50 protein-coding genes and 1 pseudogene (2 of these 51 cut by a window edge) are annotated in these 57,671 nt (G+C 28.0%); 24 read left to right on the top strand and 27 right to left on the bottom strand.

The genetic code is table 11. The features are described 5' to 3' along the window. The 10 genes from BHAMNSH16_RS05905 to BHAMNSH16_RS05860 form a co-directional block, all read right to left on the bottom strand. Nucleotides 1–139: the start of an ABC transporter permease gene (locus BHAMNSH16_RS05905; RefSeq protein WP_008727541.1), read on the bottom strand. Its footprint begins 977 nt before the window's first position; 139 of the gene's 1,116 nt are visible here — the first part of the coding sequence; its start codon is at nucleotides 137–139; its stop codon lies off the left edge, out of view. 60 nt (nucleotides 140–199) lie between these two features. After that, nucleotides 200–1,048, bottom strand: a complete 849-nt coding sequence (locus BHAMNSH16_RS05900; RefSeq protein ID WP_008727542.1) for an Rpn family recombination-promoting nuclease/putative transposase — start codon at nucleotides 1,046–1,048, stop codon at nucleotides 200–202. Between the two features lie 53 nt (nucleotides 1,049–1,101). After that, complete coding sequence (locus tag BHAMNSH16_RS05895) at nucleotides 1,102–2,631, bottom strand: ABC transporter ATP-binding protein (RefSeq protein ID WP_008727543.1); 1,530 nt, start codon at nucleotides 2,629–2,631, stop codon at nucleotides 1,102–1,104. A gap of 157 nt (nucleotides 2,632–2,788) precedes the next feature. Beyond that, complete coding sequence (locus tag BHAMNSH16_RS05890) at nucleotides 2,789–3,865, bottom strand: BMP family lipoprotein (RefSeq protein ID WP_039954003.1); 1,077 nt, start codon at nucleotides 3,863–3,865, stop codon at nucleotides 2,789–2,791. Between the two features lie 64 nt (nucleotides 3,866–3,929). Beyond that, entirely contained in the window at nucleotides 3,930–5,003 is a 1,074-nt protein-coding gene (locus BHAMNSH16_RS05885; protein ID WP_008727545.1) for a BMP family lipoprotein, read from the bottom strand. A gap of 22 nt (nucleotides 5,004–5,025) precedes the next feature. Next, on the bottom strand, nucleotides 5,026–6,108 hold the full coding sequence (locus tag BHAMNSH16_RS05880) for a BMP family lipoprotein (RefSeq protein ID WP_008727546.1): 1,083 nt from the start codon (nucleotides 6,106–6,108) through the stop codon (nucleotides 5,026–5,028). A gap of 40 nt (nucleotides 6,109–6,148) precedes the next feature. Then, nucleotides 6,149–6,934, bottom strand: a complete 786-nt coding sequence (locus BHAMNSH16_RS05875; RefSeq protein WP_008727547.1) for a nucleoside phosphorylase — start codon at nucleotides 6,932–6,934, stop codon at nucleotides 6,149–6,151. Nucleotides 6,935–6,948: 14 nt separating this feature from the next. Further along, nucleotides 6,949–7,770: a nucleoside phosphorylase gene (locus BHAMNSH16_RS05870; protein WP_008727548.1), complete on the bottom strand. Its 822-nt coding sequence runs from the start codon at nucleotides 7,768–7,770 to the stop codon at nucleotides 6,949–6,951. 14 nt (nucleotides 7,771–7,784) lie between these two features. After that, a complete protein-coding gene (gene deoC, locus BHAMNSH16_RS05865; RefSeq protein WP_008727549.1) occupies nucleotides 7,785–8,438 on the bottom strand; it encodes a deoxyribose-phosphate aldolase in 654 nt (217 codons plus the stop codon). A 188-nt stretch (nucleotides 8,439–8,626) separates the two neighbouring features. Then, nucleotides 8,627–9,745 carry a DegT/DnrJ/EryC1/StrS family aminotransferase gene (locus BHAMNSH16_RS05860; RefSeq protein ID WP_008727550.1) on the bottom strand — a complete coding sequence of 373 codons (1,119 nt, stop codon included), beginning with the start codon at nucleotides 9,743–9,745 and terminating at the stop codon, nucleotides 8,627–8,629. Between the two features lie 209 nt (nucleotides 9,746–9,954). Between BHAMNSH16_RS05860 and BHAMNSH16_RS05855 the strand changes: the two genes are divergently transcribed. Then, nucleotides 9,955–10,395, top strand: a complete 441-nt coding sequence (locus BHAMNSH16_RS05855; protein ID WP_008727551.1) for an ATP-binding protein — start codon at nucleotides 9,955–9,957, stop codon at nucleotides 10,393–10,395. A gap of 286 nt (nucleotides 10,396–10,681) precedes the next feature. On the opposite strand, the gene BHAMNSH16_RS05850 is transcribed toward BHAMNSH16_RS05855, so the two are convergent. Next, entirely contained in the window at nucleotides 10,682–12,232 is a 1,551-nt protein-coding gene (locus BHAMNSH16_RS05850) for an ATP-binding protein (RefSeq protein WP_069731909.1), read from the bottom strand. Nucleotides 12,233–12,352: 120 nt separating this feature from the next. Then, nucleotides 12,353–12,832 (bottom strand): ATP-binding protein, encoded by a 480-nt coding sequence (locus BHAMNSH16_RS05845; RefSeq protein WP_008727554.1) that lies wholly within the window; start codon nucleotides 12,830–12,832, stop codon nucleotides 12,353–12,355. A 207-nt stretch (nucleotides 12,833–13,039) separates the two neighbouring features. Here BHAMNSH16_RS05845 and rpmH point away from each other — a divergent pair, with 207 nt between their 5' ends. The 5 genes from rpmH to jag all read left to right on the top strand — a co-directional run bounded on the left by rpmH (nucleotide 13,040) and on the right by jag (nucleotide 16,502). After that, entirely contained in the window at nucleotides 13,040–13,156 is a 117-nt protein-coding gene (rpmH, locus tag BHAMNSH16_RS05840; protein ID WP_014486794.1) for a 50S ribosomal protein L34, read from the top strand. A gap of 57 nt (nucleotides 13,157–13,213) precedes the next feature. Next, nucleotides 13,214–13,567, top strand: a complete 354-nt coding sequence (rnpA, locus tag BHAMNSH16_RS05835) for a ribonuclease P protein component (protein ID WP_069731908.1) — start codon at nucleotides 13,214–13,216, stop codon at nucleotides 13,565–13,567. Then, entirely contained in the window at nucleotides 13,564–13,773 is a 210-nt protein-coding gene (gene yidD, locus BHAMNSH16_RS05830; RefSeq protein WP_008727558.1) for a membrane protein insertion efficiency factor YidD, read from the top strand. Before rnpA ends, yidD begins: the two co-directional genes overlap by 4 nt. Before the next feature lie 89 nt (nucleotides 13,774–13,862). Further along, entirely contained in the window at nucleotides 13,863–15,734 is a 1,872-nt protein-coding gene (gene yidC / locus BHAMNSH16_RS05825; RefSeq protein ID WP_069731907.1) for a membrane protein insertase YidC, read from the top strand. A gap of 63 nt (nucleotides 15,735–15,797) precedes the next feature. Next, nucleotides 15,798–16,502 (top strand): RNA-binding cell elongation regulator Jag/EloR, encoded by a 705-nt coding sequence (gene jag, locus BHAMNSH16_RS05820; protein WP_008727561.1) that lies wholly within the window; start codon nucleotides 15,798–15,800, stop codon nucleotides 16,500–16,502. Between the two features lie 449 nt (nucleotides 16,503–16,951). Here jag and galE read toward each other — a convergent pair whose 3' ends face one another. Continuing rightward, a complete protein-coding gene (galE, locus tag BHAMNSH16_RS05815) occupies nucleotides 16,952–17,944 on the bottom strand; it encodes a UDP-glucose 4-epimerase GalE (protein ID WP_008727562.1) in 993 nt (330 codons plus the stop codon). A gap of 195 nt (nucleotides 17,945–18,139) precedes the next feature. Here galE and pfkB point away from each other — a divergent pair, with 195 nt between their 5' ends. Both pfkB and BHAMNSH16_RS05805 read left to right on the top strand, forming a co-directional pair. Further along, the gene (gene pfkB, locus BHAMNSH16_RS05810) at nucleotides 18,140–19,069 is read left to right on the top strand and encodes a 1-phosphofructokinase (protein WP_069731906.1); all 930 of its coding nucleotides are present in this window, start codon (nucleotides 18,140–18,142) and stop codon (nucleotides 19,067–19,069) included. Nucleotides 19,070–19,249: 180 nt separating this feature from the next. Beyond that, nucleotides 19,250–19,942, top strand: a complete 693-nt coding sequence (locus tag BHAMNSH16_RS05805; protein ID WP_008727564.1) for a hypothetical protein — start codon at nucleotides 19,250–19,252, stop codon at nucleotides 19,940–19,942. On the opposite strand, the gene ruvC is transcribed toward BHAMNSH16_RS05805, so the two are convergent. Next, nucleotides 19,935–20,417, bottom strand: a complete 483-nt coding sequence (gene ruvC, locus BHAMNSH16_RS05800; protein WP_008727566.1) for a crossover junction endodeoxyribonuclease RuvC — start codon at nucleotides 20,415–20,417, stop codon at nucleotides 19,935–19,937. The two genes, BHAMNSH16_RS05805 and ruvC, sit on opposite strands and share 8 nt — an antisense overlap. Before the next feature lie 32 nt (nucleotides 20,418–20,449). Continuing rightward, entirely contained in the window at nucleotides 20,450–21,193 is a 744-nt protein-coding gene (locus BHAMNSH16_RS05795; protein ID WP_008727567.1) for a YebC/PmpR family DNA-binding transcriptional regulator, read from the bottom strand. Between the two features lie 1,023 nt (nucleotides 21,194–22,216). Here BHAMNSH16_RS05795 and BHAMNSH16_RS05790 point away from each other — a divergent pair. The 6 genes from BHAMNSH16_RS05790 to BHAMNSH16_RS05765 all read left to right on the top strand — a co-directional run bounded on the left by BHAMNSH16_RS05790 (nucleotide 22,217) and on the right by BHAMNSH16_RS05765 (nucleotide 28,479). Next, nucleotides 22,217–23,485 carry an alcohol acetyltransferase gene (locus BHAMNSH16_RS05790; RefSeq protein ID WP_069731905.1) on the top strand — a complete coding sequence of 423 codons (1,269 nt, stop codon included), beginning with the start codon at nucleotides 22,217–22,219 and terminating at the stop codon, nucleotides 23,483–23,485. A gap of 5 nt (nucleotides 23,486–23,490) precedes the next feature. Continuing rightward, nucleotides 23,491–24,159, top strand: coding sequence for a DUF6320 domain-containing protein (locus BHAMNSH16_RS05785; protein ID WP_069731904.1), 669 nt, complete (start codon nucleotides 23,491–23,493; stop codon nucleotides 24,157–24,159). Nucleotides 24,160–24,193: 34 nt separating this feature from the next. After that, nucleotides 24,194–25,150 carry an alpha/beta hydrolase gene (locus tag BHAMNSH16_RS05780; RefSeq protein ID WP_069731903.1) on the top strand — a complete coding sequence of 319 codons (957 nt, stop codon included), beginning with the start codon at nucleotides 24,194–24,196 and terminating at the stop codon, nucleotides 25,148–25,150. 109 nt (nucleotides 25,151–25,259) lie between these two features. Further along, the gene (locus tag BHAMNSH16_RS05775; RefSeq protein WP_069731902.1) at nucleotides 25,260–25,835 is read left to right on the top strand and encodes a hypothetical protein; all 576 of its coding nucleotides are present in this window, start codon (nucleotides 25,260–25,262) and stop codon (nucleotides 25,833–25,835) included. A gap of 337 nt (nucleotides 25,836–26,172) precedes the next feature. Beyond that, nucleotides 26,173–27,591: a cysteine--tRNA ligase gene (gene cysS / locus BHAMNSH16_RS05770; protein WP_008729976.1), complete on the top strand. Its 1,419-nt coding sequence runs from the start codon at nucleotides 26,173–26,175 to the stop codon at nucleotides 27,589–27,591. Between the two features lie 24 nt (nucleotides 27,592–27,615). After that, on the top strand, nucleotides 27,616–28,479 hold the full coding sequence (locus tag BHAMNSH16_RS05765) for a ribonuclease H-like domain-containing protein (RefSeq protein ID WP_069731901.1): 864 nt from the start codon (nucleotides 27,616–27,618) through the stop codon (nucleotides 28,477–28,479). On the opposite strand, the gene BHAMNSH16_RS05760 is transcribed toward BHAMNSH16_RS05765, so the two are convergent. Together BHAMNSH16_RS05760 and BHAMNSH16_RS05755 are read right to left on the bottom strand one after the other, a co-directional pair. Further along, complete coding sequence (locus tag BHAMNSH16_RS05760; protein WP_008729972.1) at nucleotides 28,476–29,627, bottom strand: iron-containing alcohol dehydrogenase; 1,152 nt, start codon at nucleotides 29,625–29,627, stop codon at nucleotides 28,476–28,478. The genes BHAMNSH16_RS05765 and BHAMNSH16_RS05760 overlap by 4 nt on opposite strands. A gap of 444 nt (nucleotides 29,628–30,071) precedes the next feature. After that, nucleotides 30,072–31,307, bottom strand: a complete 1,236-nt coding sequence (locus BHAMNSH16_RS05755) for an RsiV family protein (RefSeq protein ID WP_008729970.1) — start codon at nucleotides 31,305–31,307, stop codon at nucleotides 30,072–30,074. A gap of 193 nt (nucleotides 31,308–31,500) precedes the next feature. Here BHAMNSH16_RS05755 and BHAMNSH16_RS05750 point away from each other — a divergent pair, with 193 nt between their 5' ends. Beyond that, entirely contained in the window at nucleotides 31,501–33,108 is a 1,608-nt protein-coding gene (locus BHAMNSH16_RS05750; RefSeq protein WP_008729967.1) for a peptide ABC transporter substrate-binding protein, read from the top strand. Nucleotides 33,109–33,126: 18 nt separating this feature from the next. Further along, nucleotides 33,127–34,728: a peptide ABC transporter substrate-binding protein gene (locus tag BHAMNSH16_RS05745; protein ID WP_069731900.1), complete on the top strand. Its 1,602-nt coding sequence runs from the start codon at nucleotides 33,127–33,129 to the stop codon at nucleotides 34,726–34,728. A gap of 190 nt (nucleotides 34,729–34,918) precedes the next feature. Here BHAMNSH16_RS05745 and BHAMNSH16_RS05740 read toward each other — a convergent pair whose 3' ends face one another. Continuing rightward, nucleotides 34,919–36,223 (bottom strand): Na+/H+ antiporter NhaC family protein, encoded by a 1,305-nt coding sequence (locus BHAMNSH16_RS05740; protein ID WP_008729963.1) that lies wholly within the window; start codon nucleotides 36,221–36,223, stop codon nucleotides 34,919–34,921. Between the two features lie 222 nt (nucleotides 36,224–36,445). Between BHAMNSH16_RS05740 and BHAMNSH16_RS05735 the strand changes: the two genes are divergently transcribed. Continuing rightward, the gene (locus BHAMNSH16_RS05735) at nucleotides 36,446–38,038 is read left to right on the top strand and encodes a peptide ABC transporter substrate-binding protein (RefSeq protein ID WP_008729961.1); all 1,593 of its coding nucleotides are present in this window, start codon (nucleotides 36,446–36,448) and stop codon (nucleotides 38,036–38,038) included. Between the two features lie 68 nt (nucleotides 38,039–38,106). Here BHAMNSH16_RS05735 and BHAMNSH16_RS05730 read toward each other — a convergent pair whose 3' ends face one another. From BHAMNSH16_RS05730 to BHAMNSH16_RS05715, 4 genes are all read right to left on the bottom strand, one after another. Next, nucleotides 38,107–38,427, bottom strand: coding sequence for a rhodanese-like domain-containing protein (locus BHAMNSH16_RS05730; RefSeq protein ID WP_069731899.1), 321 nt, complete (start codon nucleotides 38,425–38,427; stop codon nucleotides 38,107–38,109). A gap of 84 nt (nucleotides 38,428–38,511) precedes the next feature. Then, nucleotides 38,512–40,371: a GerMN domain-containing protein gene (locus BHAMNSH16_RS05725; protein ID WP_069731898.1), complete on the bottom strand. Its 1,860-nt coding sequence runs from the start codon at nucleotides 40,369–40,371 to the stop codon at nucleotides 38,512–38,514. 171 nt (nucleotides 40,372–40,542) lie between these two features. Continuing rightward, nucleotides 40,543–41,844, bottom strand: coding sequence for a tetratricopeptide repeat protein (locus tag BHAMNSH16_RS05720; RefSeq protein ID WP_008732347.1), 1,302 nt, complete (start codon nucleotides 41,842–41,844; stop codon nucleotides 40,543–40,545). A gap of 22 nt (nucleotides 41,845–41,866) precedes the next feature. Next, nucleotides 41,867–42,151, bottom strand: coding sequence for a hypothetical protein (locus BHAMNSH16_RS05715; protein WP_039955100.1), 285 nt, complete (start codon nucleotides 42,149–42,151; stop codon nucleotides 41,867–41,869). Between the two features lie 614 nt (nucleotides 42,152–42,765). Between BHAMNSH16_RS05715 and BHAMNSH16_RS05710 the strand changes: the two genes are divergently transcribed. The 5 genes and pseudogenes from BHAMNSH16_RS05710 to BHAMNSH16_RS05685 all read left to right on the top strand — a co-directional run bounded on the left by BHAMNSH16_RS05710 (nucleotide 42,766) and on the right by BHAMNSH16_RS05685 (nucleotide 49,151). Then, on the top strand, nucleotides 42,766–43,497 hold the full coding sequence (locus tag BHAMNSH16_RS05710; RefSeq protein WP_069731897.1) for a hypothetical protein: 732 nt from the start codon (nucleotides 42,766–42,768) through the stop codon (nucleotides 43,495–43,497). A 92-nt stretch (nucleotides 43,498–43,589) separates the two neighbouring features. After that, the gene (gene lgt, locus BHAMNSH16_RS05705) at nucleotides 43,590–44,531 is read left to right on the top strand and encodes a prolipoprotein diacylglyceryl transferase (RefSeq protein WP_008727782.1); all 942 of its coding nucleotides are present in this window, start codon (nucleotides 43,590–43,592) and stop codon (nucleotides 44,529–44,531) included. A 1,227-nt stretch (nucleotides 44,532–45,758) separates the two neighbouring features. Then, entirely contained in the window at nucleotides 45,759–47,075 is a 1,317-nt protein-coding gene (melA, locus tag BHAMNSH16_RS05695; RefSeq protein WP_008727783.1) for an alpha-glucosidase/alpha-galactosidase, read from the top strand. A gap of 494 nt (nucleotides 47,076–47,569) precedes the next feature. Further along, a pseudogene (gene thiE / locus BHAMNSH16_RS05690) lies at nucleotides 47,570–48,261 on the top strand (thiamine phosphate synthase). Beyond that, nucleotides 48,225–49,151, top strand: coding sequence for a thermonuclease family protein (locus BHAMNSH16_RS05685; protein ID WP_008727785.1), 927 nt, complete (start codon nucleotides 48,225–48,227; stop codon nucleotides 49,149–49,151). The pseudogene thiE and the gene BHAMNSH16_RS05685 overlap by 37 nt, the downstream one beginning before the upstream one ends. 126 nt (nucleotides 49,152–49,277) lie before the next feature. Here the strand turns inward: BHAMNSH16_RS05685 and BHAMNSH16_RS05680 are convergent, their stop codons facing one another. The 3 genes from BHAMNSH16_RS05680 to BHAMNSH16_RS05670 form a co-directional block, all read right to left on the bottom strand. Next, a complete protein-coding gene (locus BHAMNSH16_RS05680) occupies nucleotides 49,278–50,729 on the bottom strand; it encodes a glycoside hydrolase family 32 protein (protein ID WP_069731896.1) in 1,452 nt (483 codons plus the stop codon). 612 nt (nucleotides 50,730–51,341) lie between these two features. Beyond that, complete coding sequence (gene hcp / locus BHAMNSH16_RS05675) at nucleotides 51,342–52,991, bottom strand: hydroxylamine reductase (RefSeq protein WP_039954120.1); 1,650 nt, start codon at nucleotides 52,989–52,991, stop codon at nucleotides 51,342–51,344. A gap of 12 nt (nucleotides 52,992–53,003) precedes the next feature. After that, on the bottom strand, nucleotides 53,004–53,453 hold the full coding sequence (locus tag BHAMNSH16_RS05670) for an RrF2 family transcriptional regulator (RefSeq protein ID WP_008727788.1): 450 nt from the start codon (nucleotides 53,451–53,453) through the stop codon (nucleotides 53,004–53,006). Nucleotides 53,454–54,307: 854 nt separating this feature from the next. Between BHAMNSH16_RS05670 and BHAMNSH16_RS05665 the strand changes: the two genes are divergently transcribed. Both BHAMNSH16_RS05665 and metX read left to right on the top strand, forming a co-directional pair. Then, complete coding sequence (locus tag BHAMNSH16_RS05665) at nucleotides 54,308–55,603, top strand: O-acetylhomoserine aminocarboxypropyltransferase/cysteine synthase family protein (protein WP_008729451.1); 1,296 nt, start codon at nucleotides 54,308–54,310, stop codon at nucleotides 55,601–55,603. Nucleotides 55,604–55,664: 61 nt separating this feature from the next. Further along, nucleotides 55,665–56,756, top strand: a complete 1,092-nt coding sequence (metX, locus tag BHAMNSH16_RS05660; RefSeq protein WP_008729452.1) for a homoserine O-acetyltransferase MetX — start codon at nucleotides 55,665–55,667, stop codon at nucleotides 56,754–56,756. 302 nt (nucleotides 56,757–57,058) lie between these two features. Here the strand turns inward: metX and BHAMNSH16_RS05655 are convergent, their stop codons facing one another. Together BHAMNSH16_RS05655 and BHAMNSH16_RS05650 are read right to left on the bottom strand one after the other, a co-directional pair. Continuing rightward, on the bottom strand, nucleotides 57,059–57,424 hold the full coding sequence (locus BHAMNSH16_RS05655) for a hypothetical protein (RefSeq protein WP_008729453.1): 366 nt from the start codon (nucleotides 57,422–57,424) through the stop codon (nucleotides 57,059–57,061). Nucleotides 57,425–57,577: 153 nt separating this feature from the next. Continuing rightward, nucleotides 57,578–57,671 carry the end of a glycosyltransferase family 117 protein gene (locus BHAMNSH16_RS05650; protein WP_069731895.1) on the bottom strand. 3,644 nt of this gene lie beyond the right edge of the window, so the window shows 94 of its 3,738 coding nt (coding positions 3,645–3,738); its start codon lies off the right edge, out of view; its stop codon occupies nucleotides 57,578–57,580.

Here is a 57,671-nt window from a genome sequence, read left to right as displayed (position 1 = left end):
GGAAAGCATCATGAACATTACTTATAAGAAGTATTATAAGCCCTAGAAGCAAGCCTATAATAATAGCGAGAAAAGAAGAAAATATATTAACAAATCCTTCTTTCTCCAAAATATCAGCCAATTTATCTTTGAAATCCATTAAGCACTCCTTTTATAACAATACATTATTAATATTTATGAAACTTGTTAGCTAGTACGCTTACAAGTTTTTTACTTCTTCCATACTCAAGCCTGTTAATTTACAAATAAGATTAATGTCCATGTTTTCTTCTTTCATATTTCTAGCTATAGATATCTGCTGTTCTTTTTTACCATCTTCAATACCTAACCTTCTTTCTTCTTCAAGCATTATCTGATTACCGTATAAATATGCTTGTCTTTTATCATATTCATTCATCATTAATTTGTCTTTAATAAAATTATTATATCTTCTCTGTACTTCTTCCATTATAGGTTTTTCTTTTACTAATTCAGACATTATAACCTCCCTATTATCATTTTCTTTTATAGTGAAAAATTTAAGCCAGCAATTTAAGTCAGCTTTTAATGAATTATCCTGAAATTTTTTAAGCTCAATTATATGTATTTGTAAATGGTCTGTCAAAAGTCTCTGATTAACTGTATTATAAATCATATAGCAGGAATGTGTATTATTACTATCATCTAAATTAAAATTAAGCAAATTAATACTTATTACAGGAGTTAGTGCATCGTATTTTTCACCTTGCTTTAAAAGTTTACTGTAATTAGAAGCCCAATAGTATAATATTCTCTCTGGAAATCTTGAATTGCCTTGAAGCTGAATCTCTATTATAACAACTGAGCCATTTTGAGTTATGCATTTAACATCTGCAATTGTTTCTTTATCCTCATAATTTTCTTTATAATTGAAAGGTGTAAGAATTTCCACCGACCTAAAAGTTTTCATACCAGCGTCAAGCATTGTTGAATTAATAAAATCAAGCAATATTGCCTCACTTCCTTTATCAGAGAAAAGATACCTAACAAAATAATCATTTAAAACATTAAAATCTTTATTAATTTTCATAGTTCAATTCGTATAAAATATTAAATACAATTTTATTAGTATTACAATAAACTTTAAGCACTTCTCTTAGAGCCTGCCATATAAAGACCAAGTTCATTAATAGTTAAATCTTTATTAAGAACATTAGCTACTATCTCACCCTCATATATAACCAATATTCTGTCGCTTAAATTCATAACCTCATCAAGCTCTAATGAAACAAGTAAAACAGCCTTTCCATTATCCCTTTGAGCAATTAATTCTTTATGTATATATTCTATAGCACCTACATCAAGTCCCCTTGTAGGCTGAACTGCTATAAGTAAGTCTGGATTTCTGTCTATCTCTCTTGCTATAATTACCTTCTGCTGATTTCCTCCGGACATACTTCTTGCTATAGTTTTAGAGCCTTCAGCACTTCTTATATCAAATCTTTTTATTAATTCATCAGCATAATTGTCTATTTCTTTAAACTTTAAAAATCCATTTTTTTGAAATTTATCTGTAAAATATGTCTGAAGTATAGTATTTTCAGCTAGAGTATAATCAAGCACAAGCCCATGTTTATGTCTGTCTTCTGGAATATGACCTATTCCGCTTAAAGTTTTATTTCTTATTGATAGATTAGTTATGTCTTTGCCATTTAAATGAATGCTTCCGCTTGCCATATCTATAAGACCGGTAAGAGCATATATGAGTTCGCTTTGTCCGTTTCCGTCAATACCTGCAATACATACTATCTCTCCTGCACGAACATCAAAAGAAACATTTTTAACTATGTTTTTTTCACTATGAGGAGATTTAACATTAAGATCTTTTACTGATAATATTATATCTTTAGGCTTAGCTTCAGTTTTTTCTACTACTAAAGATACCTTTCTTCCAACCATCATTTCAGACATTTCTTCTTTTGTAGTGCTTTTTACATCAATAGTGCCTATATATTTTCCCTTACGAAGAACAGAACATCTGTCAGCAACTTCTTTAATTTCATTTAATTTATGAGTTATAAAAAGAATAGATTTCCCTTCTTTTACCAATGACTTCATTATCTTCATAAGCTCATCTATTTCATTAGGAGTAAGTACAGCAGTAGGCTCATCAAAAATAAGTATATTATTATTTTTATATAGCATTTTTAAAATTTCTACTCTCTGCTGCATACCTACAGTTAAATCGCTTATTAAAGAATCAGGATAAATTTCAAGCCCATAAGTTTTACTTAATTCCATTACTTTCTTTCTTGCATCATCAACCTGAAGTATTCCGTTTTTAACCGTTTCTACTCCAAGCATAATATTTTCTAAAGCTGTAAAATTATGAACTAATTTGAAATGCTGATGCACCATTCCTATTCCCAAAGCATTTGCCGTATTAGGGTTATCAATATTTACTTCTTTGCCATTAACTTTAATAATTCCTTCTTCCTGTTTATAAAGCCCAAAAAGAACACTCATTAAAGTAGATTTACCTGCTCCGTTTTCTCCAAGCAAAGCATGTATTTCACCTCGTTTTAATTGTATAGTAATATTGTCATTTGCTATTATACCTTTAAAGCGTTTGGTTATATTAAGCATTTCAACTACATATTCTGAATTTTCCATTATATTTCCTATTATATTTTATATATAATTATTTAAAAACAATTATATATAAAATATAGTTCAATGATTTTAAATTGTCAAATATTTATAAAAAAAATAGAGATACCTTGAATATTAATCAGGTATCTCCTAGTGTATATTTTTATAATTAATGCTTTTATTGTATTAAATTAACTTTAACTATATCTAAAGGCAGCTCATTAACATCTTTAGCATCTTTATCTGTAAGAACTTTTATTTCTCCCATATTAAGTTTCTGATATATTGTATCATAATCATTTTGAGTGAATTTTTGGAATTTAGAAGTAGCCATAGGAAGACCTATACCATTAACTTTAGCATCAAGCACAACAGATTTTCCTCCTGGGAATTTGGCATTATAAAAATCATCTATAGCATTATAAACAGATTCTCCAAGCATTTTCATAGCAGAAGTAATAACAGTAGGAGATTCAGCACTTTGATCTATATCAACACCTATAACTAATCCGTTATTTTGTTCAGCGGCACTCATAACAGAGTTTCCAGCTCCTCCTGCAGGGGCAAATATTACCTGCACTCCGCTTTGATACCAAGAAGTAGCTAAAGTCTGATTTTCAGGAGTAGCATTGAAGTTTCCTATATAAGTGTAGTTTATTTTTATGCTTCCTACAGGCATATTCATTTCTTTAGCAGCATAATTAGCACCCTGTACAAATCCGTAACCGAATCTTATAACAGCAGGAACTGCCATACCTGCCATAACGCCTAAATTAGTATAGCCTTCTTTTACTATAGCATAACCTGCTAAAAATCCTGCCTGCTCCTCAGCATAAAGTACAGAATAAACATTAGTTTCTATTCTAAAATCAGTATAAGTTCCGTCCTGAGGAGTACCGTCTAAAAGTACAAAACTTACACCAGGATGAGTATCCTGAGCTCTGTATACAGCAGGTTCAAATAAAAATCCCGGAGTTACTACCAATTTAGCACCTGCAGATACTGCTAAATCTATAGCATCAACATAAGCATCAGTAGTTTTTTGAGATGGCTGATAGTATTTATGAGATATGGATTTTTCCTGAGCATATTTTGTTAAGCCTTCCCAAGCTCCTTGATTGAATGATCTGTCATCTATAGTACCAACATCTGTTATTAATGCTAGTTCATATCCTCCAGATTTTTTTTCTCCTCCGCATGAAATCATGAGAAGCAAACTCATTAATGTAATGATTGAGATAAGAATTTTTTTCATAGTTTAATGTCTCCTGTCTTTATAATATGTTTATTTGCTAAAAATTATTAAAGCCATATATAATTTATTTTATATAATTTATTTCTACTATATCTAAAGGCAAATCTTCTACTGTTTTTGCATCTGTATCTTTTAATATTTTTATACTGCCGCTTGAAAGAGGATGATATATTGTATCATAATCATTTTGAGTGAATTTTTGGAATTTAGAAGTAGCCATAGGAAGACCTATACCATTAACTTTAGCATCAAGCACAACAGATTTTCCTCCCGGGAATTTACCATTATAAAAAGAATCAACAGCATTATAAACAGACTCTCTTATTAATTTCATAGCAGAAGTAATAACAGTAGGAGATTCAAAACTCTGATCGACATCAACACCTATAACTAATCCGTTATTTTGTTCAGCGGCACTCATAACAGAGTTTCCAGCTCCTCCTGCAGGGGCAAATATTACCTGCACTCCGCTTTGGTACCAAGAAGTAGCTAAAGTCTGATTTTCAGGAGCAGCATTGAAGTTTCCTACATAAGTATAGTTTATTTTTATGCTTCCTTTAGGCATATTCATTTCTTTAGCAGCATAATCAGCACCCTGTACAAATCCGTAACCGAATCTTATAACAGGAGGAACTGCCATACCTGCCATAACGCCTAAATTAGTATATCCTTCTTTTACTATAGCATAGCCTGCTAAAAATCCTGCCTGCTCCTCAGCATAAAGTACAGAATAAACATTTTTCTCTATTCTAAAATCAGTATAAGTTCCGTCTTGAGGAGTACCGTCTATTAATATGAAATGTACATTTGTATAAATATCCTGTGCTTTATAAATTGCAGTTTCAAATAAATAATTAGGAGTTATTACCAATTTAGCACCGGTAGATACTGCTAAATCTATAGAATCAATATATCCATCAGTAGTTTTTTGCGTAGGCTGATAATATTTATATGTTTTTCCATTTTCTTTAGCATACTGAGTTAATCCTTCCCAAGCTCCTTGATTAAATGATTTGTCATCTATAGATCCTTCTGTAATTAAAGCTATTTCATATTTTCCAGATGTATTATCTTTGGAGCATGAAACAATAAATATAAAAGAGATGATAATTATTATTAAACTGAAAATCTTTTTCATATTAATATCCTAATATTAGAATTTAATTAATGTAATTAATTTTTACTAAATTTAAAGGTAAATTTGAAATGCTTTTTGCATCAGTATCTTTTAATACTTTAATAGTTTTCTTTACAAGAGAATCATATATGATATTATAATCATCTTCTGTGAAAACTTTAAATTTAGAAGTAGCCATAGGAAGTCCTACACCTTTGACCTGAGCTCCTAATATTGTAGTTTTTCCTCCGCTGAAATTCCCATTATAATAAGAAGCGACAGCATTATAAACAGACTCTCTTATTAATTTCATAGCAGAAGTAATAACAGAAGTAGATTCAAAACTCTGATCAACATCAACACCTATAACTAGTCCATTATTATTTTCAGCAGCACTCATAACAGAATTTCCTGCGGCACCTGCAGCAGCAAATATTACTTGTACGCCGCTTTTATACCAAGAAGTAGCTAAAGTTTGATTTTCCGGAGTAGGATCATAATTACCTACATAAGTATATTTGATATTAACAGCATCTTTAGGCAGCTTTGATTCAACAGCAGCATAATCAGCCCCCTGTACAAATCCATATCCGAATCTAACTACCGCAGGGTGAGCAACACCTCCCATAAATCCTAAATTAGTATATCCTTCTTTTACTATAGCATAACCGGCCAAAAATCCGGCTTCCTCTTCAGAATAAAGAATGGCAACTGTATTAGATGATGTTTTATAATCTGTATAAGTTCCGTCCTGCGGTTCTCCGTCTATTAATATAAAATTTACATTTGTATAAATATCCTGTGCTTTGTATATAGCAGGTTCAAACTGATAGCCCGGAGTTACTATTAGTTTAGCACCGCCTTTAACCGCAAGGTCTATAGTGTTTAAATAAGAATCTATATCTTTGTCAGGAACTCTGTAATATTTATAGCTTATACCATGATTTTCAGCATAATCCTTTACGCCTTCCCAAGATCCCTGATTAAAAGATTTATCATCTATAGGACCTAAATCTATAAGTACAGCTATTTCAAAGCTATTTGTATCTTTATTTGTACTTTTAGAGCATGAGAATACAAATAAAGAAATGATAAATAAAACACATAACACTATTTTTTTAATCATAATTCCTTCCTAAAATTATTTATTTATTATTTATTTATTATTATTTTTTATCTTTATCTATTAAAATTTTAATTGATTCTATTATCAAATCTATAGCTTCTTCTCCTGTATAATTTTTTGGATCATTAATATTGTTTTTTACTCTTTCCTGATTATGTAAAACAAGCATAGCAGCTCCGGTTCTTACATTTTTTGCTGACCCTACTGCAAATAATGTAGCAGATTCCATTTCTGAAGCCAAACAGCCTGCTTTAATATAACTATTCCATTTATATAATAATTCCTTATCCACAGCCATACTTTCAGGAGCATGCTGAGCATAAAAAGCATCTTTGCATTGTACAACACCTACATGAGTTTTTGTTTTTATTTTATCAGCCCCTTCAATCATAGCTTCAAGAACATCTATATTAGGTACGCAAGGGAATTCTTTAGGTATATAATTATCCATTGTACCGCCGCCTTTTACAGCACCATTAACGATAACAATATCACCCGGCAAAACTTCCATATTCATACCGCCGCATGTACCTACACGAATAAAAGTATCTGCCCCAATTTTTATAAGTTCTTCTAAAGCTATAGCGGTGGAAGGACCTCCTATACCATGCGAAACAGCAGAGACTTTAACTCCGTTTATATATCCTGTATAAGTGGCATATTCTCTGTAATCAGCTATTAATTCGGCATTATCAAATCTTTTAGCTATTTTTACGCATCTTTTAGGATCTCCCGGCATAATGATATATTTTCCTACATCACCTTTTTTTAATTTTAAATGATGAACTAGATTTTCATTTTCCTGATAATAGGCTTTTGGAAACATATTTAATTACCTCTTTATTTATTTCTCTCAGCTTTTTTGTCTTTTTCATGTAACAGCACTACAGCCTCTAATGCAGTTAATATCATATTTTCTATATTATCATTATATTCTAAATGAGTACCCATTCTCTCTATCATAGTATTTTCTACTATATGCATTATTCCGCCTGCTCTTACTTTTCTTAAAGAAGCACAAGCAAAAAGAGCAGCACATTCCATTTCTGAAGCTATAGCTCCGCATAATGTATAGTACTTAAGATTATTTTCAAACTTTTCTCTGAAAAAAGAATTCTCCGGCTCTAATTCTCCGTAAAAGCAATCCTTACTATGTACAACACCTATATGATAATTAGCATTTATTTTTTTAGCAGCATCTCTCAATGCAAACATAACATCAGTATTTGCAATAGCAGGGTATTCAAAAGGTATATATTCTCTTGTAGTACCTTCATCTTTGATTGCAGCCTGAGCTATTGCCAAATCATTGGGCTTTACTTTGAGGCTAAGTCCTCCAGCAGTACCAACCCTTATAAATGTATCGGCACCTACTTTAATAAGTTCTTCCATAGCTATTGAAGCGGAAGGACCTCCTATACCCGTTGAAGTTACAGAAATGTCTACTCCTTTATATTTACCTGTTACTGTTACATATTCTCTATAATCAGCTTTTAATTCTGGGTTATCTAAGAATTTGGCAATATATCCCACTCTTTTAGGATCCCCTGGAAGAAGTACATATCTAGCAGCATCGCCTTTTTTTAATTTTATATGGTATTCAAGAAGATTATTTTTAAATGCCTCTTCATCATAGAATGCTTTAGGTTCTTTTGGCTCCATAAAATTACCCCATTTCAAGATTTTTGAGCTTTTATTATAGCTATACCGCTGCTTGTTCCGAGTCTGCTTGCCCCTGCTTCAATCATTTTTAAAGCATCTTCATAAGTTTTTATGCCTCCTGAAGCTTTAACGCCCATTTCTTTGCCTACAGCTTCACGCATAAGTTTTACATCATGTTCTGTTGCTCCGCCTGTAGAAAAACCTGTAGAAGTTTTAACAAAATCTGCACCGCATTCCTTAGCTATTTTACATGCTAATACTTTTTCTTCATCTGTTAAAAGACAAGTTTCTATTATTACTTTTAATATGCTGGCATGACATGCATCTCTTACTTTTTTTATATCTCTCTCAAAAAGATCTATTTTCTTGCTTTTTAAAAAACCAACATTTATAACCATATCTATCTCATCGGCTCCGCTGTCTACAGCAACTTTTGTTTCATAGGCTTTAGCTTCTTTCATCATAGCACCCAAAGGAAAGCCTACTACTGAACATACTTTTACATCTGAATGCAGAAGAAAATTATAAGCTACATTTACATAAGCTGAATTCACACATACAGAATAAAATCCATATTCTTTTGCTTCTATGCATAGTTTTCTTACATCATCTATTGTCGCATCAGGTCTTAAAATAGTATGGTCTATTAATTTATTAAGATTATTCATATTTTCTCCTCATATTAAATATGATATAAAATATTGTTCTATTTGTCAAATTTATATTTATATATATTAGTATATAAATTAATTTATTAAAATCATGATATTATAAAATTAAAAGCGAATTTTATTATTTATTTATATTTAAAATAAAAAAGCAAGTGCTTAACACCTGCTTTTATCATAATTCTAAGTTATTTATTTACAACTTTTTTTACCGCCTCTATAACCATATCTTGTTCTTCTTTAAGAATATCATTATCTATAGGCAAAGCTATATTATGTTTTGAAGCATATTCAGATACAGGCATATCTCCTTCTTTGTAGCCTAATTTTTTTACAAGGATAGGAGCTAAATGTATAGGATGAGGATAGTAAAGAGCAGTAGGTACTCCTAATTCACTTAATTTTGTTCTCACTTCATCTCTATTATTTTCTACCTGTATAACATACTGAGCATGTACGCTTTGAGTATATTCTGCAATTTGAGGTACTTTTACTACATCTTTTAATTTTTCATTATAATATTCAGCTGCTTTTCTTCTATAATCCATATCGGCATCGAAACCTTTGAATTTCTCAAGTAAAATGCCGGCCTGTAAATTATCAAGTCTTCCTGTAGTTCCTAGTTTTACATGTATCATTCCGCCTTCATCTCCATGATGACGAAGCTGCTTAAGATTTTTATATAATTCTTCATTATTAGTAAATACCATTCCGCCGTCTCCGAAACAGCCTAATGGTTTAGCTGGGAAAAATGATGTTACGGCAATATCACCCAATTGTCCTGAACATGATTTTATATTCTTGTAGCTTGCTCCAAATGATTGACAGGCATCTTCTATTACAAAAATATTATTCTTTTTAGCAATATCAAGTATAACATCAAAATTAGCACATTGACCGAATAAATTAACAGGTATAATAGCGGCAGTATTTTTATTTATTAAACTTTCTAATTTTTTTACATCCATATTAAAATATTCATCAATATCGCAAACTCTGACTTTCATTCCTAAAAAAGCCGGAGCTTCAGCTGTAGAAAAGAATGTCATAGCAGGTACTATTACCTCTTTTTGAGAATGATCCTCTCCTGCATTAAAACCCAATGCTAAAAGAGCAAGAACCAAACCAACATGCCCAGATGAAACTCCTACAGCATATTTTGCACCTGTATAATTTGATAATTCCTTCTCCAATGTATCTAATTCTTCTCCGAATACAAACTGACTTCTTTCTATAATAGAAGATATTCTTTTGTCAATAGCTTCTTTTCTTTTTTCATATCCTCTGTAAAGATTCATATATTTCATAAAAAGTCCTTTATATAAATTATAATTGAAATTAAATATAAAATTTATATAAATTGTATTCAAATTATAATTATTGTCAATAGATTTATTAAAAAAATATTGTTAATAGTAATATTTTTAAAATATGCCTTTAGAATCCTTGAAATCTATATTTTATTTTACTATACTATAGAGTAATTGATAATAGTAAGAACAAGCGGAAATTGATTATGAATATGTACGTTAAGGATTGTCCAAAGCGAGCAGAAAAAATATTATTTATGAAAAAAATACCAAGTGATAAATCATTAATACCCAAAATTTCTAAAGATTTTTTGGATATGCTTCATTCAAACGGTATAGAACAATGCGATGCATTGCAGATAGCATTTGAAGAAGCCGTTACCAATGCCATAATCCATGGAAATAAAAATAATCATGATAAAAATGTATATATCAATATTACTATAGATGATGAGAAAATAGAAATTATAATAGAAGATGAAGGCGAAGGGTTTGATTATATTTCGGCTATGATAGAACTTACAGAATCTCAGGATAATATTTATAAAGACAGCGGAAGAGGTATATTTCTCATTTCTTTATATACAGATGATTTTTATTTTGAAGACAGCGGAAGAAAGATAGTAATAATTAAAAATAGAAACTAATTTATTTTTATATTCCTGCCATGATTAATCTAGTTATGATATTTAAAATTAACGCACGGTGAACGGCACTTTTTATTATAATTAAATGTAAATTTCAATATTATTAATATTTGTAGTTTAGCTTACCGTGCGTTGAGTATTACACACTTTCTAAAAAAAGCTTGGGCGGGTGCTATATTTTTTCAATAGATAATAAAGAAATATAAAATTTTATATTTATTATCAGGTTAAAAAATTAAAAGGGTGGGGCATGTAATTAGATTATAAATTTAGTGTTACTTATAATCTAATTTTTGCTAGGAATGCCAAAAGGTATTCTTAGTTTTACTATTGTACCAGCACCTTCTGAACTGTCTATATTTATAGTACCCTGCATAGTATCAAGCAAATCTTTTACAACAGATAAACCAATTCCCATTCCTCCGTACTCTCTTTCAAATCTTGAATCGGCCTGATAAAATGGTATGAATACCTTTTTTAATTTGCTAGGTTTTATTCCTTTTCCTGTATCCTTCACTATTATCTCAATTTCATTTGGTATTATATTCTTCATAGTATGATAATTAAATAAGTCAGGTGAGAAATCAAGCTCTTTTTTTTCTATAGTATCTAAAGTTCTTACATTTATGGATATAGTTCCGGATTTTGTAAATTTAAATGCATTGGATATTATACCTTCCATAATAAGTCTGAACCTTCCTTGATATCCTATTAAAGTGATGCAGTTTTTTTCTACATTTATTTCTATATTAATATTTTTTGGGTAAATAAATTTATAGCCTTCTATAATAATATTAAGTTCTTCTTCAATATTAAATTCGGATACATATTTTGAACTTTCATCATCTTTTAATGCTATTTGTATAAGATTGTTATTAGTATCATAAAGTTTTTTAATGCTCCTTGAAACTATATTAAAGAACTCCTCTCTTTTTTCTTCAGGCATATTATTTTTTTTAAGAAGATTAATATATCCCATGATTTCTGTAAACGGATGTCTTAATTCATGGGAAACAGTAGCTTTGAATTCTCTTATTAATCTATTGTAATGTTCAGCACTTTTTTTGAGAGAATTTATTTCGTTTAATAGTGCATGAAGCCTTTTTTGAAGTATTAAATTATGATTTTTTTGATGCTCATACATTATAGAGAAATAAAGCCTATGAAGTCCTATTTCAGTACCGGCATTTTTTATTATACCTTCTTTGCACCATCTCATAGCCTTTTCAAATGGCACGAAAAAAGATTCTATAGTTTCTTCCATAACAGAACCATCAGTTTTAATTTCTTTTGTCGGCGTTAATCCTGTTATATCACATGTGGCAATATTAATTCTTTCTGTAATAATGCCTGAAGAGCTATAATATCTATGTCCCAATACATTTATCTTTTTTAAGTCTACATTATAGCCCGTTTCTTCTTCAAGCTCTCTTTTAGCACATTTTTTTATTCCCTGATTAGGATTCTTTTCATTCATTTCATCTTCTTCAAGCATACCGGCAGGGAACTCTAAAAAATTCATAATATATTCATCAATTTCTTCAGAGTTTTTTCCTGTCATTACTTTCTCTCTATAATAAACTACCGGTCTGAAAGTGCTTATCATAAGAACCTGTATTTGATTGTCTATATAAGTGTACGGAACTATAATAACAGCATCCCTGCCTTTTCTATTTATTATATCGCAGTTATATTCCCTAGAAAAAGTCCCGTCATCATATTCATTTATAGCCATAAACCTTTCTAAGTTAACAAACCCTGTATCCAATTGTATAGGAGGAGATTTATGAAAATATTTAGTATTTTTTACTTTTTTTGCTTTTTTATCATTAGACATAAATTGAATCTCTTTAAAATTATTTTATTTCTTAAATAATAAAATTTTCTGAAATTATATTATTATTATTGTATATATGCTTTTTTATTGTATTAATAAATAGTTTATTTTGTAAAGGAGTTACTCTTTTTTTATTATTTTCATTAATGTTATGACATTGCCTTTTTTATTGAATTTTACTTCATCAAAATACGATTTAATCATCATAATTCCCCTTCCGCTTTCACGGGCAAATCCATCATTATTTATTTTTTTTGCTTCCTGTTTAGGTTTGAATCCAAGTCCCTGATCTTTAACAGAAATAATAATATTATCATCTTCTATTTGCAATGTTATCTCTACATGTGTGCTTTTAGCTTTATCAGTTTTTAGAAGTTCTTTTAATTTTTTATGGTAAACATTTTTTTTAAGCCAACTTTTTTTAGTTTCATATAAAATATTGAGATTCCCATGCTCAATAGCATTCATTATAACTTCATATAATGCCGCAGCAAATAACTCTATTTCATTATTTGGTATATATTTTTTTACTTCAGCAGACAAATTTTCTATTAACGGTGTAATATCTTCTAATTTATTCTCAAGTAAATACTTTTTCATTGTATTATTATATCATTAAATAATATAATATCAAATTTATAAATTATATGTGTTTTTTTGAAAAAACTTCATGTGCTTGACAAAACTAAAATCGTATAGTATAATACTTTCGTATATTTGTATGAATTTTTTTTATGTGAAAATGATTAATAAAGAAATATAATCTTTAAGGAGACATATATGAAACGAACTTATCAGCCAAGTAAGTTGCGTCGTGCTAGAAAATTCGGATTTTTTAAGCGTATGGCAACTAAACATGGACGAGATGTTTTAAAACGAAGAAGAAGAAAAGGCAGATATCGCTTAACTGCAGCAGATGAGTAAATTATCAGGCAATTATTAAGCAGTACTTATTGGAAAAACTGTTACAGGAAATGCTAATTGAAATTATATAGTAAAGAGCGTTTAAAGCACAGAAGTGATATATCAGCTTTTTTTAATAATAGCAGCAGTGTTAAAAGAATTTATAATTCTAAATACACTGTGCTCTTATTAGAAAATAATCGCTCCTATTCCAGGTTTGCTGTAACTATAAAAAGAAACAAAGCTAATTCCGTAGGCAGAAATAAAGCTAAGAGGATAGTTAGAGAAATATATAGAACTCAAAAAGATAAAATTCCTGTTGGGTATGATTATTTTATTATAGTTAATAGGTTTGATACTTATAAGCTGCCTTCATTTGATGACTATAAAAGAGACTTATTAAAATTATTTAAGAAGGTTTTACATATATGAAAAATATTCTTTTGTTTTTGATTTTTTTGTATCAGAAAGCTATTTCCCCTTATTTAAGACCTTCCTGCAGATATATACCTTCCTGTTCTGAATATGCTAAACAGGCTGTTATTAAATACGGACCTATAAAGGGTAGTTTTCTTGCAATTGCCAGAGTACTGAGATGTAACCCGCTAGCAAAAAAAATATATGATCCTGTGCCATAGTATTTTTTATATGTTAGACCATCTTCCTTTTTTAATTGCTTAAAGAATTCTTGTTTGTATATAATTGATTTAAGGAGCTTAAACATTTTATGAGCAATAATAAAAGAATGGTTATAGCTATTGGACTTTCCGCTATAATAATGTTTCTATACATGTTCTATCAGGCAAAAACAATGAAGCCGGTTTATAATTCTAATGTAAGCACAAATTCAAATGCTGTCAGTAATAGCAATAATACAGATTCTGTAAATACTCTGTTGAATACTGATCAAATGCAAAAAATAGAAAAGATAGAAAATACAAATGCAGCAATTAATAATAATGAAAAAGTACTTGAAAATGAGTATGTTATAGCAACTTTTAAAAATGGCTCTTTGTATTCATATAAATTAAAAAATTATTATCCGCAGGATTTGGGGGCAGATGCTACCAACGAAATTATTGATATGGTAGAGCAGGTTTATGAGGGTATTTATCCTTTTACTGTAACTTTCCAAAATTTGTCTAATTCCATCGCAATACCTGAGAATTTGGATTATCAATTAGAAGAAGAAAGCACTGATAAAGTTTTATATTCGGCTAATGCTATTATTGATAATACAAAAGTGAAAATAACAAAGACTTTTACTTTTGGAGAGGATCCTTATCAGCTGCAAAACTCTGTTAGCATAGAAAATATAGATGAAAAAGATCTTTCTTTATTCTATTCATATTTCTTAGCTACAGGTATAGGTCCGTACAGAACAGATAAAAACGCTGTAAGAGAAGATGCTACTAAAGCACAATATTTGATAAAAGGAAATGGTAAATCTAGAATATTATTAACAGGGGATATAGTAAAGGATAATATATTTTCAAGGTTGTTTGGTTCTTCTTCAAGAGGTATAAAAACTAATCAAATGAGATATAGTGTATATGAAGGAGAGGATAAATGGGTAGCTTTAAATAATAGGTATTTTGCTATTATTTCTTCGCCTGCACAGTCTAATGATACAGTTTTTGAAACTATGACTTTTTCTAAACCTTCAACTAATGAATATAGAAATGATTTTCATTTAGCAAATTTAGTTTCTAAACATAATATTAAAAGCGGTTCTTCAGTAACAGATACTTATTCCGTATTTATGGGACCAAAAATAAGAAGTATATTTTCAAAATATTATTTAGAAGAGTCCTATGAATCTATATTTCAGGAATCTTTCTTAGGTATTAATTTAAGACCTTTAACCTATATATTAGATGTTATGCTTAACGCTTTATATAATATTACAAAAAATTATGCTTGGGCTATATTATTATTTACACTGCTATTTAAAATAATAACATTCCCATTAAATAATGCTTCTTATAAATCTATGAAGAAAATGCAGCTTGTCAATCCTAAAATAGAGCGTATAAGAGAACAATATAAAGATAATCCGGAAAAATTGAATGCAGAAATAATGGCTATTTATAAGAAAGAGAAGATTAATCCTTTAGGCGGATGTCTTCCTATGCTCCTTCCATTCCCATTATTAATAGCATTCTTCTATCTTATGCAGTCTATGGTTGAACTTAGAAATACACCTTTTTTATGGATAACAGATTTGTCTTCTCCTGATAAATTATTTGTATTTCCGTCAAGTATGCCGATATTGGGCGGATTCAATTTTAATTTATTTCCTATAGTAATGGCAATAACTAGTTATTTGAGTATGAAGCTTCAGCCTTCATCTTCAGCTGCAGGAGGGGGAGCTGCTGCTGCTCAAATGAAAATGATGACAACTATTTTTCCACTTATGATGCTGCTTATGTTCTATAATTTTGCAAGCGGACTTGCTTTATATTGGACTGCACAAAACATATTTGGAGTAATACAGCAATTTATAACATCAAAATTGGATAAATCTAGCACAAGTGAGGTTATTGAAGAAGAAGAAAATAAAACATATTCAAAAAAGAAAAAAAAGAGAAAAAAGTAAATAATTTTTAGTAAATTAAAAGTAATATTAAGATATTACTTTTCATATAGAAAGGAGGATACTATGTTAGTAAAAGAGTTTAGCGGTAAATCAGAAAAAGATGCCGTTAGTAAGGCATTAGAGGAACTTAATCTTACAGAAGATCAGGTTAGAATTGAGGTAATAGATAAGGGTAAACGAACATTGTTAGGTTTTGGAGAAGAATCTCCTACTATTATAAGAGTTTATTATGAGGAAATTTCTACGAATTTGGGTGAATTTCAATCTATAGTATCTAATATATTAAAGTATATGGGAGTTGAAGCTGAAGTTACTGCTAAAGAAGAGAGCGAAAAAAGAATTTATATTAATATTTCTACGGAGGATTCTGGAGTTTTAATAGGCAAAAAAGGTGCTACATTAGAGGCTTTACAGTTCATTATCTCATTGATAGCTTCTAAGAAATTTAATGATGATGCTGAAAGACATATTATATTAGATGTTGATGGATACAGAGAAAGACGAGAAGAAACACTAAAACATATAGCTCGTCAGGCTGCTCAGCAGGCTAAAAAGACTAGAAGGGTCGTAGCTTTGGATCCTATGTCGCCTTATGAAAGAAGAATTATACACTTAGAATTACAAAATGATAATGAGGTTGAAACTAAGAGTGATGGTGAGCCGCCATACAGAAGTGTTAAAGTATATTCAAAAAGAAAAGGCGGTTATAATAATAAGAGATATAATGACAGAGGCGGTTATAATAAACCATATTACAGAAACAGATAAGTTTATATGATTTTAATGGGGCTTTAAAAAAGCCCCATATTTTTTATTATATTAAATTTTATTCTAATTCCCCGCCCGCTATGCTTTGCAATTAGTTTATAAACTTTTGTTTTCATTTCATTTATAGCTATAATCTAAAAAAGCATGCCCGCCCTAGCTTATTTAAAATATATAGCTTACCAAAACGCACGGTTAGCTATTCTAAATATATAAATTAATTAATCATTCAAATTTAAATTATATAATAAAAATCTACTTACCGTGCGTTGAAATAAGCATAAAATTTAATAAAAAACTTGGGTGGGTTGTGTTTTTTTTATTTTAGCTAAAAAATAAAAAATAATTAATATTTGTAATTAAAACAGTAAATATATAGGGTGGGGAAATTAGAATAAAGCTGTATAAAAAAGGGACTTAATTTAAGCCCCTTTATTTTTTACAAATAAATATTATCTGTCATTATATCCATTAGGGTGATTCTTATGCCAATTCCAAGCAGTTTGTACTATAGTTTCCAATGAGTCTATAGTAGGTGTCCATCCTAAAACTTCTTTTGCTCTTTTACTGCTTGCTATAAGTTCTGATGAATCTCCTGCTCTTCTAGGACAAACTTCTGCAGGTATAGGATGTCCTGTTACTTTTCTAGCTACTTCAATAACTTCTTTTACACTGAATCCATTTCCATTACCTAAATTGCATGAAACACTTTTACCGCCGTTCTTTAAGTAATTCATAGCAGCAATATGTGCCAAAGCTAAATCACATACATGTATATAATCTCTCAAACATGTTCCGTCTGGAGTAGGATAATCATCTCCGAATATTTTTATTGAATCTCTTTTTCCAAGCGGTACTTGAAGTATTAATGGTATTAAATGTGATTCAGGTTTATGGTCTTCTCCAATATGTCCGTCTGGGTGAGCACCTGAAGCATTAAAATATCTTAAAGCTACATAGTTAAAATCATAGGCTTTACTATACCAAGAGAGTATCTTTTCTAATGCCAATTTACTATCGCCGTATGGATTTGTAGGTTCTTTTCGGCAGTCCTCTTCTAAAGGTATTTTTTCAGGCTCTCCGTAAACAGCAGCTGTAGAAGAAAATATAAAATTCTTTACTTTTGCTTTAAGCATAGCATTAAGAAGATTAATTGAATTAGATACATTATTATAATAATATTTTGCAGGATTTTGTACACTTTCACCAACTTCTATATAGGCACATAAATGCATAACAGAATCTATATCATGACTTTTAAAAATTTTATCAAGTAAATCACTATCTCCTATATTGCCATGATAAAAATTTTTGCAGTCTTTAATAGCATCTTTATGTCCATATTCTAATGAATCTATTATAACAGTTTCGATATTCTGCTTTAAAAGTTCATTAACTACATGTGAGCCTATATATCCGGCTCCTCCGCATACTAAAACAGCCATATTAATACTCCAAATTAAAAGTTTTATTATATAAGTAAAGTATAATGAAATTATAAAAAAAGTCAAAGAATTATTGTTATAAAATAAAATGTTAATATTCGATTATAATTAATATTTTATTTTTTTTATATATACGATATAATATATATTAATATTACTTACTAAATAATAAACAATAAAGATAAGGGAGTTTATATGATTTATACTTTAACACTAAATCCTGCAGTAGATTATTATATGGATATGAATAAATTTGAAGAAGGAGAATTAAATAAAGTAAATAATTCATACACTTTAGCAGGTGGAAAAGGGATAAATGTTTCTAAAGTATTAAAAAATTTTGGAATAGAATCTTCTGCTTTAGGATTTTGCGGAGGCTTTACAGGTGATTATATAAAAGCAGATTTAAATAAATATGGAATAAAAGATAATTTTATTTCTCTTGCCGAAGATACTAGAATCAATGTGAAAATAAAAACAGAAAAAAAAGAAACTGAAATAATGGGTAAATCTCCTAAAATATTGCAGGAGAATATAGATCAGATGCTGAATATTATAGATAATAATATTCAGGATAATGATATATTAGTTCTTTCCGGAAGTGTGCCTAGTTCTGTTAAAGAAGATATTTACAAAGACATTATACAAAAAACAAAATCAAAAAATAATGTAAAAGTAATATTGGATTCAAGAGAGAATGCTTTTAAAATAGCGGTGAAGGAAAATGTTTTTCTTACGAAACCAAATAGAAAAGAATTATCTGAATATTTTGGAAAGGATATAAAAACTGTATATGATATCATAACTTATGCCAAGAAATTAGTAGAAGACGGAAGTGAAAATGTTATAGTATCATTAGGTAAAGAGGGTTCTGCTTTAGTTAATAAAGACGGCTCTTATATAGGAAATGCTCCCGAAGGAAATCTTGTAAGTTCTGTTGGGGCAGGAGATGCTATGGTAGCTGGTATTGTATATGGTATAAGTCAAAATTTAAATATACTTGATTCGTATAGATATGCTATAGCTTCAGGAACTGCTACTGCTTTTAGCGAGGGGCTTACTACATTTGAAAATATGAATAATTTATTGGATAAAGTTGAAATAAAAGAGATTAATTTAAAATAACAACATTATTTATTTTATCATTTTATTGCAGCAGAAGGCTTAGTTTTTTAGTTTTCTGCTGTTTTTATTTTAATATGTAAACTAAAATCGTTAAAAATTTTTTTTAATTTTGTATTTATTATTGATTTTAATTGATAAAACTATCATAATATAATTATAGAAAAGTAAATGGAGCTTTTTATGAAAATAGTAAAACAAATTATTATTGTTATGATTTTTATTAGTTCTTCTATATTGTATTCAGAGTATTATGCAATAGGTGAATGGCATTTAGTTGAAAAAATAGATCCTATAACAGATGAAAAAGAAATTTCTATTTTTATAAAAAAACAAGAAGAAAATAGTTTAAACTTCAATACATTAATGATAAAAATAAACAGCAATTCCATTAATATGAACTTATATACCCCTTCTTTACTTTTTAAACAGCGTTTGAATGACAATGATAAAATAGATATTATATACAGATTAGGTAAGAATGAGCCTAGAAATACATCATTAAATAAATATGGTGAAAGTGAATTTTATTCATTAACTAATTCTCAAACTGCAAGTCAGCAAAGTATAATTTTGCTTAAAGAATTATTATACAATAACTCTTTAGCTGTTAGGGCTGCAGAAACTATAGGCAGTGCAAAATATACATACACCTATGTCTACGATTTGCAAAAATTAAAAGAGATATTATTATATGCTGATTTAAGCGGTACTATATTAGAAAATTATCAATCAGAATTTGAATCTATACTTGAAAGTCAAATATCTGAAGATAAAAGCTCTAAAGATTCAGAAACTTTAGAAACTCCTAAAACTAATCATAAAGATAATATATATATGATAGATGATGTTAACTACGAAAAACCAATTATTTGATACTATTAAATATTCTATTTCTTGAAGCATGGGCTAAAGCTATAGCTACAGCATCAGCAGTATCATCTTGAATAATATTGGAGCCTGTAAAAAGATTAACCATTTTCATCATAGCATCTTTATTTGCATTGCCATTACCTGTTATTTGTGATTTAACCTCTTTCGGTTTGTATTCCTGAAATTCAATATTATTTAAAGTGAGAGCTAATATAATAACACCTCTAGCTTCAGCAACTTTTATTGCAGTTTTAGTATTCTTTGAAAAAAATAATTCTTCTATTGCGGCATTGCTTGGATTGTACTTTTTAATAAGAGCATCTAATTGAGTATATATAAATGAAAGTCTTTGATTATATTCTTGATTTTGAAAGGTTTCAATAAGACCGGAATTCACTATTTTGTATGCCGAATTTTTTGATTCTATAAAAGCATAACCGCATCTAGCAAATCCCGGGTCTATTCCTAAAGTTATCATAAAGATATTAATTGCTTTGTGATAAAATATTATTATTCTTCAATTAAGTTATCAGTAATTTCTAAGTTAGTAGCAACTGCTGAAACATCATCATGATCTTCAAAAAGTCCTATAATTTTCATAACTTTTTTAGCATCACTTTCGGCTATAGTCATAGTATTATCAGCAACGCGTACTATTTCAGCACTTTCAGGTTCAATGCCTTTTGCTTTTAGAGCATCAACTATAGAAGATAAAGCTTCCATAGGACCAGTGATAGTAAATACTTCTTCATCTTGTTCTATATCTTCAGCACCTGCATCAAGCACTATATCCATTAAGCTCTCTTCAGTGTTTCCTGCTGCAGGTATAATAACAACAGCTTTTTTCTTAAACTGCCAAGAAACTGCACCGTTTTCTGCTAAGTTTCCGCCGTTTTTGCTGAATATAGATCTTATTTCAGCAGCTGTTCTGTTTTTGTTATCTGTAGCAACATCTACTATGATAGCAACTCCGCCCGGAGCATAACCTTCATAAGACATTTCTTCGATATTAGCACCTTCGCCTGCACCAGCTCCTCTTTTTATGGCTCTGTCTATATTATCATTAGGCATGTTAGTACCTTTAGCTTTAACTATAACCATTCTTAATCTAGCATTCTGATCTGGATCTGGGCTTCCGCCTTCTTTTACTGCGATTGTGATTTCTTTTGCTATTTTTGACCAAATTTTACCTTTTTTTGAATCATTTGCGGCTTTTTTATGTTTAATACTAGCCCACTTGGAGTGTCCTGACATATTACACCTCTATTTATTAGATTTTTTTATTTATAGATTATTTATTCGCTGTAATTATATATTAAAATATAACTATTGTCAACTTATAATATATATTTTGATTAATTATAAATATTTGAAAATTTTATATTCCTAATTATTTTATTATTATCTTTCCGCACGCAGAATGAAATTGAAAATATAAGCTGATTATTAATTATAATTTAAATAATTAATAAATATGTATTAAACGTGCGTTAAGTAGATTATATATTTAAATAACATTTGGGTGGGTGCTATAATTTTTTATTTGGCTTTAAAAATAAAAAAATACTAAAATTTAAATTTTAGCAATAAATATTAAAGGGAGGGGTATGTAATATAAGTTTTAAAATTTAATTACATTTACCCGCCCTTTAGGATTACAGTTTTTAATATGTAATATAAAATTAATCTTTTATTATTATCGAATTAGATTTTTTAGCTGCCCACCCAAGATTTATTTAAATTTAAGCATATACACCGCACGCAGAGCATAATTTCAAATATAGATTTATTAAAAATATAGTTTAAATTAAATGTCAATAATCTGTTCACCGTGCGTTAATAGAATTTTAAAACTTAATTTTTTATTTTAAACTATTTTTAATAGAATTATGTTTTTTGAATTTATTCTCATTCCCCGCCCTCTAGGTTTTTTAAACTTAATGTCATTTTTGTATAGTTTTTCTTTTTTATTTTATTCTGTCATTTCTGCTGCCCGCCCAAGTGTTTTTGAAAATTTATTGTGTTTTTACCGCACGCTGAGAAACACTAAATATAAAGATTTTATTGACAATTCAAATTTTATTATATTGATAAATCGATTAACCGTGCGTTGAATAAATTGCGTATTTGAATAATACTTTGGCTGGTTTTGAAAATTTGAGTATTAAGAACTATATATTACTAAATACTCTTTTTATAAAAATTTAGTTATTTTTAATCATTGCAAAATAAAAAAGATGATTTAAAATATTAATATAAAATTATGGTGCTATGAGTATGAAACATCTTTATAAATTAGATAATGCAGCTAAACTTTTTGTTTCTATAAAGAATAAAAAAAATATACCAATATTTAGAGTCTCAGCGGTTCTTAATAATGAAGAAGTTAATCCTAATATACTTCAGCAGGCATTGGATATCACTATAAAAAGATTTCCGACTCTTTCGCTTATGATAAAAAAGGGTCTGTTTTGGAATTACTTTGAAGAAAATCATAGAAAATTAATTGTAGCAGAAGATAAATATTATCCTTGCTATAATATAAACAGTAAATTAAATAATGGCTATCTTTTAAGAGTGGGATATTATAAATACAGAATATTTACAGAAGTTTATCATTCTCTTGCAGATGCTTCGTCTTTAATAAGTTTTTTTAAATCTTTGCTGTATCATTATTTTGTTTTATCAGGAAAAAATATTGATGACAAGAATGATGATATATTTAAAGATACTGTTCCGATTACAGCCGACTATGATGACAGCTTTTATGTTCATACAAAAAATAAAATAAAAACTAAAAAAGAAAAAAAAATAAAAAATATTTATTTGATTAAGGGAAAGCCTTTAAAATTTTATGGTGATAATGTTGTGCATGGCATATTAAGTTTGAAAAGGATAAAGGAAGAGAGCAAAAAATATAATACCACAATTACATCTTATATAATATCAGTTTTGGTTTATTCTATTTATGAAACTAGAATAAAAAACAGATTTGATGGAAAAAATATAGTTATGTGCGTGCCTGTTAATTTGAGGAATATATTTCCTTCAATATCGTTAAAAAATTTCTTCGGTATTGCTAATGTAGTTATTCCTACAGATAAAGAATTAACTTTTGATGATATTATAATAATAACAAATAAAGAGATGAAAGAAAAAGTTAGTAAGGAAAAGCTTCAGAATTTTATATATGAAAATACAAAATTAGAAAATAATATATTTGCGAAATTTATACCATTAGTTATTAAAAACTTTGCAGTTAATTTAGCCTTTGAACTTTTTGAAGATAAATTGAAAACTATGACAGTATCCAATTTCAGTAATATATCATTGCCTGATGATATGAAAGATTATATAAAACATTTTGAAGCAATTGTATATCCTACAATAAACAGTCCTTTAAATTGCGGTTTATGCAGTTTTGAAGATAAATTGTCAATTACATTCAATAGAACTGTGATAGAAACAGATATAATAAAATATTTTTTTAATTATATATCCAATATTACAGAAGTTGAAATTTATTCTAATGATTTTGGGGTGTAAATAATATGTCATATTGTAATAACTGCAGATTGAAAATAAAAACTAATAGAAATATATGTCCTTTATGTCTGAAAGAATTAAATAATAATGATAATATGATAATAAATGAAGAATATCATTCTTATGAATGGTTTTATAAAATGCAGAAAAAAATTAATTCTAAAAAAATAGTTTTGCTTTCATCATTAACGATGATAATAATTTTGATAATAGTAAATATTTCAACTAATTCAAAATATAATTGGGCTGTAATATCTGTTATATCCATATTATGTGCATATTTTACATTTATATGTTTTACAGCAAATACTTTATATTTAAGGCAGAAATTGATTATAGAGTTTTTTATACTTATGCCTCTTGTTATTGTGGTAGATATATTTACCGGTTTTCATAAATGGTCATTTAATTATGTTATTCCATTTTTAGCTCTTGGATTAAATATAGCTATGTTTTTAATTGCTGTTATAGATAGAAAATATTTTAATGAATATGTTTCTTATATAGTGTCTGCTTCCTTTATATCAATAATGATTATAATTCTGCCGTTATTTCATTTTGTACTTTGGAGCAGTTTATCGGCATTGGGAGGAGGTATTATAATTATTTTAGCTATGCTTATATTATTTAGAATTGATTTTATTTCATCTATAATAAAAATTTTTCATATATAAAAAATATGTATTAAAATAGTTAAGGAGTATTTTTATGGAAGATAAAAAAAATGCTGAAAAAGAGCAGATAAAACTTGAGAAAGAAAAAGATAAGTTAGAGATAAAGAATAAAAAAATAGAAGAAAAGATAAGAAGAAAAAATTTACTTGGAGAATATTTAAGTTATCCAAGTATGGCTTTAAATTTCATAAGGTCTGACAAGAGAATAAAACCTGAAAAGTATCAATTTGATAAGGATAAAGCACAATATATATTATATTTTTCTCCTCAATTAAAAGAAAATGAAAGCCCTAAGAAGCAGGTTATAGTTTATCTTTATGGAGGCGGCTGGAGAGAGGGTAATGCCAATTTATACAGATTCGTAGGAAGAAGATTTGCAAAAGAAAAATTTTATACTATTTTGCTTGGGTACAGACTTAGTAAAAAATATAAATATCCAGCTCAAATAGAAGATGTATTTTCAGGGTTTAATAAGGCATTAGAAGTTTTAAAAAATAAAAATATTGATTATTCTGATATTGTAGTAATAGGTTCATCAGCCGGTGCACATTTAGGAGCTTTGCTTGTATATTATAAAGAAATGCATAAAAAGTATAATGTAGATTCTAATATTTTTAAAGGTTATGTATCACTTGGCGGTCCTACTGATTTAAATGTATGTACTAATGATATAATTACTCCTATGCTTAATCAATTATTTGAGGAAAGCTATAATAGAGAAGAAGCTAATCCGTATAATCATATAGACGGAAGTGAAAAAACAAAGGTATTATGTGTTCATTCAGAATTGGATCCTATTTGCGATGTTAAGAATTCTATTAATTTTTCTAATAAAGTTAATAGTTTTCATAATGGTTTAGCTGATTGTATTGTATTTGATAATAAAAATATTTATCATAATAATTTAGTTAATGGCATATTCTTTGAAGCTATGGACAGCGAACATATATTAGATAAAGTATTTAAATGGATTGAAAGAATTGATAGTTAAATATTCAGTTTTTGAGTTTTCTTTATCATTTAAAACAAAATAAAAGTGTATTGACAAATTAATTGATGACGATAATAAATAAAACTAAATTATAAATTGGATATATTTTATGAAAAAAATTTATTTGCTATTAGTTTTATTTATTTTTATATCTATTAATGTTTATAGTCAGGATAATGCTGCATCTATGGTGAAATCTATGCAAATAGAAGAAGTTGCAGATATATATATATCCGATGAAAACTCAACTATGACATTTCAGCAATTAGCAGAAAATTATGCAGATATTATAATGAACAAAAATGCCTCACCTGAACAATTAGAGGCATTGGGAAGTATAATTAAATTATGGATGGATACTTTATCAAATAATTACACAAAAGATGAAATGTTTAATGAATACAGCAGAATCACATCCACTTTATCATGTATGTCTATACATTTGATATTAAGAATAGCAATAAAAGATAATAATATTCCTACAGAATCAGCCCAGAATAGTATATATAATTCTATTAATAATAAATTTATACCATCATTTGCCGAATTTAAAAATGACGGTTGGAAGACAGAATTTAATTTTTATGTTATTAATATGTCAGCAGCTGTATGCAAATGGTATGAAGATAAATCTAAGAAATTAGACTATCCGGACTTTAAAGTTTGGAGAGACGGCAGCTTCTAAAAGCATTATTCATTATTCAAGGAGGAATTAAATAATGGCACAAACAGAAGATAAGGTAAAACAAGACCTTAAAAGCCTAATATCTAAATATAAGGAGCAGGCTACTGTGGTAATAAAAAAAAGCAAGGCTGTTTGATTTTATTATTTTAGTTTATATTTAGAAAATTATTTTATTTATTTTAATAAATAAAATTTGAGAATCCTTCCTAAAATTTTTAGGAGGGATTTTTTTATTGATACTGTATAAAAAACATTTGTAAAAAATGAATAATAATACCTTGACAAATAAAGTCTTTTAAGTACAATGTTAATTATATTTTAAGGAATATAATTTGATATGAAAGATATAGTATTTTATAATTCACTTACCAGAGAAAAAGAGGTATTTAAACCTATTAATGCTGATGAAGTTGGTATGTATTCATGCGGACCTACAGTATATAATTATGCACATATAGGAAATTTTAGAGCATATATATTCAGCGACTTGCTTAGAAGAGTATTAGAAGATTATGGTTATAAGGTTAAACTTGTAATGAATTTAACTGATGTCGATGACAAAACTATAAAAAATTCTAAAGAGAATCATATATCTCTTAATGATTATACAAAAAAATATAAAGAAGCATTTTTTGAAGATATAGAGACATTAGGAATAAAAAAGGCTTCAGTAAATCCTGCTGCCACTGATCATATAAAAGAGATGATAGATATTATAGAACTGCTCAAAAAAAATGGTCATACTTATGAGGCAGACGGTTCTGTATATTTTAAAATAAGTACTTTTCCAGAATATGGAGAGCTTGCCAATTTAGATAAGCAGGAGCTTCTTGAAGGAGCTTCAGGACGCGTTCTTAATGATGAGTATGATAAAGAAAATGCAAGCGATTTTGTACTTTGGAAAGCATATACTGAAGAAGACGGAGATGTTTATTGGGATTCTCCTTTCGGAAAGGGCAGACCGGGATGGCATATAGAGTGTTCGGCAATGAGCTGTAAATATTTAGGTAAGCATTTTGATATACATACAGGAGGAATTGATAATAAATTCCCTCATCATGAAAATGAAATAGCACAAAATGAGGGTGCATTTAATGAGAAATTTGTAAATTATTGGCTTCACTGCGAGCATTTGATAGTTGATGGTGAGAAAATGTCCAAATCTAAAGGAAATTTTTATACTTTAAGAGATTTGCTTGATAAAGGACTTTCTCCCGAAGCTATAAGATATTCGCTTATAAACTCTCATTACAGAAAGCAGTTAAATTTCACTATAGAAGGAATTAAACAGTCTCAAAGTGCTATTGACAGAGTTAATGATCTTATATTCAGATTGAAAGATATAAGCAATACTGAATCTAATGAAGTTAATGAAAATTTATTAAAAGAGTTAGAGGTTTCTAATGAAAAGTTTTCTGATTCTATTTATAATGATTTAAATATATCCGAGGCACTTGGTATATTATTTACTTTGGTAAAAACTGTAAATACATCTTTTAGCTCTATTAATGTTAATACAAGAGATGCTGTATTAAAATTTATAGAGAGAGTAAACAATATCATAAATTGTTTTAATATAGGCGATACTGATAAAAAAGAAGACAATGAAGAAGAAATTAATAAACTAATAGAAGAGAGAACTCTAGCCAAAAAAGAAAAAAATTATCAAAAAGCAGATGAGATAAGAAATCAGTTATTGTCTATGGGAATAGAGATAATGGATACGCCTCAGGGTGTTAAGTGGAAAAGAAAATAAAAAAGAAAAATATAAAGGAATGATGTGGATTTAATAAAAAAAACATTTCAGCATATAGAAGGTATAGGACCAAAAAAAGAAAGTCTTTTATGGGAAGAAGGTGCTGTTGATTGGGAAGATACTTTAAAAAATATAAATTATTATGCTATGCCTGCAAGTATTAGGGAATCTTTGAAAGATGAACTTCCAAGAAGCATATATAATTTAAAAAATAAAAACTATAATTATTTTTTGAAAAAATTTCCTTCTTCTATAGTATATAGACTTTATCCTATACTCATGGATAAAACTGTTTTCCTAGATATAGAAACTACAGGAATAAAACCTGCTAAAGCTCATATAACTGTTATAGGCTGTTATGACGGCAAGGAAATGAAAGTTTTTGTGCATGGCAGAAATGAGCATGAATTTTTGGATTATATAAAGAATTATTCTATAATAGTTACATTCAATGGATCTTGTTTTGATATACCATTTTTGGAGAGATATTTTGCTACAACCATAAAATGTGCTCAGATAGATTTGCGTTTTCTACTTAAAGATTTAGGATACACAGGCGGATTAAAGAAAATAGAGCAGGATGTAGGTATTTCCAGAGGCGACGATATGGAAGGAGTTAATGGATATACTGCGGTTTTATTATGGAATTATTATCAAGATACTAAAGATGAAACAGCTATAGATTCTTTGATACATTATAATCTGCTTGATACTATTAATTTGGAACATCTTCTTTGCTTGGCATACAATAGATATGCAGAAAGCTCTAACTGTCAACTTTTAGAATATAAAAATTTACCTTCTGTTGAGCATTACAAGCCTAATAAAAAATTAATAGATGCTTTACATAAGAAGCCTTATAAATATGCTCCTAAAAGTGAAGATTAATATGCCTGCTCCAATATTGTCATTATTGAATCAAAATTCATAGTTCTAGGAAGCTGATCCATACCCGGATATTTTAATGCTAATTCTGCAACTTTATCAAATTTACTTCTGTCTATATTTATTTCATTAAGTCTTGTAGGCAAGTTTATATTATGAAGAAATTGTTTTATATGTTGTGCTGATTGGTTAGCAATTTCAAAAGGTGTCATTTCCGGATCTATTCCATCTATAACATTTGAAAGTACAACATATTTATCAGGTGCTACAGTAATATAATATTCCATAATATGAGGAAGCAATATAGAACATACCATAGATTTATTAACTGCATATACACTATTTATAGCAATAGATAAAGCTCTTATAGCACCTAAACTGCTATGGCATGCAGAAGTAGAACATAACATATTAGCGGTGGCTAAAGTTGTTATATTATCTATATTATTACTTTCAGATATAAGTTTTTTTAATCCCTGCATACTTACTTTCATAGCATGTACTATTAAAGGTTCTGTTATGCTTGTAAGAGTATTGCTCATATATATGTCAAATGATAATGCAAATACTGACAAAGCACTGCTTATAGTATATTTTACAGGTACAGTGGCATACAAAGTAGGATCTATAATACAATTAGATGAGTATATATTAGATTCATTATTTTGTTTATTTACCTCATCATATTTATCATATAGACATACTCCTGTGGCTATTTCAGATAAAGAGCCTAATATTGTAGGCACTGCTATAATAGGTAAAGGTTTATGATATACAGGCTGACCATTAATGTAATCTGAAGCTTCGCCGCTGTTTGTTACTACAATGGCGGCACCTTTAGCAGTATTTTGTATTTTGAAGCCTCCTACTGCTACTATGGATTCGGCTCTGCTGTATCTTACCAAATTGGCAATAATGTCGGCAGCATCGCTTGTACTTGTAGAATTTACATCAGAATAAACCATTACATTGATGAAGTTATCATTAAGTTTATTTACTATTTGATCTATTAATCCGGTTTGATTAAATGATGCTCCATCTGTAACTAATACAGTTCTTCCGCCGTATTTCTTTATTGTATCAGATAAGCAGTCAAGAGAATCAACGCCGAATGTGATTTTTGTTGGTATATTAAATTCTATTATAGCCATAGTCTTCTTCTATATATGTATTTTTATATTTCTTATTATATATATTCGGAAATATTAACCTTAATTTTTAATTTAACATTCAATTAATTTTATACATTTTATCATATTTACACTTGCCCACCCTTTTTCTTTACCGTTTTTATGTACAAATTCATTTTTATTTTCTTTATTATCTATAGAGAAATTAAAGCTGCCCACCCTAGGTTTTATTAAGTTTTTAATCTCTTTAACGCACGGTTAGCAAAACTTTATATATAATTAAATTGTTTTTATTAATCAATTTATATTTATAGTTCAGCTCTGCGTGCGATAGGGAAACAATAAATTAAACACAACTTGGGTGGGGGTTAAAATTTCAGTAAAGATACTAAAACTAAAATGATTATAAATTTAAAATAGATAATAAACCTAAAGGGTGGGGTTCAAAATAAATCAAAAAACAGATTATTCTATTATGTATAGATATTCATTTTTTATGAACGGTCTAATTTCATCAAAGCTCAAAACTATTTCTGTTTCACCTAAAACATAAGCAGTTATAGTATATATAGGCCATACAAAATGCACACCGTCAGCATAGATGTAAAAAGATGTATCAGCTAAAGTTATTTCATCTAATGGAACTAAATAATCTTCTTCTGTTCTATTATCTATTGATAAAAGTTTATCTCTCATAATGCTTCTTAATTCATCATCATCAAAATCTTTTATAAAATTAGTAACTTCTATTTTTTCACCTGTTTCTAATGAATATACTAAATTGTAATTATTGTACACTCCATGTGCTCCGCCTAAATATAATGTTGAAGTTCTTGTTATAGATATAGTTTTATCATTAAAATAAGTTATGTTGATAGATTTACTTGATTCATAGCTGTCAGTTGAATTTGTTATCCATTCATCATAAGGATCACTCATATCGTTTTCAAATAATTTTGATATGCTTCCCTTTTTATCCTCAAATTCTAAATTTTCATTTCTTTTTAGATTATTTAGATTGAAACCTTCATTTATATCAAAAGAAATTTTATCATATACTTCTAATTTGTTAGTATCATCAGGTATAAGCAAAAATATAGAATCTTTATATGAGAATGTTGATGCACTTCCATATTCATTAGTTTCAGAAACATCTGAATATGCATAGTTATATACTGCTGCTTTTAATGATGAAGTTGTATTTATTTCTTTTGATGAACTATTTAATGATTTGGAAGTCATTTTAAATGATGTAATATTTGAATATGTACTTTCTATACTGTCACCGTTTTCAGCTTCTGCATATATTCTATTATTTGTTATATCAAGAATGCTGTTTTTATCATAGAATTGATATATATCATTTAAATTTTTATAATTAAAAGCTGCCTTTATTTTTTCATAATTAGGCATTAATTCAGAGTTATTTTCAGGCCATCTGTCATTTAAATATACAGAAAAGAAATCCCCTTCATCATTTTTTATATAATAGTGATGAGATATCCATTCTATATTTTTTGGTGTATAAGAAGTATCATTTTTTGTATTATTATTGTTTGATTCTTCGGCTTGTTTTAATTTATTAGTTTGAGTTTCTATTGCATTAGTATTGGTTTGATTATTATTAATGTTATTATTTTTATTATTTGAACATGATATTATTAAAAGTATAAAAGATAATGTAATAATATTTCTAATCATAATTGTTTTCCTAAATTTTAAAAAAATCTAGTAAACATAATATTTTATATTAGTGTTTTTGTCAATATGAAAAATATTACTATATAGAGAAATTTTTTATTGACATTATAAAAGTTTATGATATAACATAATTAATATTTTATAACTTTATAATTTTACAATTTTATACATATTTACACATAGGGGCTGTATTATGAAAAAGATATTGATTGTTTTTTTGATGATGTTTTTGATTGTAATATCATGCACTAAAAAATCAGAAACAAGTAATGGAGCGGTTTCATCTGTATCAATAAATTTGGGACCTGAACCTAAGACTATGGATCCTACATTAAATTCTATCAATGTTGTATCATCTTATATACTTCATGCTTTTGAAGGATTAACAAAGATAGATTCAAATAATAATGTAAGACCCGGTATGGCAGAAACTTGGGAAATATCAGATGATGGTTTGGTATATACATTTCATATAAGAAAGAATGCAAAATGGTCTGACGGTAAGCCTGTAACAGCACAGGATTTTGAATATGCATGGAAAAGGGCAGTTGATCCTAATACAGCAGCTGAATATTCATATATGATGGAAATAGTAAAAAATGCTAAAGAGATTAATGCAGGCAATATGGATTATAATAGTTTAGGAGTGAGAGCTATTGATGATTATACATTTGAAGTACAGCTTGAAAATCCGGCTATTTATTTTATAGACTTTATAGCTTCTACAGTAGTGTTTATGCCTATTAGAAGAGATATTATAGAGCAATATGGAGATGAATGGACATTGTCTCCTGAAACATATATAGGAAATGGTCCTTATAAAATGAAAGAAAGGGTAATAGATGAGAGAATAGTTTTTGATATTAATACTAATTATTATGATGCTGATAAGCAAGTGGCTAAACAGATTAATTTTGTACTTATGAGCGATCCTAATACAGCTATTGCCGGAATCAGAGGCGGAACTATAGATTTTTCTGCATTAGAACCTCCTGCAGCTGAAATAGAAACATTAAAAAATGAAGGTTATATAGTGGCAAATAATGCTTTAGGTACTTATTATATAGAATTAAATATTACGAATAAGGCTTTTGCAGATAAAAGAGTAAGACAGGCTTTATCACTTGCCATAGATAGAAATTATATAGTATCAAATGTTACTAAAGGAGGACAGATTCCTGCCGGTGCTTTTGTGCCTACTGAAATTAGAGGATTAAATACTACATTTAGAAAAGAAAATAAAGAATATATAGATGTTAATGATTATGAGAATAATGTAAAAAAGGCAAAATCACTGATGGCTGAAGCAGGTTATCCTGATGGTGCGAATTATCCTGTAATAGAATTAAAAGTGTCTCCTGGTATTTATGTATTAATTGGAGAGGCTTTGCAGCAGATGTGGAAAGAGACATTAAATGTTAATGTATCTTTAGTACAGGAAGAGTTTCCTATAACACTTCAGACTTTAATAGAAAAAGATTATCAAATGGCTAGAATGGGCTGGACAGGAGATTATAATGATCCTATGACTATGCTTGATGTTATGGTAAGCGGCGGCGGAGTAAATCACACAGGATTTGCAAACAAAGAATATGATGATAAAATATTAACAGCGAAACAAAGCGAAGATAATAAAATAAGAATGGCTGCTATGGCTGAAGCTGAAAATATACTTATGGATGAGATGCCTATTATACCTTTATATTATAGAGCTGATTCTTTTATAAAAAATCCTAAATTAGAAGGTGTTGTATTAAATCCTTTGGGAAGACATAAATTTAATTACTCATATATAAAATAAAATGTTAGGAGAAAAAATATGAAAAAAGTAATTGCTGTATTTTTAATGTTAAGTTTCTTATTTCTTCTGTCATGCTCAGGGGGCGGCGGAAATAAAAATGATACTATAGTTATTAATATGGGGGCAGAGCCTAGAACTATAGATCCTAGCTTAAACAGTTTAAATGTTGTTTCTGCTATGTTATTTCATGCATTTGAAAGTTTGACAAGAATAGGTCCTGACGGAAAACTTACAAATGGTATGGCAGAAAGCTGGGATATATCAGAAGATGGAAAAGTCTATACTTTTCATTTAAGAACTAATGCATTATGGTCTGACGGTAAGCCTGTAACAGCACATGATTTTGAATACGGCTGGAAAAGAGTTGTTAATCCTGATGTGGCAGCTCAATATGCTTCTTTATTAGAAATAATTAAAAATGCTAAAGAGATTAATGCTGGTACTATGGATTATAATGAACTTGGAGTGAAAGCTATAGATGATTATACATTTGAAGTGGAGTTAGTTGATCCTGCAGCTTACTTTTTAGAGTTTATGACTACAGTAGGAGTTTTTGCTCCTATAAGAAAGGATATCATAGAGCAGTATGGAGATGATTGGACTTTATCGCCTGAAACTTATGTATGTAATGGTCCTTACCAAATGGCAGAAAGAGTTATGGATGAATATATAATTTTTGAGGCTAGAACTAATTATTATAATGCTGAAGAGACTGTTGCTAAAAAATTAAAATTCCTTTCTATGGCAGATCCTAATACGGCTATTGCCGGAATCAGAGGAGGAACTATACATTTTTCTGCATTAGAGCCTCCTTCTAGTGAAATAGAAAAATTAAAAGCTGAAAATTATATTGCTCTTAGAGATGGAGCAGGCACTTTCTACTTATCTCTTAATATTACGAACAATGCTTTGAAAGATAAAAAAGTAAGGCAGGCTTTATCTCTTGCTATTGACAGAAATTATATAGTATCTAATGTTACTATGGGCGGACAGGCACCAGCTCAGGGATTTGTACCGCCTACAATAGATGGTATTAGTAATTCATACAGGGCTGAAGCAGGCATATTAATAGACACTGATAATTATGCTTCAAATGTAGAAAAAGCTAAGGCTTTAATGGCTGAGGCTGGATATCCTAACGGAGAAGGTTTTCCTGTATTAGAGATAAGAGTTTCTCCTGGTCTTCATATAATAGTTGCTGAGGCTATACAGCAGATGTGGAAAGCTAATTTAAATATTGATGTAACATTGAAAAATGATGAGTATCCTCTTGTACTTCAGTATTTATTAGAGAAAAATTTTGATATTGGTTCTATGGCTTGGAATGCAGATTACAGAGATCCTATGACTATGCTTGAAATAATGCTTACAGGAAATTCATTCAATTACGGACTATATTCTAATCCTAGTTATGATGTTTTGGTTAATAGTGCTAGAAAAACTGCTGATGCTTCTGTGAGAATGAAATATATGATGGATGCAGAAAAAATATTAATAGATGATATGCCTTTTATTCCGCTTTATCATAGAGCATTTACTTTAATGGTTAGTCCTAAATTGAAAGGCGTAGTATATAATACTTTGGGAAAACATAAATTTAATTACTGCTATATTGAATAGGTTAATTAATAATTGAATTTGTTAACGAGGGGTATATGATATCCCTCGTTTTTTTATTATATATGTTTTATGATTATATAATTATACTTGCTTAAAACTACTTGATAAAATTATTTAATTACAAATTTAGTTTTGCAACAAGTACAATATAAAAATGATTATTAAAATTTTTATCTTTATATATACAATTCTATTTATCTTTTTTTATAAAATGAGGATAGCCTATTATTATTTCTATAATGCCAAAAATTATCATAAGTATGCAATACCATACATAAGGTACAATAGATATTGGAGATATTTTTGCTAAGCCTCCTGCAACTAATAATTGACCTGCAAATGGTGATATACCATTAAATGCTGATGAAAATAAATCTAGTATGCTAGCGGTTCTTTTTCTTGATATTCCAAATTTATCTGCTATATTTGCAGCTATAGGTCCTGCTGCTATTATTGAAACTGTATTATTAGTAGTAGATATATCTATAAGACTAACTAAAGCAGCTATACTCAATTCCCCTCCTTTAGAAGTTTTTGTATTTTTAGACAAAGTATGTAAAATCCAATCTATACCGCCCAAGTGTTTCATAAGCGCTACAAGTCCGCCTACAAATACAGCTATTATTGCCATATCCTCCATACCCATCATTCCATCATGCACTATTTTAAATGACTCTACAAGTGTAAAACTTCCATTGAATATTCCTATAATAATAGCTATTATAATACTTATACTCATTGTGATAACAACATTTATACCTGATAATGATAAGCCTATAACAGCAATATATGGTATAATATTAATTATTGAAAAATTGCTATGATTACCAATATCTATAGTACCTACAGGCTGGAACATTAATAATATTATATTTACTATAATAGCAGGTAAAACCATAAATATATTCTCTTGAAATTTTGATTTCATGCTGACTTCTTGTGTTCTAGTAGCTGCTATTGTTGTGTCGGAAATAAAAGATAGGTTATCACCAAACATGGCACTTCCAACAACTACACCGGCTATCAAAGGCATATTTATATTTGTTTTATTAGCTAAATCTATAGCAATGGGCATCAAGGCAGATACAGTACCCATTGAAGTTCCCATAGAAAAGCTAAGTATACAGCCTATAACGAATATACCGGGTAATATTAAATTGGCAGGTATGATACTTAATCCCATATTAACTATAGAAGATACAGCCCCCATTTTTGAAGCAGCCCCGGAAAAAGCCCCTGCTAAAATAAATATCAAAACCATTAAAATTAATGTTTTTTCTCCGCCGCCTTCACAGTACATATCAACTTTAGTTTCAAATTTTTTCTTATCAGATTTTTTATTTAATAATAATGCAGCACCAGATGATATTAAAATACCAACCATAAGAGGCATATTTTCAAAGCTGCCGGTGTATAATCCTGAAAACATATAAACGACCAAAAAAATTATTAATGGTATTAATCCTAAAAAACTTCCTTTGTTTTCTTCTTCCATACTAATCTCCTTACTAATCATTATTTTTATAAATTAAATTACCTTAAAGTATACTAATAATATATAAATTATCAATAATTGAATTTTATAATTTTTTATAATAATTAATATATAGTAAATTCATTATGAATTATAAAATATAAATTTATCTTATTGACAAATATTAATATTATGTATATAAATTGTATTATTAACATAATATTTTTGTATTTGGATAAAGCTATGAAAAAAATAATATACTTATTAATTATCATTATTTTATTATTATTAAATTCCTGTAAAAATAAAGATTTATATAATGAAAGCATAAGAGTAAGCATAGGAGCTGAACCTCAAAGTATAGACCCATCATTTTTATCTGCAATAGACAGTATGATTTATGCAGTTCATGTATTTGAAGGACTTACATCAAAAGATAAGGACGGTAACATAATAGGAGGAGCCGCTGAAAGTTGGGATATATCTGAAGGCGGACTTACTATTACATTTCATTTAAGAGAAAACGCTAAATGGTCTGACGGTAAAAATGTTACTGCTGATGAGTTTGTGTATTCATTTAGAAGGCTTGCCGATCCTAAAACAGCATCTTCATACAGTTTTTTAATATCATCTGTAAAAAATGCTGATAAGATTCTAAAAGGCGAACTGCCTGTAGAAGAACTTGGAGTAGAGGCATTAGATGATAAAACTTTTGCGGTATATTTTGAAAGTCCTACAGCGTACTTTTTGGAATTAGCAGCCGTTCCTATATTTTCTCCTCTTAGAAAAGAAGTTATAAGTGATAATTGGACTTATTCTCCTGACACATATATAGGTAATGGTCCTTACAGAATGATAGATAGAAAACCTGATGAGATAATATCTTTAGAATTAAATACTAATTATTGGAATAAAGATGCCATAACAGCTAAGAGAATAGATTTTATTATGTTCTCTGATGTATCAACAGCTTATGCTGCTTTAAGGGAAGGCTCTATATTATATTCATATAAGATACCTACTGCCGATATAGATTTACTAAGAGAGGAAGGATATTTAGTTACAACACCTTCTTTAGGAACAGCATACTATGCTTTGAACAATACAAATGAAGTGTTAAAAGATAAAAGAGTAAGAAGAGCTTTATCTCTTGCAATAGATAGAAACTATATAGTAGAAAATATTACTAAAGCTGGAGAAATACCGGCAGCTGCTTTTATACCTTATGGTTTAAAAGATGTAAATGGTGATTTCAGAGAAAACGGCGGCGGATATTACAGCATTAAAAAAGAAGATTATAAAGCAAATATTGAAGAAGCTAGAAAACTTTTAGAAGAAGCAGGCTACACTAATGGAGAAAACTTTCCTGTATTAGAGTTTAAAACTAATCCGGGAACGGGAGTTACTATAGCAGAAGCAGTTCAGCAGATGTGGAAAGAAAATCTCAATATAGATATGACTATCACTCAGGAGGAATGGTCAGTATTTCAAAGAAATAGGCAGACAAGACATTATGTAGTATGCCGTGCGGATTGGCTTGGAGATTATCTGGATCCTATGACTTTTGCAGATCTATTTGTAAGTACAAGTGCAGGAAATAGAGTGGGATATAATAATCCGGAATACGACCGGCTTATATTAGAGGCTAAAAATACTATTGATAATAAAATAAGAATGGCTAATATGCATAAGGCTGAGGACAAACTTATAGGTGAGGATATGGCTTTTATACCGCTTTATCATTATACTTCTTCTTCAATGCAAAGTCCTAAATTGAAAAATGTTTTAGTAGATACTTTAGAAATAAGAAGATTTTTCTATTCGTATATAGAATAAAATTATACTTTAGAGTATCAATAATAAAAAAGTTAGTATTTAATTTTTTTGAATACTAACTTTTATTATTAATTATTTTTCAAGGCTATTGCTAATTGACTATATCCGCCGTGAATTAGATTATAGATTTCTTTAAATCCTTTTTTATCCATATAATGAGCTACAGCTTCGGCTCTTGCACCTGTAGCACAATAGATAAGATACTTTCCTGATTTATCTAAGCTATTAACTAAATTTTCAGCTTTAGGATCATTTAAATCTATTAATAGGCTTCCTTCTATAGTACCTGTCATATTAACTTCCATTTCGCTTCTTACATCTAATAATTTTATATCATCATTAGACTTTATCAAATCAGCAGCCTCTTTTGCATTTAAAGATTTTAACATTATAACACCTACTTTTTATATATACATATTATGGGTATATAATAACATGAATATATATAAAATCAAGATTATATTTTTATTAAATTACTGAAATCTGCTGAAAGGCATATTCTCTATAGCACCTTCTGCACCTATAGTTTCATTTAATTGTCCATTAATAAGGAATATAACATTGTCTATACCTTCAAATTGAGTAGCTGTATATACAAGCTGATAAATCTGTACCATGGTTCCTTCATTTCCAAGAGGATTAAATTCAAAATTTTCATTGAAGTTTAAATATACTGTATTATTTTCAATGAATATATCAAGCAATTTAGTATCTTTAGGTATGCAGCTTATTATATTTCTATTATTCTCTTCATCAGTAGCCCCTATCAATAATTCTTTTATAGCTTCCTCCACAGAAGATTTATTATTAAATTTTCTTTCTCTAAATATCAATGTAATAGCACCTGTTGATTCACTGTATTCTACTAAATATATTCCTTCATTACTATTTTCTTTGAGTTTTCTCTCTTTTAAATCTCTAGTTATATTATTATTAGCCTTTTTTATATTATAATTATCAATATCATTCTGAGCTTTTTTAATAATTTCTTTTTTATATTCTGCATTATTATTCTTTATGATATTATTATTTTTTAATTCAGCAGTTTCTTTTATATTATCTTTTAATTCATTATTTTTTATTATGCCTTCTTTACTTTCTCTTATATTATTTTTTTCCTCTGAAGGTTTATTTATTACATCTCTAATATTATTATTTCCGCTGTTGTTATTAACTGTATTATTATTATTTTCTCTTACAACATTATTATTAGGATTAACCATATCATTTATTACTCTGTTATAATCAATATTAGATTTATCCAAAGAATTATTGATAGTATAAATAGAAGTTTGTATTATATCTTTTCTATTTGGTATTGTATTATTATTATTTACCGTATTATTGTTTTTATCAGAATTTAGATTTTCTTTAGTATTATTAACTTGATTATTAGCAGTTATTTCTTTATTATTATTATTTAAATATTTATCAATATTAAAATTTTCATTTGTATTTGAATTATTTTTTTTAGTATTTTCTATATAGCTTGCAGGAGCTCTTGTGCTGAAAGTAGTAGTAGATGCCGGCTTCATAGTTGTAGTTTCTCTTTTAGCAGTATTATCTTTTGGTTTTAGGATATCATCAAATATACTTTTTTTAGTTTCAGTATTATTTTGTTTATTAGCAGCATTTGTATTTTTTTTAGTATCCTGAGTATTATTATTCTGTCTGTTTTCTAATATCATTTGCTCTAGATAATTATGTGTTTTTTCTTCTTCAGGCGGATTTTCCATATCTGAAACAATAATATTTTCTTCACTATTATTTGTAGTATTATTTTCAGGTATTCTATTTAATGTATTCATTTTGTTTGACAATATTACTGATTCATGATTATTACCATAATCGATATATCCGCTGTCATAAAGTATAGAATTATTGCTTCCGCTATTATTGAAAAAAGGAAGTAAAGATTCCTTTGTTATTATACTAGAATTTGTAATATTTTCAGACATCGTATCCAAAGATGTTTCTATTTTGGAATTTGTTTCATAAGCCATTACAGATAGAGTTTCATTTGTATCTGTTTTGATAAAGAAATTGAATAATGGTATATTGTTTAAGAAGCTCATTTTATTTTGATCTTCTGTAATTCCATCACTTTCTAATACTAAGGCTTCTTTATGATTTATAGAAAAGAAATCTTTTATTGCTATATCTACCATAGGAGAATATTTTTTTACAATAGTAAATATCAAAGCTGCGGCTATAATAAAAGCTATTGAAATTATAAATGGTTTTTTTAGATTTATTTCTTTACTTTCATTTCTAATTTGTCTTGTATATGATATACTTTTAGATTTAGATTTAAGCTGCTCGTATCTTGGCACTGTTCACTCCGGAGTATTATCTATCGTTTAAATTATCGATAAAAATAAAAATGCTATTAGAATTTATTTTATGGAAGCGTTTTAGAGAATTATTTTATAAAAAAACCCTTTTAGAAAAACTATATTTCTAAAAGGGTGATTATTATTTCTTATTTAATTATTTTTATTATTCTATTGTAGGTGAACAGCATTACGAGATAAGAAATTTTTTCTGTCATTAGCATATTTAGCTTTAGAAGAAGTAGGGTATTCAGCTAAATATTGATTATAAGTTTTATAAGCTTTTTCAAAATCTCTTATATTGTTATTTCCTTTTTCATATATTTCAGCTAGAAGGAGTATAGAATCTCCTCTTTTAGAAAATTTCACATTTTTTTCTAAAGATTTTTCTAATATATCAGCACCCTCAGATATTCTTCCAAGCTGTTTTAAACTATCAGCTATTTCATAAACAGCATTGCCGTATAAAGGAGTTTGAGAATAATTGTTCATTACATCATTAAAGTATACTATAGCTTCATCATGTTTATTTTCAGATTTTTTCATAATGCCCATAGAATATATAGCTGCAGCTTTTTCATTATTATCAGCATTTTTTAATTTGGAAGCTTCATTATACATGTTAAAAGCATTGTTATAATCTTTCTTTTGATTATAAATATCTCCTATTCTAAAATGACTGTATACAGAATATTTAGAATTTGGATATGAAGTTATAATATTACTGTAAGCATTAACAGCATTGTTGTAATCTTTAATATTTTTTAATTCTTCTGCTGAATTAAATAATGCTATTATTTCAGGATTAGTTTCAATTGCTTTAGCAGGTTTTTCAGCTTCTTTTTTTATTATTGAACTTTGAGCATTATTAGTAGCTGCTGTCTGATTAGTTTGATTTGCATTATTATTAGGTACTGATCCATTTGTATTAACTGTATTAGTAGTAATGTTATTAGTACTCATCATATCATTAGTCATAACATCATTAGTCATCATGTTATTAGTAGGCATACTGTTAGTTTCATTATCTGGATCTAATATAGCATTAGTTTCCATAGAAGCTACACCTTGACTATTAGTTACAGTTATAGTATAGAAGTATTTTCTTATTATGCTTTCTTCATTATCAACTTGGAAATTAAGTTTTCCTATACCAGCTGTTAATGTTCTGAAAGTAAGGAAAGCATTAGTTTTATCTCTTGTAAATCTTACAAAATCAAGGTTAGTAGAATAGCTTGTTATACGAATATATCTGTCAAAATTAGTAGCATTCAATTTTATTGAGAAAAGAGTATTTTCAGCTAAATCTACAGATTTAATCAAATCATCTTCTAATGGTCCGCTTTTTATACGGCCGGAAGATGCATTAGTTACTACTTTGTCATCTGGCTGTACAGTGATTGTTTCCTGAGCAAATACGGCATTAATTATAATGAACATTGCTATAACAGAAGAACATAAAAAAACACGCATAATTCTCTCCTAAAAGTTAGTATTATTTTTTTCGGCTTTCTACAAAATTTCTTGAGTACTCTAAATCTTCAAAACTTAGATTATCTTTTGTAGAAAGCATTTCACCTTTTATAATTTTTTCTTCATCTTCTTTAAGAATATTAATAGCTTTTGAGTTTTCTTCTTCTGGCGTTAATGGTATAACTTTAGGTTTTGAACAAGAGCCTATTAATATTCCAGAGAGTACTGTTAATAATATCCAAACAAATAGAATTATAAAAAATAAGATCTTTTTTGTTTTATAAAAATCTTTTACTTTTTCAAGCATTAATTTATATCCCATAGCTAAATTATAAAATATAGTAAAAAAATTGCAATGAATTTATTCATAAAATGCAGTTAAAACTTATCGTATGATTGAAATAAATGTTTAGTATAAAAATAATCATATTTGTATAATTTTAAATAAAGAATAATAATTTTTAATCACTAAATGGCTAAATATAAAAATTGTGAGTGTATAGCAAATTCGTTTGCTATACATTTTTAGCGAACAATTTTTATTAGCAATAATAAAGAATAATAATTTTTAATCACTAAAGAGCTAAACATAAAAATTGTGAGCGTATAGCAAATTCGTTTGCTATACATTTTTAGCGAACAATTTTTATTAGCAATAATAAAGAATAATAATTTTTAATTACTAAAGAGCTAAACATAAAAATTGTGAGCGTATAGCAAATTCGTTTGCTATACATTTTTAGCGAACAATTTTTATTAGCAATAATAAAGAATAATAATTTTTAATCACTAAAGAGCTAAATATAAAAATTGTGAGCGTATAGCAAATTCGTTTGCTATACATTTTTAGCGAACAATTTTTATTAGCAATAATAAAGAATAATTGTTGCATAATATGAAAAAAAATAATATTATTAATATATGAAACATAATTTAAAATATGATTTAGATAAATTAGCAAATAGAGGAATGGCATTAGAAGAAGATGTCGATGCTATTAAATATAAATCTTTGGAAGATATCATCGATTGTCTGAATAGTGATAATGCTGTAATAAGAACATCTGCTTCTATGAATTTGAAATATTACATATATGAAGATAATGTACAGAATAAATTATTATTGCAATTATCTAAAGAAAAAAGCCTTTATACTAAGATTGCAATATGTGAAACTTTGCAATGCGGCGACATTGATACTGCCAAAAAAATGAAGGAGTATCTTGGAATCATAGGAAATAATCAATATAAAAAATTACCAAAAAAAGTATCATCAAAAAAGTCATATCCTTTGCCTAGAGATATAATAGCAAGAACTCTAGCAAAGATGAACACTGAAATTTTTCCTGTATTAATAGAAATTTTAACAAGTGATGATTTGAGTAAAATTTATGAGGCAATAGATGCTTTTGGATATATTGTATTTCATAACAAAAGTCTTCAAAGTGAAAAAAATCTTAATTATATAATTAACCTAATGAACAAATATAAAGATGATAAACTTCTTATATGGAAATGCTTAACTTGTTTATCAGCATTTAATTTAGAAAGAAGTAGAGATATATTAAACACTTTTATAAAAGAAGATGATGAGGATATTTTATCATTAGAGGCTAAAAGATCATTATCTATATTAAAATTATCTGATATATAAACACTTGATAGATTAATAATTTCGATGTATTATCTTATATTAAAAATCTTATTTTGTTATAAAAATAATTAATAAATTTTTAAGGAAAATATATGACTTATCCAGAATTTTTCACGCCTTATGTGTTTCCTCCTAATATACCAATACTAAGTGCAGTAAGATGGTACGGACTTATGTATATAGTAGGTATTTTAGTATCATGCATAATATTGTATTTTGTTCAAAAAAGAGGGTGGATAAAATTAAATATTAATGAAAAAAACGGTGGTATATATGATATGGTATTTTATGCTGCTGTTGGTGCTATAGTAGGAGCTAGAATAGGTTATTTTCTTTTTTATTCTCCTCAGAGCTTTTTAACTCCTTGGGAAATAATAGGTATTAATCTTGATAATGGATTTAGTTTTACAGGTTTTGCAGGAATGTCATTTCATGGGGGGCTTATAGGTATGTTTATAGCTGAATTCATATTTAGTAAAAGATATAAATATGATTTCTATACTATAGCAGATAATGCCACACTTCCTTCTAGTTTCTGTCTATTTTTCGGAAGAATTGGTAACTTCATGAATGCCGAACTTTACGGACGCGTTACAGATTCTTTTTTAGGCATGAAATTTCCTTTGTATGATGCAGTAGGCGGTTATGATAGATGGGCAGCAATGTTTCCGGCAATAAGACCTTATACGGAATTAAGACACCCTTCTCAGTTATATGAGGCTTTTCTTGAAGGTATTATTCTTGCTTTAGTATCTTTTTTAATAGGTTATTTAAGTGAGAAAAATAAAAAAATAAGACCCGGTACAAGACTTTGGGTATGGATTTTGCTTTACGGACTTTTCAGAACTTTAATAGAACAGTTTGCACGAGATATTACAGAATGGACTTTAGGACCAATTACGGCAGGGGCCATTTATTCTATGTTAATGTTTATAATAGCTCTTATAATGCTTATATATATTTACACAAGAAAAGATAATAATGCATCACTTGAAGTAAATACAAAAGAAGTAAAAAAGAATAAAAAGAAATAATTTAATAAAGAATTAATTACTAGACTTGTTTCAAAACTAAATTTATTAATATTATAAATTTTATTTAATATTTTTCAATTATAGTTGGGGCTTTGCCCCAAACCCCAGTTCTTTTATTGGTATAAAAGAACCAAAAGAACTGCATTTTATAACTTAAACATACAATTTATACAACATGTAAAACATTTAATTAAATCATAATTAATATTATTGAATTAAGCATAAAATAATAAACTCGTAAAATTGTTTGTCAAGTACTTTTGAAACAAGTCTATTATTTAAATACTGTTATGCTATTTGTATCTATTATAAGATAATCCGAATATACATGCTGTTTCTACTTATTTTCCTGATTCTATATATTTTATTTTTTCTTTTGCATTATTATTATATTTATCTATTTCTAAAATTCTTTTATATGTTTTTAAAGCATTATCTTTTTGATTTAATTTTATATAAAGCTTTGCAATGGATTTTAAATAAAATATACTATCTTCATCATCTGTTATATTTTCTTCATATATTTTTATAATTGTAAGTAATCAAAATGACAAAAAATGTCGCAAAAACTGCTTGTTTTTATATATCTAAAAAAATATAAATTTGTTAATAAGATTTTATCTAACGCACGGTGAACGAAATCTTTTATATAATCATTATGCTATTATTAATTGATTCATATTGATAAACTTTATTCTGCGTGCGGTGAATATGCACTAAATTTAAAAAAATCTTGGGCGGGCAGTTAAAATAACAGATGAAACTAAAAAGAAAAACGATACAAAAATGACAGTGAGTTTAGAAAGCCTAGAGGGTGGGAATGAAAATAAAGCAAAAATTTTATTCTAACTTCCTGCCCTCTATATTTCATCACTTTGCTTTGAATTTTATACTTATACTGTTTTTTCTATTTCATTATATATATTAGCCACTCCCAAGCTAGTTAAATTTTACCACACGCAGAATAAAATTTATTATGTGAAAAAGTTTTGAATTGTAATTGAAACTATAAATAAGAATAAGTTTACCGTGCGTAGTATAAGTTTTCAGTCTAATAAAAAATAGGGTGGGGGCTATGAATACTGATTAAACAATAAAGAAATGAAGAATAAAAAATTCAAAATAAATTAAAAAAATTAAAGGGTGGGGATTTAAAATAAAATTATAAAGTTATAAAATTATGATACTGAGTAAATATAAAAGTTTATAAATAAAAAGGATTAAATTATGTCAAAAATAACATTTATAGGTGCAGGAAGCACTATATTTGCAAAGAATGTTTTAGGGGATTGCATGCTTACAGAAAGTCTTTTGGACAGTGAAATAGCTTTATATGATATAGATCCTATGAGATTAAAAGAATCAGGGGATATGCTTGAAGCTATGAATAAAAGGATAAATAATGGAAGAGCTAAAATTAAATCATACTGCGGCATTGAAAATAGAAAAGAGGCTATAAAGAATGCTGATTTTATAGTTACTGCAATACAGGTTGGAGGATATGAACCTTGTACTGTAACAGATTTTGAAATACCTAAAAAATACGGACTTAGACAAACTATTGCGGATACTTTAGGAATAGGAGGAATATTCAGAACTTTAAGAACATTGCCCGTTTTTGAAGATATCGCAAGAGATATAGAGGAATATGCTCCTAATGCTTGGCTTCTAAACTATGTTAACCCTATGGCTATGATTACAGGGTTTATGTTAAGATATACAGGTGTTAAGACTGTAGGCTTATGTCATAGTGTACAGGTATGTTCAAAAGATTTATTAGAAAGCCTTGGTATGGAAGATAAACTAGAAGGCAGAAAAGATTTTATAGCTGGAATAAATCATATGGCTTGGCTTCTTGATATAAGAGATAAAAATGGAAATGATTTATATCCTGAAATTAAAAAAAGAGTTTACGAAAAAAATGAAAAGCATAATGATATGGTAAGATTTGAATATATAAAAAGGCTTGGATACTATTGTACAGAATCAAGCGAACATAATGCAGAATATAATCCTTTCTTTATAAAAAGTAAATATCCTGAATTAATTGATAAATTTAATATCCCTTTAGATGAATATCCAAGAAGATGTATTAAACAGATAGAAGATTGGAAGAGAGATAGTCAGAACCTTTTAGACGGAGAGTTTTTAAACCATAAACATTCAAAAGAATACGGCTCATTTATAATGAATGCAATATTGACTAATGAACCTTATAAAATAGGAGGTAATATTCTTAATAATGGAGTTATAGAAAATTTAGATAGAAATGCATGTGTAGAAGTACCTTGTCTTGTTGATTCTAACGGAGTACAGCCTACTTATGTTGGTAAATTACCTGTTCAATTAGCTGCTATGAATATGACTAGTATAAATGTTCAGCTCATTACAATAGAAGCCCATGTAACTAAAAAGCTGGAACATATATATCATGCGGCTATGATGGATCCTCATACATCTTCAGAATTATCGATAGATGATATAGTTTCATTATGCGATGATTTGATAAAAGAGCATGGTAATTGGCTTCCTAAATATAAATAACGCACGGTAAATGAAATCTTATATTTAATTATTATGTTATTATTAATGAATTTATATTTATAATTTTATTCTGCGTGCGGTGAATATGCATTAAATTTAAAAAAATCTTGGGCGGGCAGTTAAAATAACAGATAAAACTAAAAAGAAAAATAATACAAAAATAACAGTGAGTTTAGAAAGTCTAGAGGGTGGGAATGAAAATAAAGCAAAAAATTTAATTTTCATTCCCCGCCCTTTATTACTCATTATTTTACTTTCATATTTTAGTTTTAATTTATTTTGCTGCTTAAATTAGAATTTTTAGCCCCCACCCAAGTTTTTATTAGTTTTAGAATTTTATTTAACGCACGGTTAATTTATTTTTGTCTATTAAAAAAGTATGAATGTTAATTTATTAATATTTATTATTTTACTCTGCGTGCGAATAATTTTATAATTTGAAAAAAATATTAAGTTATACTAAAATGTAACAAATAAATTTTAGGAATCATTTTATGAAAGATATTAAAAATTTAACTGACATAAAAAAAGAAGAGAAATATTAAAAGACAGATATTTTAAAGACAGTATATACTGTGTAACGGCAGAAGATTTTTCTAACGGCAGAAATAATGTAGAAGTTGTAAAATCTATGTTAGAAGCTGGAATAAAAATTATACAGTACAGAGAAAAAGATAATCCTAATAAATATATGCGTGAAAAATATGAGGAATGCTTAAAAATTAGAGAGCTTACAAAAGAATACGATGCTTTATTTATAATAGATGATTATGCTGATTTGGCTATTGCTGTTGAAGCTGACGGAGTACATATAGGACAAAAAGACATGCCTATTGAAGTTGTGAGAAAAATTGTAGGATTTGAAAAAATTATAGGACTTTCTACTACTAATGAAAAACAGGCTGAAGAGTCAGTTAATACTTCTGCTGATTATATAGGAATAGGTCCTATTTTTTCAACTAATACAAAACCTGATGCTAATGAAGCTACAGGAATCAATTATCTTGATTATGTGGTTAATAATTTGGATATTCCTTTTGTCTGTATAGGCGGTATAAAATTAAATAATATGGATTTACTTATAGAGCATAAAGCTATGAGTTTATGTATGCTTACAGAGATAGTATCTTCTGAGGATATAAAAGCTAAATGCGAACTTCTAATCAAAAAAATGAAAAGATTATAAAATCTTGTATTTATACTGTAATAATAATATTCGTTTTTATTTTTATAATAAAGACTTCTAATCTTAAAGAAAGCAAAGATTTAATTATAGACTTAAAATCAATAGTGAGCATGATAGAAAATAATAAAACAAGCATTATATATGATTATATAAAAAACAGAGATAAAGTTTATGTTCTATATGCTGAAAATGATGAAGATAAAAAATATATAAGCAAATATTTTCCTAGTATAAAATTTATTGGCAAGTTTAAACTAATTTTTTATAGTTTATTTTTTAAGAATAATATTATTGTTTATGCTAGTGATGATAAGCTAATTGATAAACTTAGATTTTTTAAAATTCATTATATACATGTGGTTTTGAATATTGATGATATAAACAGAGAAGAATATTTAACTCTAAGAGACAGTAATAATATAAAACTCTTTCTTTCAATTACAAATAAAGACTTTAGAGAAATAGACACCAATAATATTAACTCAAAATATTTAGCAGCCTTAGATAAAAATTCTATAAGAGTGGTAGATGGAGACACTATAAGATATAAAGATAATTATTACAGATTCATAGGAGTTGATGCCCCAGAATTAAAGCAAAATTATGGAACTAATGTAAAAAACTATGTTATAGAAAAAATTAATAATGCCTCAAATGTGAGTATGCTTGTATCCTCTTATGATGTTTTCGGGCGTATATTATGTCATTTATTTATAGATGATGTGCCTTTAGCATATTATATGATGAAAGATAAGCAGGCAAAAGAAACTATAATGAAATACGGAGATAACGGCTTTATAAATATAGCAAGCAATATAGTTTATTTATCAAAGTTTCAAGGAAGGCGTCCATTTACAGATCCTGCTAAATTTAGAGCCGAAAATAGATAATTATTTAAAATGTTTTAGTATATGACTAAATAACTATATTTTGTTTTTAATATTAGTATTTTCTATAACAATCCCTTCAAATATTTTAAATTCAAAAAATCATTTTTAATGAAAATTTTTTTGTTTTTAGTATACATTGTATATATTTATATCTTTATCATTTTCAATAAAAATATTTTCTCCTAAGGGATAAACAGTAAATGAACATGATTTTTCTCCTTTATTAATAAATATTTCAATAACGGACACATCAGCTATTATTCTAATATCAGATGATAAATCTATTTTTATCTTTATTTTTTCAGCCCCTGATATTCCTTCAAATTTTACATCTTTTCTATCTATGGTTAATATAGTCTTATTCTTATCATAATTTAAATAAAGTCCTTTTTTACTGCTGTCAGCAAATAATGTCATATTAAAATTATCTTTTATTTTAAACTCAATATCATAAAGATTTTTAGTATTTTTTAAATCTTTTAATCTTCCTTTTCTTTTACTGTTAAATTCTTCTATAGGATAAGTTTTAAATATTCCATTTTCCATAAAGCATTCTCTAGGTATAGTCATCATTCCGCAGAAATTATTATTATTATTAAAAGGCTTTGACATTCTTATCCAGCCTATCATAATTCTTCTCTCTCTTTGTTTTTTTTCATCATAATAATTAAAAGTCTGCGGAGCATACATTTCTGATGCTTCATCTAGTAATTCTTTACTTTCTATATTAAAATTAAAATTACTAAAATCCATTCGTCCTGTTAAATACATAGCAATATTAGGATATTCTTTAGTTCCAGCTCCCATAGGAGAAAATATTAAAACATCATTATTATTTAAATCAAAAAAATCAGGACATTCCCAACCCCAGCCGAATTTATCGCTAGTCCATTTACCTTCAAATTCCCATTTATTAAGATCCTCGCTTTTATAAAATACAATACTTCCTTTTTTATAATCTTCCGTATCGCCTAGCACTATTCTGTAAAAACCTTCTTTAGTTTTAAAAACTTTAGGATCTCGCATTTGATTATCTTTTATTGGTATTATTGAAGGCGGAAGTATTTTTTTAAATGAATATCCTCCGTCTTCTGAAATGGCATGTATTTGAGAAGGAGTAAATCCGTTAGGGTCTTCCTGAATAGGTATATTATATTCATTGTATTTTATTTTATGATATTGAACTCCCGTATAAAATATATGCAGTTCACCGTCTTTTTCTATTGCACTTCCGGAGAAACACCCATCCTTATCGTATTCATTATCATATTTTAAGGCTATATCTTCATACTTCCAATTTAACATATCCTTACTTGTAGCATGTCCCCAATGAATAGCACCCCAACAAGGAGCAAAAGGATTATATTGATAATATAAATGGAATGTTCCTTTATAATAGCATAGTCCGTTAGGGTCATTGAGCCAATTGGACTTTGGTGTAAAATGATATTTGGGTCTTAGGTCTGCATTAAAATTTTTTTTATTAAACATTTTATTATTATAAATTAAAATACCGGTTACAATTATTGCCAATACTATAAAAATAACTGATATTATTTTTTTGCTGATTGATTTCATATTATATCCTATTTATTTTATTTGTTTTTAAGGTCTATTAATAATTTTTTAATAGAAAATTAATTTTAGTTATTAGAGAATTATTAAAAAGAATTATTTTTTATATATTTCTATAGTTATATTTGAATTAGATTTAATATAATAATAAACTCCTAAAGAATATTTGATAACACTATTGTATATGATAATATAGTATATAATAATGCTATGAATGTCAACAATAATATGCTTATTTTAAAAACTTTTAAGTTTGTAAGAATTTGTATTTTTTGTTTTAATTATTTTATGAAAACATAACTATCAATAAAGAAGCGGACTTAGTTAAAGTTTCAAAAAAGATAAATATATAAGAAAAAGCAATATCAGAATCAAGAGGTAATCATGTGTAAAAAAGATACATGATAATAATGCAGTATACGATAAAATAAAAGTATTATCTTACTATTGTAATTGCTTTTTATTTTACCCTTTGAAAAAAGAAAAATAAATAAAAATCATATATATTTTAAACTAAATTAATTAATATTTTTAGTTTTTTCATTTATTTTGAAACAAGTATAATAAAAAAAGAGCCTAACTTAGAAAAGTTAAGCTCTTCTAGTATTTGGAGTATTATGCTATCAAGTTGAATTTTTTCAAATCTTCATCAACATTTCTTATTCCAGATATTCCAAATTTTGAAACTAATATATTAACTACATTAGGTGATAAGAATCCTGGAACTGTAGGTCCTAAATGTATATTTTTTACCCCCAAATATAATAATGAAAGTAAAACTATAACAGCCTTCTGTTCATACCAAGCTATATTATAAACTATAGGCAAGTCATTAACATCATCTAAACCAAATAAGTCTTTAAGTTCCAAAGCAATAACAGCTAATGAGTATGAGTCATTACATTGTCCTGCATCTAACACTCTAGGGATACCGTTAATATCTCCTAAATCTAATTTATTGTATCTGTATTTAGCACAGCCTGCAGTTAATATTACAGTATCTTTAGGAAGTTTTTTTGCAAACTCAGTATAATATTCTCTCTCTTTATGTCTTCCATCGCATCCGCCCATTACAATAAATCTTTTTATAGCTCCGGATTTTACAGCTTCAGCAATTTTGTCTTTAAGAGATAATACCTGATTATGAGCAAATCCTCCAACTATAAAACCGCTTTCTATTTCTTTAGGAGCTTCGCATTTTTTGGCATGCTCTATTATAGGAGTAAAATCTTTATCGCTTTCTTTACCAGTATGGCTTTCTATATGTTTTAAGCCTTCAAAACCTGCGGCTCCTGTTGTGTATACTCTGTCTTTATAACTTGCTAAAGGAGTTACTATGCAGTTTGTAGTCATTAGTATAGGTCCGTTAAAACTTTCAAAATCTTTTCTTTGATCCCACCAAGCTCCGCCGTAATTGCCTACAAAATGTTTATATTTTTTTAATTCTGGGTAGTAGTGAGCAGGAAGCATTTCAGAGTGAGTATATACATCTACTCCTGTGCCTTCTGTTTGTTTTAATAATATTTCTATGTCCTTTAAATCATGACCAGATACTAATATTCCCGGATTTTTTCCTACACCTATATTAACTTTTGTAATTTCTGGGTTACCGTAAGTAGAAGTATTAGCCTTATCAAGAAGTGCCATTCCATCAACACCGTTTTTACCTGTTTCAAGCACCAAAGATAAAAGTTCATCGGCATTTATATCATTTCTTAATGTTTCATTTAAAGCTCTCTGTATAAAAGCATCAACCTCTTCATTCTCATAATCAAGCATATTAGCATGTCTCATATAAGCACTTAATCCCTTAACTCCGTATATAACTGTTTCTTTAAGGCTTCTTATATCTTCGTTTTTCTCTTCTAATACGCCTACTGTTTTTGATTTAGCGTCCATATCCTCTTTGCTTTTAGGAGTCCATAGAGATTCTTCAAGTATAAGTGATTTGTCTTTTACCTGATTTGCTAATTCATTGCAAAGTTTTGCAGTGTATTCTATTCTCTTATAAAAAACTTCTTTATCAAAGTTGGCATTTGTTATAGTAGTAAATAAATTGAATGTTACATCATGATTAACTTTTTTATCTACTTTACCGCCCTCTTTTCTTATAGCAGTTGTTATATTAGAAAGCCCTTTAGTTACATGAACTAGTAAGTCTTCTAAATAGGCTAAATCCGGTTTTTTACCGCATACTCCAGAAGTAACACAGCCAGTATTATTCATTGTTTCCTGACATTGATAACAAAACATTTTATTATCCATTTAATCCTCCATTTATCTTTTTTGTTTTGATTTTTTATCATCTGTTTTATTTATCTTGAAATCCTTATCTAATAGATAATGATCTTTTATTGTATGGCTTTCCATATAGTTTTTAAATTTTCTGTTTATATCATTAACTAAATCACCCATTATACAGTTTGAACAGTATTTACCGCATTTAGAATGAAATAAACAGCTTCTCTGCCAATTTTTACCCTCTATAGTTTCGTATATATCCAAAAAAGAAGTATTTTCTTTACCTTCAGCAATTTTAAATCCTCCTGCAGGTCCTTTAGATGAAGTAAGATACCCAGCCTTTACAAGTGCCTGAAGAACTTTAGATAAATGATTGGACGAAACATCAAATCTTTCTGCTATATCTTTAAGAGATGCAAACTCTTTAATAGATATATACACTGCAGAGTGAAGAGCTATAGCTGAAGCTTCAGATATTGGGATCATTTTTTATTCCTGCCATTAGCAATTTAGTGTATTGGTACTATAATACCAAATTAGTTTTTTGTCAATAGTGATAAGAAAATATTTTTGTTTTTTTATGGCAAGTTTTTGTCATTATAGGGTGTAATATCAAATAAAATATAAATGCAGTAGATAAAATGTTTTTTAATAAAAAACAAACTTCTTTACGATTATATAAAAAATAATAATTAATTATAGTAAATGAAGTTTGATTTTTAAAAGTTAAAATAGATTTTTTATTATAAAACAATTTTAATTACATACCCCGCCCTTTATATTTAGTAATTTCTTTTTAAAATCTAACTTCAATTATTTTGTTAATCGAATTATAAATTTAAAGCACCCACCCTAGTTTTATTTAAATTTATGGTGCAATTAACACGCACGCATAGTAGTTAAAGAAATATAATTTAGTTATTAATTCAATTTGAATTTATTATATAAATCGATTTAGCGTGCGTTAAATGAAATGATAATTTAAATAAGATTTTAATGTATTGAATATTATATTTATTGTTTTAACTCGAATATTTAATTATCTTAATTATAATTCAAGTTTTATTTAAAATTATTGTAATACTTAAAAAAATAAAACTAATTACTGTTGACAATAATTTTATATTGCTGTATAATCTGTAGTTAATTATTAAATAAATATTTTAGGAAATATTGTAAATGAAAACAATCATCGTTATGAACAAAATGTTTTGCCTCATGCAAATGTGTATGTTTAATAATGATGGCTGTCAATAACAATTTATTTTTTATTTTGTACTTTAAAGCCGTCAAATTTATTTGGCGGCTTTTTTATTTTATTATTAAGGAGTATTATAAAGATGTCAAGAGAATTAAAATTTGAAACATTAGCAGCACATGCAGGACAGGATTCTAATGATATATTCGGAAGCAGAGGAGTTCCGGTATACAAAACTACTTCATATTTATTTAGAGATTCAAAACATGCTGCTGATTTATTTGGTTTAAAAGAACTTGGTTATATTTATACAAGACTTGGAGATCCTACCGCAGATGTATTAGAAAAAAGAATCACTGCTATGGAAGGCGGTAAAGCATCCATTGCGGTATCATCTGGAACAAATGCAATATTCTATACTATAATCACTATATGTGAGGCAGGAGATGAAATAGTTTCAGCATTCAATGTATATGGAGGTACATATTCACAATTTGCAGCAATACTTCCTAAACTTGGAATTAATACAAAATTTGTAGATGCTAAAGATCCTGCTAATTTTGCTAAGGCTATCACTGATAAAACTAAATTAATATTTATAGAAACAATTTCAAACCCTTCATTAGATTTTACAGATATTGAAGCAGTTGCAAAAATAGCACATGATGCGGGAATACCTCTAGTTATAGATGCTACTTTTACAACCCCTTATCTTTTGCAGACTATCAAACATGGTGCAGATATTGTAATCAACTCACTTACAAAATGGATAGGCGGACATGGAAGTGCTATAGGAGGAATAATCACTGACAGCGGCAATTTTAATTGGCAAAGCGATAAATTCCCTCTATTTTCACAACCTGATTCAAATTATCATGGATTAAGATGGGCTTATGATTTACCAGATGAGCTTAAAAATATAGCATTTACTTTGAGAGTAAGAACTGTACCGCTTAGAAATTTAGGTGCTTGTCTTTCTCCTGATAACTCTTGGGTATTCATTCAGGGAACAGAGTCTTTAGCAGTAAGAATGGACAGACATTGCTCTAATGCTTTAAAAGTTGCTGAGTTTTTAGAAAAAGATGATAGAGTTGAATGGGTGAGATATCCTGGACTTAAAAATGATCCTTCATATAATATAGCAAGTAAATATTTAAAAGATAAATTTGGAGGAATGGTTGTATTTGGTATAAAAGGCGGATATGAAGCTGCAGTTAAATTTATAGATAATATAAAATTATTCTCCCATTTGGTGAATGTCGGAGATGTTAAAAGTTTAGTTGCACATCCTGCTTCTACTACGCATTCTCAATTATCTGAAGAAGAATTGAAAAAGGGAGGAATAAGTAAAAACTTCATCAGGCTTTCAATAGGTATAGAACATATTGATGATATACTTTATTATTTAGATGAGGCTTTAACTATAGCAAATAAATAATTGAAACTATAAAAAACAGGGGTATAAATATTTACTCCTGTTTTAATAAGAGGATTATTTTATGAAGAATATAAAAGAACATAAAAACAATGAACATGAAAATAATGATATTAAATATTTTAATTATGATAAACCTTTCAAATTTGAAAATGGAGCTTCAATAAATGAATTGACTATAGCGTATACTGTAAACGGACATTTAAATGTTAATAAAGATAATGCTATTCTAGTATGCCATGCTTTTACAGGAGATGCTGATGTTCTTTCTTGGTGGGAGAATTTTGTGGGTAAGAAAAAGGCAATAGATACAGATAAATATTTTGTAATATGTTCAAATGTTTTAGGAGGCTGCAGCGGAACAACAGGACCTTCTTCTAAAAAACCGAATAGCAATTCATATTATGGTACAGATTTCCCTACTTTCACAATCAAAGATATGGTGAAAGTGCAAAAAATATTAATTGATAGTTTAGGGATAAATAAACTCTATTGCGTTGCAGGTGGTTCTATGGGCGGTATGCAGGTATTACAATGGTCAGCTTCTTATCCTCAAATGATGGAAAAAGCAATAGTAATAGCGAGCTCTATGAGTCATTCGCCTATGCAGATAGCTTTGAATGAAATAGCAAGACAGGCAATAACCGAAGATACTGAATGGTACGGCGGAAAATATTATGGTATGTCTACTCCTGACAGAGGTCTTGCTTTGGCTAGAATGCTAGGACATATTACATATATGAGCGAAGAGTATATGAGAAAGAAATTTGGAAGGAAGAGAAAGAGAGCCGTTAAATATTTCACTCCTTCTTTTGAAGTAGAAAATTATCTTCATTATAACGGAGAAAAATTTACCGCAAGATTTGATGCTAATAGTTTTTTATATCTTACCAAAGCTATGGATTTTTTTGATGTTAAAGATGAAATAAAAAAAATAAAACATAAAAAGAATATTAATTTAGAAAAAGTTCTTGTTATATCTTTTATATCGGATTGGCTTTATCCAAGTACACAGTCAGCAGAGATAGTATCTGCTTATCAGCATTCTAATATAAATACTATATTTCATGAAATAGAATCTAATTACGGACATGATGCTTTTTTACTTAAGAATACAGAACAGACTAAATATATAAAAAATTTTTTAAATAATTAATAGCCTTGTTTCAAAAGACTTAACAAGATTATATATAAAAAATAGTAATTTGTTAATTATAAAAATAATGTTTTAAACTCTATTTTAGTATATGAATATGCCATCTTTTATCTGACTACGGCTGCAAAATAAGCGGTGGTTTAAGTTTTAGGTAAAGCACCAAATATAATAAAAAATACTGAACTAAAAAACTATAAATATTAATAAATTAAGTTTTGAAATAAGTCTGATATAAACTTTGTAATTTTTAGCAAATAAAAAGGCCTATTAAATTTAATTAGTAAGCCTAAAATAGTTATTATTTATAGATCTGGATGTAAATTATTTATTAGTCTAAGCAATTCAGCTCTCCATTTTTTTCCATCCCAACCAATATATTCTATACAATCAACCTCTCTGGATTTAGATAGATCCCCATTCGGAGATATAAATATTTTATCTCCTTTTATATCTAATCTAAAATTATTAAAATTTACATCTTTGTAGTATAAATAATCTTCGGTATGACAATTATTTTTTTCACCATTTCTATAATGTACAAAATATCCATCATGAAAAATAGCAGTCCAATTAGTATTATCCCAAGTAATATAATCTAGACAATATGATGCTGTTTTAATTTCTTTATGTTCTATTCCAGAAAATAAAAACCATTGATTATTATTCATAAATATGCACTCCTTTTTAAGTTTGATGATATTTATGATATTTTATTTTATACTAAAATAAACAATATATAATTCATTTTCTTTTTTAAAAATCAATATAATAAAAAAAAGCTTACTAATTTAATAGCAAGCCTTTTTTATTACATATATTTTTTATTGATTCTGTCCGACACTTCCTAAATACTGATAAATTTGAATTCTTCTGCTTTCAACATCTTTATCTAAATTTGCTATAACATCATTACTA

Source organism: Brachyspira hampsonii, from assembly GCF_002214805.1.
GTDB lineage: Bacteria > Spirochaetota > Brachyspiria > Brachyspirales > Brachyspiraceae > Brachyspira > Brachyspira hampsonii.
The sequence above is the reverse complement of the archived record's forward strand: the minus strand, read 5'-3'. Positions and strand labels throughout refer to the sequence as shown.

Excerpts from the sequence above, each read along its gene's own strand:
- BHAMNSH16_RS05900 (WP_008727542.1), bottom strand. The coding sequence starts at position 1,048 with ATGAAAATTAATAAAGATTTTAATGTTTTAAATGATTATTTTGTTAGG.
- BHAMNSH16_RS05895 (WP_008727543.1), bottom strand. The coding sequence starts at position 2,631 with ATGGAAAATTCAGAATATGTAGTTGAAATGCTTAATATAACCAAACGC.
- BHAMNSH16_RS05890 (WP_039954003.1), bottom strand. The coding sequence starts at position 3,865 with ATGAAAAAAATTCTTATCTCAATCATTACATTAATGAGTTTGCTTCTC.
- BHAMNSH16_RS05885 (WP_008727545.1), bottom strand. The coding sequence starts at position 5,003 with ATGAAAAAGATTTTCAGTTTAATAATAATTATCATCTCTTTTATATTT.
- BHAMNSH16_RS05880 (WP_008727546.1), bottom strand. The coding sequence starts at position 6,108 with ATGATTAAAAAAATAGTGTTATGTGTTTTATTTATCATTTCTTTATTT.
- BHAMNSH16_RS05875 (WP_008727547.1), bottom strand. The coding sequence starts at position 6,934 with ATGTTTCCAAAAGCCTATTATCAGGAAAATGAAAATCTAGTTCATCAT.
- BHAMNSH16_RS05870 (WP_008727548.1), bottom strand. The coding sequence starts at position 7,770 with ATGGAGCCAAAAGAACCTAAAGCATTCTATGATGAAGAGGCATTTAAA.
- deoC (WP_008727549.1), bottom strand. The coding sequence starts at position 8,438 with ATGAATAATCTTAATAAATTAATAGACCATACTATTTTAAGACCTGAT.
- BHAMNSH16_RS05860 (WP_008727550.1), bottom strand. The coding sequence starts at position 9,745 with ATGAAATATATGAATCTTTACAGAGGATATGAAAAAAGAAAAGAAGCT.
- BHAMNSH16_RS05855 (WP_008727551.1), top strand. The coding sequence starts at position 9,955 with ATGAATATGTACGTTAAGGATTGTCCAAAGCGAGCAGAAAAAATATTA.
- BHAMNSH16_RS05850 (WP_069731909.1), bottom strand. The coding sequence starts at position 12,232 with ATGTCTAATGATAAAAAAGCAAAAAAAGTAAAAAATACTAAATATTTT.
- BHAMNSH16_RS05845 (WP_008727554.1), bottom strand. The coding sequence starts at position 12,832 with ATGAAAAAGTATTTACTTGAGAATAAATTAGAAGATATTACACCGTTA.
- yidD (WP_008727558.1), top strand. The coding sequence starts at position 13,564 with ATGAAAAATATTCTTTTGTTTTTGATTTTTTTGTATCAGAAAGCTATT.
- yidC (WP_069731907.1), top strand. The coding sequence starts at position 13,863 with ATGAGCAATAATAAAAGAATGGTTATAGCTATTGGACTTTCCGCTATA.
- jag (WP_008727561.1), top strand. The coding sequence starts at position 15,798 with ATGTTAGTAAAAGAGTTTAGCGGTAAATCAGAAAAAGATGCCGTTAGT.
- galE (WP_008727562.1), bottom strand. The coding sequence starts at position 17,944 with ATGGCTGTTTTAGTATGCGGAGGAGCCGGATATATAGGCTCACATGTA.
- pfkB (WP_069731906.1), top strand. The coding sequence starts at position 18,140 with ATGATTTATACTTTAACACTAAATCCTGCAGTAGATTATTATATGGAT.
- BHAMNSH16_RS05805 (WP_008727564.1), top strand. The coding sequence starts at position 19,250 with ATGAAAATAGTAAAACAAATTATTATTGTTATGATTTTTATTAGTTCT.
- ruvC (WP_008727566.1), bottom strand. The coding sequence starts at position 20,417 with ATGATAACTTTAGGAATAGACCCGGGATTTGCTAGATGCGGTTATGCT.
- BHAMNSH16_RS05795 (WP_008727567.1), bottom strand. The coding sequence starts at position 21,193 with ATGTCAGGACACTCCAAGTGGGCTAGTATTAAACATAAAAAAGCCGCA.
- BHAMNSH16_RS05790 (WP_069731905.1), top strand. The coding sequence starts at position 22,217 with ATGAAACATCTTTATAAATTAGATAATGCAGCTAAACTTTTTGTTTCT.
- BHAMNSH16_RS05785 (WP_069731904.1), top strand. The coding sequence starts at position 23,491 with ATGTCATATTGTAATAACTGCAGATTGAAAATAAAAACTAATAGAAAT.
- BHAMNSH16_RS05780 (WP_069731903.1), top strand. The coding sequence starts at position 24,194 with ATGGAAGATAAAAAAAATGCTGAAAAAGAGCAGATAAAACTTGAGAAA.
- BHAMNSH16_RS05775 (WP_069731902.1), top strand. The coding sequence starts at position 25,260 with ATGAAAAAAATTTATTTGCTATTAGTTTTATTTATTTTTATATCTATT.
- cysS (WP_008729976.1), top strand. The coding sequence starts at position 26,173 with ATGAAAGATATAGTATTTTATAATTCACTTACCAGAGAAAAAGAGGTA.
- BHAMNSH16_RS05760 (WP_008729972.1), bottom strand. The coding sequence starts at position 29,627 with ATGGCTATAATAGAATTTAATATACCAACAAAAATCACATTCGGCGTT.
- BHAMNSH16_RS05755 (WP_008729970.1), bottom strand. The coding sequence starts at position 31,307 with ATGATTAGAAATATTATTACATTATCTTTTATACTTTTAATAATATCA.
- BHAMNSH16_RS05750 (WP_008729967.1), top strand. The coding sequence starts at position 31,501 with ATGAAAAAGATATTGATTGTTTTTTTGATGATGTTTTTGATTGTAATA.
- BHAMNSH16_RS05745 (WP_069731900.1), top strand. The coding sequence starts at position 33,127 with ATGAAAAAAGTAATTGCTGTATTTTTAATGTTAAGTTTCTTATTTCTT.
- BHAMNSH16_RS05740 (WP_008729963.1), bottom strand. The coding sequence starts at position 36,223 with ATGGAAGAAGAAAACAAAGGAAGTTTTTTAGGATTAATACCATTAATA.
- BHAMNSH16_RS05735 (WP_008729961.1), top strand. The coding sequence starts at position 36,446 with ATGAAAAAAATAATATACTTATTAATTATCATTATTTTATTATTATTA.
- BHAMNSH16_RS05730 (WP_069731899.1), bottom strand. The coding sequence starts at position 38,427 with ATGTTAAAATCTTTAAATGCAAAAGAGGCTGCTGATTTGATAAAGTCT.
- BHAMNSH16_RS05720 (WP_008732347.1), bottom strand. The coding sequence starts at position 41,844 with ATGCGTGTTTTTTTATGTTCTTCTGTTATAGCAATGTTCATTATAATT.
- BHAMNSH16_RS05715 (WP_039955100.1), bottom strand. The coding sequence starts at position 42,151 with ATGCTTGAAAAAGTAAAAGATTTTTATAAAACAAAAAAGATCTTATTT.
- BHAMNSH16_RS05710 (WP_069731897.1), top strand. The coding sequence starts at position 42,766 with ATGAAACATAATTTAAAATATGATTTAGATAAATTAGCAAATAGAGGA.
- lgt (WP_008727782.1), top strand. The coding sequence starts at position 43,590 with ATGACTTATCCAGAATTTTTCACGCCTTATGTGTTTCCTCCTAATATA.
- melA (WP_008727783.1), top strand. The coding sequence starts at position 45,759 with ATGTCAAAAATAACATTTATAGGTGCAGGAAGCACTATATTTGCAAAG.
- BHAMNSH16_RS05685 (WP_008727785.1), top strand. The coding sequence starts at position 48,225 with ATGCGAACTTCTAATCAAAAAAATGAAAAGATTATAAAATCTTGTATT.
- BHAMNSH16_RS05680 (WP_069731896.1), bottom strand. The coding sequence starts at position 50,729 with ATGAAATCAATCAGCAAAAAAATAATATCAGTTATTTTTATAGTATTG.
- hcp (WP_039954120.1), bottom strand. The coding sequence starts at position 52,991 with ATGGATAATAAAATGTTTTGTTATCAATGTCAGGAAACAATGAATAAT.
- BHAMNSH16_RS05670 (WP_008727788.1), bottom strand. The coding sequence starts at position 53,453 with ATGATCCCAATATCTGAAGCTTCAGCTATAGCTCTTCACTCTGCAGTG.
- BHAMNSH16_RS05665 (WP_008729451.1), top strand. The coding sequence starts at position 54,308 with ATGTCAAGAGAATTAAAATTTGAAACATTAGCAGCACATGCAGGACAG.
- metX (WP_008729452.1), top strand. The coding sequence starts at position 55,665 with ATGAAGAATATAAAAGAACATAAAAACAATGAACATGAAAATAATGAT.
- BHAMNSH16_RS05655 (WP_008729453.1), bottom strand. The coding sequence starts at position 57,424 with ATGAATAATAATCAATGGTTTTTATTTTCTGGAATAGAACATAAAGAA.